At 65.3% G+C, this 57199-nt stretch carries 51 protein-coding genes; 32 read left to right on the top strand and 19 right to left on the bottom strand.

Annotated elements, in window-relative coordinates; genetic code table 11:
• Positions 1 to 2: 2 nt before the first annotated feature.
• The 3 genes from C493_RS11740 to C493_RS11730 all read left to right on the top strand — a co-directional run bounded on the left by C493_RS11740 (position 3) and on the right by C493_RS11730 (position 2843).
• Positions 3 to 725 carry a DUF5828 family protein gene (locus C493_RS11740; protein WP_007259657.1) on the top strand — a complete coding sequence of 241 codons (723 nt, stop codon included), beginning with the start codon at positions 3 to 5 and terminating at the stop codon, positions 723 to 725.
• Positions 726 to 832: 107 nt separating this feature from the next.
• Positions 833 to 2026 (top strand): inorganic phosphate transporter, encoded by a 1194-nt coding sequence (locus C493_RS11735; protein ID WP_007259656.1) that lies wholly within the window; start codon positions 833 to 835, stop codon positions 2024 to 2026.
• A gap of 82 nt (positions 2027 to 2108) precedes the next feature.
• Positions 2109 to 2843 carry a hypothetical protein gene (locus tag C493_RS11730; RefSeq protein ID WP_007259655.1) on the top strand — a complete coding sequence of 245 codons (735 nt, stop codon included), beginning with the start codon at positions 2109 to 2111 and terminating at the stop codon, positions 2841 to 2843.
• 390 nt (positions 2844 to 3233) lie between these two features.
• Here C493_RS11730 and C493_RS11725 read toward each other — a convergent pair whose 3' ends face one another.
• Both C493_RS11725 and C493_RS11720 read right to left on the bottom strand, forming a co-directional pair.
• Positions 3234 to 3656, bottom strand: a complete 423-nt coding sequence (locus C493_RS11725) for a nucleoside 2-deoxyribosyltransferase (protein WP_007259654.1) — start codon at positions 3654 to 3656, stop codon at positions 3234 to 3236.
• 104 nt (positions 3657 to 3760) lie between these two features.
• The gene (locus tag C493_RS11720) at positions 3761 to 4912 is read right to left on the bottom strand and encodes a methyltransferase domain-containing protein (protein WP_007259653.1); all 1152 of its coding nucleotides are present in this window, start codon (positions 4910 to 4912) and stop codon (positions 3761 to 3763) included.
• 227 nt (positions 4913 to 5139) lie between these two features.
• Here C493_RS11720 and C493_RS11715 point away from each other — a divergent pair, with 227 nt between their 5' ends.
• Both C493_RS11715 and C493_RS11710 read left to right on the top strand, forming a co-directional pair.
• On the top strand, positions 5140 to 5700 hold the full coding sequence (locus C493_RS11715) for a TATA-box-binding protein (RefSeq protein ID WP_006671604.1): 561 nt from the start codon (positions 5140 to 5142) through the stop codon (positions 5698 to 5700).
• A 378-nt stretch (positions 5701 to 6078) separates the two neighbouring features.
• Positions 6079 to 6489, top strand: a complete 411-nt coding sequence (locus C493_RS11710; protein ID WP_007259652.1) for a DUF7344 domain-containing protein — start codon at positions 6079 to 6081, stop codon at positions 6487 to 6489.
• Between the two features lie 29 nt (positions 6490 to 6518).
• On the opposite strand, the gene hisG is transcribed toward C493_RS11710, so the two are convergent.
• Positions 6519 to 7412, bottom strand: a complete 894-nt coding sequence (hisG, locus tag C493_RS11705; RefSeq protein WP_007259651.1) for an ATP phosphoribosyltransferase — start codon at positions 7410 to 7412, stop codon at positions 6519 to 6521.
• A 118-nt stretch (positions 7413 to 7530) separates the two neighbouring features.
• Here hisG and C493_RS11700 point away from each other — a divergent pair, with 118 nt between their 5' ends.
• Positions 7531 to 9501, top strand: a complete 1971-nt coding sequence (locus tag C493_RS11700; protein ID WP_007259650.1) for an acetate--CoA ligase — start codon at positions 7531 to 7533, stop codon at positions 9499 to 9501.
• Between the two features lie 53 nt (positions 9502 to 9554).
• Here C493_RS11700 and C493_RS11695 read toward each other — a convergent pair whose 3' ends face one another.
• Positions 9555 to 11798, bottom strand: coding sequence for a heavy metal translocating P-type ATPase (locus C493_RS11695; RefSeq protein WP_007259649.1), 2244 nt, complete (start codon positions 11796 to 11798; stop codon positions 9555 to 9557).
• The gene (locus C493_RS11690; RefSeq protein ID WP_007259648.1) at positions 11785 to 11985 is read right to left on the bottom strand and encodes a hypothetical protein; all 201 of its coding nucleotides are present in this window, start codon (positions 11983 to 11985) and stop codon (positions 11785 to 11787) included. Before C493_RS11690 ends, C493_RS11695 begins: the two co-directional genes overlap by 14 nt.
• Positions 11986 to 12439: 454 nt before the next feature.
• Between C493_RS11690 and C493_RS11685 the strand changes: the two genes are divergently transcribed.
• On the top strand, positions 12440 to 15097 hold the full coding sequence (locus tag C493_RS11685) for a heavy metal translocating P-type ATPase (protein ID WP_049889325.1): 2658 nt from the start codon (positions 12440 to 12442) through the stop codon (positions 15095 to 15097).
• Positions 15098 to 15191: 94 nt separating this feature from the next.
• Here the strand turns inward: C493_RS11685 and C493_RS11680 are convergent, their stop codons facing one another.
• Together C493_RS11680 and C493_RS11675 are read right to left on the bottom strand one after the other, a co-directional pair.
• Positions 15192 to 16184 (bottom strand): replication factor C small subunit, encoded by a 993-nt coding sequence (locus tag C493_RS11680; RefSeq protein ID WP_007259646.1) that lies wholly within the window; start codon positions 16182 to 16184, stop codon positions 15192 to 15194.
• 191 nt (positions 16185 to 16375) lie between these two features.
• Positions 16376 to 16798 (bottom strand): universal stress protein, encoded by a 423-nt coding sequence (locus tag C493_RS11675; protein ID WP_007259645.1) that lies wholly within the window; start codon positions 16796 to 16798, stop codon positions 16376 to 16378.
• A gap of 197 nt (positions 16799 to 16995) precedes the next feature.
• Here C493_RS11675 and C493_RS11670 point away from each other — a divergent pair, with 197 nt between their 5' ends.
• Both C493_RS11670 and samp2 read left to right on the top strand, forming a co-directional pair.
• Entirely contained in the window at positions 16996 to 18087 is a 1092-nt protein-coding gene (locus tag C493_RS11670) for a bactofilin family protein (RefSeq protein WP_049889324.1), read from the top strand.
• Between the two features lie 44 nt (positions 18088 to 18131).
• On the top strand, positions 18132 to 18371 hold the full coding sequence (gene samp2, locus C493_RS11665) for a ubiquitin-like small modifier protein SAMP2 (RefSeq protein ID WP_007259643.1): 240 nt from the start codon (positions 18132 to 18134) through the stop codon (positions 18369 to 18371).
• On the opposite strand, the gene C493_RS11660 is transcribed toward samp2, so the two are convergent.
• A complete protein-coding gene (locus C493_RS11660; protein WP_049889323.1) occupies positions 18368 to 18871 on the bottom strand; it encodes a DUF2062 domain-containing protein in 504 nt (167 codons plus the stop codon). The two genes, samp2 and C493_RS11660, sit on opposite strands and share 4 nt — an antisense overlap.
• Positions 18872 to 19013: 142 nt before the next feature.
• Here C493_RS11660 and C493_RS11655 point away from each other — a divergent pair, with 142 nt between their 5' ends.
• The 3 genes from C493_RS11655 (at position 19014) to C493_RS11645 (ending at position 20490) form a co-directional block, all read left to right on the top strand.
• Entirely contained in the window at positions 19014 to 19556 is a 543-nt protein-coding gene (locus C493_RS11655; RefSeq protein ID WP_007259641.1) for a peroxiredoxin family protein, read from the top strand.
• Between the two features lie 9 nt (positions 19557 to 19565).
• Entirely contained in the window at positions 19566 to 20012 is a 447-nt protein-coding gene (locus C493_RS11650; protein ID WP_007259640.1) for a GNAT family N-acetyltransferase, read from the top strand.
• 112 nt (positions 20013 to 20124) lie between these two features.
• Positions 20125 to 20490, top strand: coding sequence for a hypothetical protein (locus C493_RS11645; RefSeq protein WP_007259639.1), 366 nt, complete (start codon positions 20125 to 20127; stop codon positions 20488 to 20490).
• Between the two features lie 42 nt (positions 20491 to 20532).
• Here C493_RS11645 and C493_RS11640 read toward each other — a convergent pair whose 3' ends face one another.
• The 3 genes from C493_RS11640 to C493_RS11630 form a co-directional block, all read right to left on the bottom strand.
• Positions 20533 to 21879 (bottom strand): tryptophanase, encoded by a 1347-nt coding sequence (locus C493_RS11640; protein ID WP_007259638.1) that lies wholly within the window; start codon positions 21877 to 21879, stop codon positions 20533 to 20535.
• Between the two features lie 179 nt (positions 21880 to 22058).
• On the bottom strand, positions 22059 to 22838 hold the full coding sequence (locus C493_RS11635; protein WP_049889322.1) for a hypothetical protein: 780 nt from the start codon (positions 22836 to 22838) through the stop codon (positions 22059 to 22061).
• A 164-nt stretch (positions 22839 to 23002) separates the two neighbouring features.
• Positions 23003 to 24181 carry an aspartate kinase gene (locus C493_RS11630; RefSeq protein WP_007259636.1) on the bottom strand — a complete coding sequence of 393 codons (1179 nt, stop codon included), beginning with the start codon at positions 24179 to 24181 and terminating at the stop codon, positions 23003 to 23005.
• A 199-nt stretch (positions 24182 to 24380) separates the two neighbouring features.
• Between C493_RS11630 and C493_RS11625 the strand changes: the two genes are divergently transcribed.
• The 15 genes from C493_RS11625 to C493_RS11555 all read left to right on the top strand — a co-directional run bounded on the left by C493_RS11625 (position 24381) and on the right by C493_RS11555 (position 41464).
• Positions 24381 to 24818, top strand: a complete 438-nt coding sequence (locus C493_RS11625) for a hypothetical protein (protein ID WP_007259635.1) — start codon at positions 24381 to 24383, stop codon at positions 24816 to 24818.
• Positions 24819 to 25095: 277 nt separating this feature from the next.
• The gene (locus tag C493_RS11620) at positions 25096 to 25578 is read left to right on the top strand and encodes a hypothetical protein (protein ID WP_007259634.1); all 483 of its coding nucleotides are present in this window, start codon (positions 25096 to 25098) and stop codon (positions 25576 to 25578) included.
• The gene (locus C493_RS11615; protein ID WP_007259633.1) at positions 25579 to 27087 is read left to right on the top strand and encodes a UbiD family decarboxylase; all 1509 of its coding nucleotides are present in this window, start codon (positions 25579 to 25581) and stop codon (positions 27085 to 27087) included. It begins immediately after the preceding gene.
• Complete coding sequence (locus tag C493_RS11610) at positions 27084 to 28472, top strand: UbiD family decarboxylase (protein WP_007259632.1); 1389 nt, start codon at positions 27084 to 27086, stop codon at positions 28470 to 28472. Before C493_RS11615 ends, C493_RS11610 begins: the two co-directional genes overlap by 4 nt.
• Before the next feature lie 523 nt (positions 28473 to 28995).
• Entirely contained in the window at positions 28996 to 30678 is a 1683-nt protein-coding gene (locus C493_RS11605; RefSeq protein ID WP_007259631.1) for an acyl-CoA synthetase, read from the top strand.
• A 127-nt stretch (positions 30679 to 30805) separates the two neighbouring features.
• The gene (locus C493_RS11600; RefSeq protein ID WP_007259630.1) at positions 30806 to 31972 is read left to right on the top strand and encodes an acyl-CoA dehydrogenase family protein; all 1167 of its coding nucleotides are present in this window, start codon (positions 30806 to 30808) and stop codon (positions 31970 to 31972) included.
• Between the two features lie 2 nt (positions 31973 to 31974).
• Entirely contained in the window at positions 31975 to 33777 is a 1803-nt protein-coding gene (locus C493_RS11595; protein ID WP_007259629.1) for an acetyl/propionyl/methylcrotonyl-CoA carboxylase subunit alpha, read from the top strand.
• Between the two features lie 2 nt (positions 33778 to 33779).
• Entirely contained in the window at positions 33780 to 35576 is a 1797-nt protein-coding gene (locus C493_RS11590) for an acyl-CoA carboxylase subunit beta (RefSeq protein ID WP_007259628.1), read from the top strand.
• Positions 35577 to 35634: 58 nt separating this feature from the next.
• Complete coding sequence (locus tag C493_RS11585) at positions 35635 to 36102, top strand: MaoC family dehydratase (RefSeq protein WP_007259627.1); 468 nt, start codon at positions 35635 to 35637, stop codon at positions 36100 to 36102.
• A 156-nt stretch (positions 36103 to 36258) separates the two neighbouring features.
• Positions 36259 to 37596 (top strand): ABC transporter substrate-binding protein, encoded by a 1338-nt coding sequence (locus C493_RS11580; protein WP_007259626.1) that lies wholly within the window; start codon positions 36259 to 36261, stop codon positions 37594 to 37596.
• Positions 37597 to 37602: 6 nt separating this feature from the next.
• Positions 37603 to 38511: a branched-chain amino acid ABC transporter permease gene (locus C493_RS11575; protein ID WP_007259625.1), complete on the top strand. Its 909-nt coding sequence runs from the start codon at positions 37603 to 37605 to the stop codon at positions 38509 to 38511.
• The gene (locus C493_RS11570; protein ID WP_007259624.1) at positions 38508 to 39545 is read left to right on the top strand and encodes a branched-chain amino acid ABC transporter permease; all 1038 of its coding nucleotides are present in this window, start codon (positions 38508 to 38510) and stop codon (positions 39543 to 39545) included. The genes C493_RS11575 and C493_RS11570 overlap by 4 nt, the downstream gene beginning before the upstream one ends.
• Positions 39542 to 40342, top strand: coding sequence for an ABC transporter ATP-binding protein (locus C493_RS11565; protein ID WP_007259623.1), 801 nt, complete (start codon positions 39542 to 39544; stop codon positions 40340 to 40342). The genes C493_RS11570 and C493_RS11565 overlap by 4 nt, the downstream gene beginning before the upstream one ends.
• Before the next feature lie 2 nt (positions 40343 to 40344).
• Complete coding sequence (locus tag C493_RS11560) at positions 40345 to 41073, top strand: ABC transporter ATP-binding protein (protein ID WP_007259622.1); 729 nt, start codon at positions 40345 to 40347, stop codon at positions 41071 to 41073.
• A 1-nt stretch (position 41074) separates the two neighbouring features.
• Complete coding sequence (locus C493_RS11555; RefSeq protein ID WP_007259621.1) at positions 41075 to 41464, top strand: hotdog family protein; 390 nt, start codon at positions 41075 to 41077, stop codon at positions 41462 to 41464.
• A 79-nt stretch (positions 41465 to 41543) separates the two neighbouring features.
• Here the strand turns inward: C493_RS11555 and C493_RS11550 are convergent, their stop codons facing one another.
• Positions 41544 to 42425, bottom strand: coding sequence for an amidohydrolase family protein (locus tag C493_RS11550; RefSeq protein WP_007259620.1), 882 nt, complete (start codon positions 42423 to 42425; stop codon positions 41544 to 41546).
• A gap of 458 nt (positions 42426 to 42883) precedes the next feature.
• Positions 42884 to 44554, bottom strand: a complete 1671-nt coding sequence (locus tag C493_RS11540; protein WP_007259618.1) for a DNA-directed DNA polymerase II small subunit — start codon at positions 44552 to 44554, stop codon at positions 42884 to 42886.
• Between the two features lie 354 nt (positions 44555 to 44908).
• Between C493_RS11540 and C493_RS11535 the strand changes: the two genes are divergently transcribed.
• The gene (locus C493_RS11535; RefSeq protein WP_007259617.1) at positions 44909 to 45877 is read left to right on the top strand and encodes a S24/S26 family peptidase; all 969 of its coding nucleotides are present in this window, start codon (positions 44909 to 44911) and stop codon (positions 45875 to 45877) included.
• 240 nt (positions 45878 to 46117) lie between these two features.
• On the opposite strand, the gene C493_RS11530 is transcribed toward C493_RS11535, so the two are convergent.
• Together C493_RS11530 and C493_RS11525 are read right to left on the bottom strand one after the other, a co-directional pair.
• Complete coding sequence (locus C493_RS11530; RefSeq protein ID WP_007259616.1) at positions 46118 to 46657, bottom strand: hypothetical protein; 540 nt, start codon at positions 46655 to 46657, stop codon at positions 46118 to 46120.
• An 81-nt stretch (positions 46658 to 46738) separates the two neighbouring features.
• Positions 46739 to 48523, bottom strand: a complete 1785-nt coding sequence (locus C493_RS11525; protein WP_007259615.1) for a Cdc6/Cdc18 family protein — start codon at positions 48521 to 48523, stop codon at positions 46739 to 46741.
• A 1265-nt stretch (positions 48524 to 49788) separates the two neighbouring features.
• On the opposite strand from C493_RS11525, the gene C493_RS11520 reads away from it, so the two are divergent.
• From C493_RS11520 to C493_RS11505, 4 genes are all read left to right on the top strand, one after another.
• Positions 49789 to 50427 carry an Era-like GTP-binding protein gene (locus C493_RS11520; RefSeq protein ID WP_007259614.1) on the top strand — a complete coding sequence of 213 codons (639 nt, stop codon included), beginning with the start codon at positions 49789 to 49791 and terminating at the stop codon, positions 50425 to 50427.
• 5 nt (positions 50428 to 50432) lie between these two features.
• A complete protein-coding gene (locus C493_RS11515) occupies positions 50433 to 50834 on the top strand; it encodes a DUF2073 domain-containing protein (protein WP_007259613.1) in 402 nt (133 codons plus the stop codon).
• A 12-nt stretch (positions 50835 to 50846) separates the two neighbouring features.
• Entirely contained in the window at positions 50847 to 51962 is a 1116-nt protein-coding gene (locus tag C493_RS11510) for an OapC/ArvC family zinc-ribbon domain-containing protein (RefSeq protein ID WP_007259612.1), read from the top strand.
• Positions 51963 to 52394: 432 nt separating this feature from the next.
• The gene (locus C493_RS11505; protein WP_007259611.1) at positions 52395 to 53228 is read left to right on the top strand and encodes a DUF7089 family protein; all 834 of its coding nucleotides are present in this window, start codon (positions 52395 to 52397) and stop codon (positions 53226 to 53228) included.
• Positions 53229 to 53366: 138 nt separating this feature from the next.
• On the opposite strand, the gene C493_RS11500 is transcribed toward C493_RS11505, so the two are convergent.
• The 4 genes from C493_RS11500 to C493_RS11485 form a co-directional block, all read right to left on the bottom strand.
• Positions 53367 to 53801: a CBS domain-containing protein gene (locus tag C493_RS11500; RefSeq protein ID WP_007259610.1), complete on the bottom strand. Its 435-nt coding sequence runs from the start codon at positions 53799 to 53801 to the stop codon at positions 53367 to 53369.
• Between the two features lie 114 nt (positions 53802 to 53915).
• Entirely contained in the window at positions 53916 to 54494 is a 579-nt protein-coding gene (locus tag C493_RS11495) for a DUF7090 family protein (RefSeq protein WP_007259609.1), read from the bottom strand.
• 78 nt (positions 54495 to 54572) lie between these two features.
• A complete protein-coding gene (locus tag C493_RS11490) occupies positions 54573 to 56075 on the bottom strand; it encodes an ABC transporter permease (RefSeq protein WP_083912405.1) in 1503 nt (500 codons plus the stop codon).
• A 290-nt stretch (positions 56076 to 56365) separates the two neighbouring features.
• The coding region (locus C493_RS11485) for an extracellular solute-binding protein (protein ID WP_007259607.1) at positions 56366 to 57199 on the bottom strand (834 nt) is incomplete at its 5' end.

The raw sequence follows: 57199 nt of genomic DNA, 5'->3' as shown, positions 1-57199 counted from the left end.
GAATGGAAGAGAGCATTTCGGGATTCAAGGTCCGCGGCGACTGGGGCGACATCGTCGAACACGGCGAGCGCATCACGCGCGCCCTCCGAGACGCCGGCGTCCACGACCCCGAATCGTCGGCCGACGCCCGATTCACCCGCGCCTTCGAGGAGTGGGAAGAGTGGCGGCCGAAGGCCCACGAGACCCTCGAGACGGACGTCAGCGAAAAGACTGCCGACCAGGCGAGCGTCGAGGAAGGCAAAGGCGAGAAAGCCGGCAAAAACCCCGACGAGGACATCAAAACCGCCGGCGAAAAGCTCTCCGAGTCCTACGAACGACTCGAGGAGGACGACGCCGGCGCGGCGATGGACAACTGGAAGGAGTCGATCGACTACGTCGCGCGCGCGGCCGACTCAGCGGGTCGAAAGGCGCTGCGACGGGTCGAGGACACGGTCTACCAGAACGTGATGACGCAGCTGGCGCCGTACTACTTCGACAACGAACTCATCAGCGCCAACGTCCAGCAGGCCGCGCGCAACGGCGACAACGGCGAGCAGTTCGTCTTCGAGGTCAACGTCAACGACGACGTCCTGAAAGACGACGTCTCGGAGTTGCTCTCGGAGTACGAAGACGAGATCGACCGCTGGCACGTCGGCGTCGAGAAGGACACCGACGCGGCCGAAGCGATCGAGGGCGCCGAACCGCCGCCGGAGCCCGAGGACAATTCGAAGTCGACGACGAACTGACGAGCGTCGATTCGACGAGCCGTCGACCGCTGTCGGCGCTCGAGTCGAGCGTCGAAGGCGGCACACACTTGTAGGGCTAGCTGGTAAGCCGGGATAGAGACAGAGAGATGGTGGAGATTGCGACGATTGCGACGTTTCTGGTTGCCGCAGTCGCCAGTCTGTTTATGGCCTGGGCGATCGGCGCCGGCTCGAGCGGATCGACGCCGTTCGCTCCCGCGGTCGGCGCGAACGCCATTTCGGTGATGCGAGCGGGCTTTCTGGTCGGCATTCTCGGCTTCGCCGGCGCGGTCTTACAGGGGGCGAACGTCTCCGAGGCGGTCGGGGCGGACCTGATCGGCGGCGTGACCCTGTCGCCGATGGCGGCGACGATCGCGCTGGTGATCGCAGCCGGGCTGGTCGCGATCGGCGTCTTCGCAGGGTATCCGATAGCGACGGCGTTTACGGTCACGGGGGCGGTCGTCGGCGTCGGGCTGGCGATGGGCGGCGATCCGGCGTGGCCGAAGTACGTCGAAATCGCGACGCTGTGGATTCTGACGCCGTTCGTCGGCGGCGGCCTCGCCTACGCCATCGCACGACTGCTCAGGGCGGAACCGGTCGCCGAAGAGTATCTGATCATCGCGCTTGCGGCGTTCGTCGGCGTGCTGGTCGCCAACATCGAGTTCGCGATCCTCGGCGGCGAGGACGCCGGCGGCGACTCGATCGCCGGCGCGACGAGCGGCTGGATTCCCGGTCCCGAACTCGTCGGAATCGTCGTGATGACGGCGCTGATCGCCGCGCTCTGGGCGATCGTCGTCGGCGCCGATCTACGGATCGGTATCGAGCGCGGCGAGCGACACTTCCTGCTCATCCTGGGCGGCCTGGTCGCCTTCTCGGCGGGCGGCAGCCAGGTCGGGCTGGCCGTCGGACCGCTGATTCCCCTCTCGGGTGACGTCGGCCTGCCGCTGCTCGCCTTGCTCGTCGGCGGCGGCTTCGGCCTGCTGCTCGGCTCGTGGACCGGCGCACCGCGGATGATCAAAGCGATCTCGCAGGACTACTCCTCGCTCGGGCCGCGGCGCTCGATCGCCGCGCTCATCCCGTCGTTCATGATCGCCCAGACGGCCGTCCTCTACGGCATTCCGGTCTCGTTCAACGAGATCATCGTCAGTTCGATCATCGGCAGCGGCTACGCCGCGGCGGGCGCCGGCGGCGGCGTCAGCGCCCGCAAGATGGGCTTTACCGTCCTCGCGTGGGTGCTCTCGCTCGCCGGCTCGATCGTCATCGCTTTCTCGGGCTTCTGGCTTTTCGATACGCTGCTCTTCTGAGCGAGCCAGGAGCCGAACACCTGCGAGTCGTCCGACGGACGAACACCGAACAGGCTTTACACGATCGGTGGCCAGATTCAGTATGGACGAGGACGCGCCCGCGGACACACCTGGTTCGGAGACGATTCAGTGGCGCCGCGACGCCTCGACGTCTCGGACCGTTCGGCTCCTGTGGTCGCTCGGCGTCGGCACCTTCTTCGCCGCGATCACGATCATCGTCTTCTGGCGGCTGTACGATTTCGCCGCACAGGGTGATCTCGGCATCGTCGTCGTGGCCTTCTTCGCCGCGGCTATCGCGACCATCTTCGCGGTGGCGATAACCGGCACCACCGAGGCTCAGCTAACGGCGCTCGCCCAGCGCCTGCCCATCAGCGAACCGTCCGACAACGTCGCAGAGCGCGTGACGGACGCCGCGCTCGGGACGATCGCGATGATGGCGGTCATGGGCTCCCTGATGGCCGTCGGCCGATACGTCTCGCAGCGAGAACTCCTCGAGGTCGGCGCCGGGCCGTTTACCGGCCTGGCCGCGCTGTTGATCCCGCTCGCGCTCGTCGCGCTCGTGCTCTCGTCGTTCCTGCGATCGGTCGGCGCGCTCGACCGCGAGGAGGGTGCGATCTACCTCTACGATCCCGATCAGGCGATCGACCTGCGCGTCGTGCGAGACGTTTCGGCGCGCCGGCTCGGCGACGCGACGATCCTGAAACTCGAGTACGCCCAGCCCGACGGCCAGTACGTCGCCGGCCCGCGGCGGATCGTCGTCCCGCCGGAGGTCGCAAGCGAGTTGCAGTCGATGGTCGAGCGGAGACCGACGGCCTAAAACCGCCATTCCGAACGGTCGTACGCGGTTTTGCGACCGACGCACTGCTTTTCATACTGTCGGACAGCAGTCAGTGCGACGTCGGTCGCGAACGTCCAGCCGTCTCAGAAGGCGACGGCCGAATTCGAGCGACCGATCGTCGAATAGTGCTGTCTGGCAGTATCAACGCCGACAGAAGCCAGCGCAGTCCTCGGAGCCGACGACCGCAGTCCCGAGTACGACGGAGAGACCGATGACTCGAGCGAAACAGTCGGCCACGGTAAGACGGCCTCGAGTCATACGGAGTGCGGTACCGATGTCCCGGCGCAACCGCGACCCGGCGGCGGTTGCGCCGGAAACGACGGACAGGAAACCGTATCAGTCGCCGAGCGAGCCGTTGGTGAATCGCGTTCAATGATGGGACTCGAGGAACGCCTCGAGTTCCGACTCGACGCCCGACGGCGTCTGGTACTCGAGGACGTCGACGGCGGCGTTGCCCCGGATCATCGCGGAGAGGTCGTGGGCCGAGTCGGGCCGGTAGAGACAGCAGACGGGTTTCTCCCAGGCGACCGCGCGGCCGACCTCGTAGCCGACGCCCAGGCTGGGCGTGGTCACCTCGGCGACCACGACGTCGGCCCGGCGAAGCCACTCGAGGTCCTGATCGTGGATCTCGCGGTCGCTGAGGTCGACCGCTTCCTCCCGCTCTTCGACGTCTGCGGTGCCGACGTGTTCGGTGAGAACCGTTCCGTGGCGCTCGAGGGCGTCGATCAGGTCGGCGTACAGCGCGGCGTCGTCGCGGCCACCCCGAATCGAGCCGGCGAAGTAGATGTCCATGCCGGATTCCTGTAGCAGCGGTACAATGAGCGTTTCTGTCCGGGGTGCACTCGAGCGCACCGTCCGTCGATCGGGGGTCGGCGTCTGACGAGCGCGCCTCGAGCCTACTCGAGGACGCCGTCGCCGACTGCCGTCCCGGACTGTCGTCGCTCGAGGACCAGCACGTACCGCGTCAACGAGCGGTGCACTCGACGTTCGAACGCGGCCGCGAGTTCCCAGCCGGCGGCCCTGGCCTCGGCGGCCCACGATCGATCGGCGATCACGACCGCTCGCGGGGCGACGCGGCGGGCCTCCGCTAACGCTCCGGACACCAGATCCTCGAGGCGGTGGGTCTCGATCTTCGACTGGCGGCCGTAGGGCGCGTCGAAGACGACGCCGTCGACGGCGTCGTCGGGGAGGGGCAACCGCGTTCCGTCGCCGCGGGCGACGTGCCAGTCCCCGCGGGCGACGCCGGTAGGCGACGGCTCGTCGGGGTCGAGAAAGTGCGCGAGGTTCTCGCGTGCGCCCGCGACCATCTTCCGCTGGGCGTCCGTCCCGATCACGTCCGCGCCGACGAGACCGGCCTCGACGAGGCCGCCGCCGGTGCCACACATCGGATCCAGAATCGTCGCGCCGGGGCGGGCACCAGCGACGTTCGCGGCCGCGCGGGCGAGCAGCGGATCCATGCTGCCGGGCTGGAAGAACGGTTTGTCCGTCGGCGCGCGGTCGCCGAAATCCCGGACGCTCTCTGCCTCGAGCCAGCCGAGCGCACAGACCGAAACCCGTTCCTCGAGTCCCTCGTCGCCTTCGTCGCCCGCCGGGGCGGCGAAGAGGTCGCCCGTCGCCGCGTCGGCCTCGAGGGCGCCGCCGGTTTCGAGCGCTCCCTCGGAAAACACCGCGCGCAGCACGTGGTCGGGGTCGTCGAGGTCGACCGAAAAGCCCTGATCTACCAGGATCTGACCCAGTTCACGCTCGGCCGTCCCGGTGCTGACGCCGCTCGATCCGTGGACGTCGGTCGCGCGCACGGCCACGGTTCCGTCGGGGTCGCGCTCGAGGGCGGCGGCCGCGAGGAGCGCTCGCGCGCTCGCGACGTCGGCGTCGGTACGTCCGAGGAGTTCGCTCGCGCGGTGGGTGTAGGCGAGTCCGCGGACGCGCTCGGGGGCGATGGCGTCCGCCACGGCGACGCCGGGGGCGATCCGTTCGACGCCGGTCGCGGCGCTCGCCGCCTCGCGAGCCGCGAACGCGTCGTCCTCGCCGCCTAGCTCGAGCAGGTACACGCTCGTAGCTCATCGCCGGAGCGGCTATGAGCCTACCGCTTCGGCGTCGCGATCGCCGTCCGTTCGCTTATCGTCAGGCGATCCCCGATTCGTTTAAAACCAGCAGTCAGCCTGTAACCCCCGACGAACCAACCGATACCAATCTTCCGGAGCCATCGTATATACCGGATATATCAGGTGGCGGTACTAACCTTTATAAACCTTAAATACGTCTTTTTAAGCGACTTATGACGGATCCCAAGGACACCATCAACATCGAAAACGTGGTGGCGTCGACCGGCATCGGGCAGGAACTCGATCTTCAGAGCGTCGCGATGGACCTCGAGGGCGCGGACTACGATCCGGAGCAGTTCCCCGGTCTCGTCTACCGCACCCAGAACCCCAAGTCGGCCGCACTGATCTTCCGTTCGGGGAAGATCGTCTGCACCGGCGCAAAGAGCACCGACGACGTCCACGAGAGCCTGCGCATCGTCTTCGACAAACTCCGCGAACTGCAGATCCAGGTCAACGAAGACCCGGAGATCGTCGTCCAGAACATCGTCACCTCCGCCGACCTCGGTCGCAACCTCAACCTCAACGCGATCGCGATCGGACTTGGCCTAGAGAACATCGAGTACGAGCCAGAACAGTTCCCCGGCCTCGTCTACCGTCTCGACGAACCCGAGGTCGTCGCGCTGCTGTTCGGCTCCGGGAAACTCGTTATTACCGGCGGCAAGAAGCCCGAGGACGCCGAACACGCCGTCGACAAGATCGTCTCTCGGCTCGAGGATCTCGGCCTGCTCGAGTAGCGCCACCCGTTTCGACCGCGCCGCGGTACCGGCTTCGGGGCCGTGACTCGGTCTCGCGTTCGTCGCCGCCGTCGAGTGGACGGTCACCCCGACGCTGACGGTTTCGTGCGGTAGCAAGAGCAACAGTTCTCCGCTTCTCTGCGCGTCCGATCTGAGCGTCTCGCGTGTGCAGCGACGGCGACGCTCCGTCGACGACGGCGAGGTCGCGGCCGCTCGCCGAGAACGGTCCCGAATCGTTCACGCCCGTCGAGCGTCGCTTGCACCGGATTCTGAATCGTTTATCGCCGGGTGAACGATCTTGAGTGGGCTAAATTGTACTCGAGCGTTCGGAACGACTGCCCCGGTTTATTCGATAGCTTCACTGAGAGTCAGGTATCCATGACGATCCACACCGATCGGCTGACGAACGCGTCCGACCGTCGGGGTCGCCGCGGAACCGACCTGCCTGCGACGTTCGTCGACGATTCCATTCCGACGGCGGCCGTCCGCCGGCTGCTTTCGAACGAGCGCCGTCGGGCGGTCGTGGACGCCCTGCTCGAGACCGACGAACCGCTCGCGATCCATCAGCTGGTCGCGAGACTCGCCGACGCGGAACACGACGCGACCGCAGTGACGTCGCTGCACGAACTCCGCCAGCGCATCCACGTGTCGCTGTGTCGGACTCACCTGCCGCTGCTCGAAAATCACCGCGTCGTCGACTACGATCCCGAAAACGGCCGCGTCACACCGGGTGCGCGGCTCTCGGCGGTCGGCTCGCTGCTCGAGGTCGATCTCGACGGACTCGAGTGACGGAACGCGTCCGAGCGGGAAATCGAATGTTACTCGACGAGTCGTTCGATCTCGGTCACGAGAATATCGCTCGCGCCGGCGCGTTTGACCTCGGTGATCGTCTCGAAAACGTCGCGTTCGTCGACGACGGCGTGGACGGCTACCATGCCGTCTTCGTCGGTGTCCTCGCTCTCACCTTCACCCTCGCCCTCGCCCCCACCAGCGATGTCCATCACCGTCGGCCCGCCCATTCCAGGGATGACGTCGCGAACGTCGTCGAGTTTCGACTGGGGCACGTTCATCATCAGGTAGCGTTTCCCCTCGGCCTGCTTGACCGAAGCCAGTGCGGTCCGGACCTCGTCGACCTTCGGATCGTCGAGGACGTCCTCGCGACCGAACAGGCGGACGGAACTCGACAGAACGTCGTCGACGACCGCGAGGCGGTTCATTTTCAGCGTCGTCCCCGTACTCGTGATGTCGACGATCGCGTCGGCCATCTCGACGTGCGGGGTGAGTTCCGTCGCACCCGACACCTCGACGATGTCCGGCGACACGCCGGTGTCGGCGAAGAAGTTCCGCGTAATGTTCGGAAACTCCGTGGCGATCGTTCCGCCCTCGAGGTCGTCGATCCCCTCGATGTCGCCGTCCTCGGGCGCCGCGAGCACGAGGCGACAGCGCCCGAACTCGAGGTCGAGCAGTTCTTCGACGGCGTCGACGCCGGCCTCGCAGACCTGATCGTAGCCCGTGATGCCCAGATCCGCGGCGCCGTCGGCGACGTACTCGGGAATGTCCGCCGCGCGGGCGAACAGGACGGAGACGTCCGGATCGACGGTGTCGGCGTAGAGTTTCCGGTCGGCACCGTTCTCGAGATGGAGCCCCGCCCGCTCTAAGAGGTCGATCGTCGGCTCGTGCAGGCGGCCCTTATTGGGAACGGCGATTCGCATGGTTTCAGTTGAGCATCGGTGGGGAATTGTCTTTTCATCTCTCGCAACTCGTCAGGGTGTGTCACGTGGACACAAAAGGCACAATCTTCAGGTAACCCCTCGTCGTACGGTCGAACCGATGGACGAGGAACCGTCGAATCCAGAGTCGCCGGACGACGCGGCCGAGTCGCGACGCTCGCTGTCGGCGTTCCAACGGGACGCGACGGTCACCGACGGCGGACTCCGGGAGCAATTCGACCGCGAGTGGCCCGACTGCTGGGCCGACGCGGCCGCCCTGCTCGAGTGGGCGGAGCCCTACGACGAGATCCTCGAGGACGACGACGCGCCGTTTTACCGCTGGTTCGTCGGCGGCCGGCTCAACGCCGCCGAGAACTGCGTCGATCGTCACCTCGAAGCCGGCCGGAAGAACCAGGTCGCGCTCCGCTGGGAGGGCAAACGCGGTGAACGGCGGACGTACACCTACCACGACCTCCACCGCGAGGTGTCGGCCGTCGCCGCCGCGCTCCGCGACCTGGGCGTCGAGGAAGACGACGTCGTCACCTGCTATCTGCCGAAACTGCCCGAACTGCCGATCACGATGCTGGCCTGCACTCGAATCGGCGCGCTGCACAACGTCGTCTTCGCGGGCTTTGCCCCCGACGCGCTCGTCGAACGGATGGCCGGCACCGACTCGAGCGCGCTCGTCACCTGCGACGGCGCGTTCCGGGAGGGAACCGCGGTCAACCAGAAGCGTAAGGCCGACGCGGCGCTGGCCGAACTCGAGGCGACGGTGCCGACGATCGTCGTCGACCGGCTCGGGCCCGAAAACGAGACGCGACTCGGGCCGGAGCAGTACGACTACGGGACGCTGGTCGAGCGCTTCGACGGCGCGGACGTCCCGCCGGTTCCGCGGGCGGCGACCGATCCGCTCTTTCACATCCACACGTCGGGGACGACCGGCGAGCCCCAGCGGATGACCCACGCGACCGGCGGCTACCTCGCCGGCACCGCGTGGACGAGTCGGACCGTCTTCGACCTCTCGCCGGGAGACACGTACTGGTGTACGGCCGATCTGGGCTGGATCACCGGCCACTCCTACGTCGTGTACGGGCCGCTTTCGCGGGGCGCGACGGTCGTCCTCGCGGAGGGGAGCTTGCGCTACCCCGACCGCCACCGACCCTGGGAGATCATCGAGCGAAACGGCGTCGAGGTGTTCTATACGACTCCCGGCGTGATCCGGACGTTCATGAAGTGGGGCGAGTCGTTTCCCGCCGAACACGACCGCTCGTCGCTGCGACTGCTCGGCACCGTCGGCGAGCCGATCGGCCCCGACACCTGGGAGTGGTATCACACCCACGTCGGCGACGGACGCTGTCCGATCGTCGACACCTGGTGGCAGACCGAAACTGGCGCCATCTTGCTGTCGACGATCCCCGGCGTCGACGAGACGAAACCCGGCGCCGCGGGGCCGCCGCTTCCCGGAGTCGAGGCGGCGGTCGTCGACGCCGACGGCCGGGAACTGCCGCCGGGCGAACCCGGCTACCTGACGCTTACGAAGCCGTGGCCGTCGATGCTCTCGCCGCTCGAGGGCGACCGCTACTGGGTCCTCGCGGAGTACTGGCAGCAGTTCTCCGACCGGCGGGCCGACACCTGGCGCTACTTTACCGGCGACCGCGCCGTCGTCGACGAGGACGGCTACGTGACGATCATCGGCCGCGCCGACGACGTCGTCACGGTCGGCAACCGACGGCTCGGAACCGCCGAACTCGAGGCCGCGATCACCGCGGTCGACGGCGTCACCGAGGCCGCCGCCGTCGCCGGGAGCGCCGGCGGAGATACCGACCTCTACGTCTTCGCGACGGCCGCACAGGAGCGTACGGACCGCGACCGACTCCGCGGCGCGATCCGGGACGCCGTCGTCGAGCGCGTCGGGCGGTTCGTCGAACCGGCGGCCGTCGTCTTCACGCCGGAACTGCCCGAAACCCACTCCGGGAAGACCATGTATCGCGTCCTCGAGTCGATCGTCGACGACGCGCGGCTCGAGGACACGGAGCCGCTTCGGAATCCGGCGATCGTCGGCGAACTCGAGACGCTGTGGGAATCGGGGTGAGCCGCGGTCGTGGTCGTGGTCGTGGTCGCGGGTGCTCGGGGCGGGCGGACCGTTCAGACCGATAGCTCAGCGCGCCGGAGTAGCTGGGCGTTGACCGCCACGATCACCGTGCTCGCGGACATGAGCACTGCTCCGACCGCGGGCGAAAGCAAGAGTCCGACCGGCGCGAGGATCCCCGCTGCGAGCGGGAGGGCGAAGACGTTGTACCCCGCGGCCCAGACGATGTTCTCCTGCATCTTGCGGTAGCTCTTCTTGCTGAGTCGGACGAGGCTCGCGACGTCCCGCGGATCGTTCTCGACCAGCACCACGTCGGCCGACTCGACGGCGACGTCGGTCCCCGAGCCGATGGCGATGCCGACGTCCGAACGCGTCAGCGCGGGGGCGTCGTTGACCCCGTCGCCGACCATCCCGACGAGGTGACCACGATCCTGCAGTTCCACGATCTTCTCGTCTTTGTCCTCAGGTAGTACCTCCGCGAAGACGGTGTCGATACCGAGTTCGTCGGCGACGCTGTGAGCCACGTCGGCGTCGTCGCCGGTCAGCATCGCTACCTCGACGCCCATCCCGTGGAGCGCGTCGATGGCCTCGACGCTCTCGTCGCGGATCACGTCCGCCAGCGCGACCGCGCCGACGACCGACTCGTCACAGAGCACGTAGACGACGCCGTCGCCGCGCTCGCCGGCCGCGTCGGCGAAACGCTCGAGGTCGGCGCCGGGGTCGATCTCGAGGTGGCGCAACAGATTCGGGCCGCCGACGGAGGCGGTGTGGCCGTCGCGGTCGCTCGGGTCGGCGCCGTCCGATCCGCCGGCGTCGGTGCCGATCACGGCCGGCGTCGCGTCGCGTTCGATCGTCGCCCGGACCCCCCGTCCCTCGAGCGCCTCGAACTCGCGGACGTCGGGGACCGAGAGCCCGCGTTCGGCGGCCTCCTCGCGGATGGCCTGGGCGATCATGTGTTCGGAGTCGCCCTCGACGGCGGCCGCGAGCGTCAGGACGTCGCCCTCGTCCCAGTCGTCGGTGGCCGCGATTTCGACGACGCCCTGCTCGCCCTCGGTGAGCGTCCCGGTCTTGTCGAAGACGACGGTGTCGAGATTGCGGGCCTGTTCCATGGCGATTCGGTCGCGAACGAGCATGCCGTTGCGAGCGGCCATCGACGTGTTGATCGCGACCACGAGCGGGACGGCGAGTCCCAGCGCGTGCGGGCAGGCGATGACGAGTACGGTGACGACGCGCTCGACGACGGGAAGGCCGAAACCCACGGCGACGGTCCAGGCGACGGCGGTCACGGCCGCGACGCCGAGCGCGGCGTAGAAGAGCCAGCCCGCGGCCCGATCGGCCAGCACCTGCGTCCGCGAGCGGCTCTCCTGGGCCTCCTCGACCAGCCGCATGATCCCCGAGAGCGTCGTCTCCTCGCCGGTTGCTGCGACGCGGACGCGCAGGCTCCCGTCGCGGTTGGTCGTCCCGCCGATCACCTCGTCGCCGGGCGCTTTTTTGACCGGCGCGGACTCGCCCGTGATCATCGCCTCGGTGACGTTCGACTCGCCCTCCTCGACGACGCCGTCGGCCGGAACGTTCGAACCGGGTCGGACGAGGACGAGGTCGTCCGCCTCGAGGTCGTCGATCGGAACGGCCTCGGTATCACCGGCCTCCGTGATCCGCTCGGCCGTTTCGGGCAGCAACTCGGCGAGTTCGTCGAGCGCGCCCGACGCGCGCCTGACGCTGCGCATCTCGATCCAGTGACCCAGCAGGAAGATGACGATCAGCGTGACGAGTTCCCAGAAGAACGGCTCGCCGACGTCGAAGGCGGCCGCCGCGACGCTGTAGACGAACGCGACGGTGATTGCGAGCGAGATCAACAACATCATCCCGGGCTCGCGGTTTCTGGCTTCGACCGCACCCATCCGGAGGAACGGGATCCCCCCGTAGGCGAAGACGACGACGCCGAGGACGGGTCCGACGAACTCGCTTCCCGGGAACGTCACGGCGGTGAAGCCGAACCAGTCCTGCAGCATCGGACTGTAGTACAACACCGGTACCGAGAGCACGAGACAGACGAAAAACCGTCGTCTGAACATGTCCTCGTGGTCGGAGTGATCGACGTGATCGCCGTGGTCGTGCGCCGCTTCGTGCTCGGCGCGGTTGGACTCCTCGCGCCGTTCGTCCGGCTTCTCGTCTGGCTCCGGCGCGTCTCGATAGCAGTCGCACACCCGACAACACGAGCAGTAGCCGTCCGTCGGCTTCGCGCCGTCGTCGCGTGATTCCGCGCCGTCGTCGCCGTGGCGGTGTTCAGACTCGCTCATCGATCCCGCTCACCTCGTCCGAATCGCCGTCGTCGTTTCTCGACCGCTTCGCTCGAGCGGTAAACGAGACGCGTCGCGCCTCGAGCGGGGGATCCGCCCGCCGTCCCGTGGGCCTGCAAAGCGCCCGATACACGAGCGTCGCCGCTGCGAGCGGATTCGTTCGCTGGATCGAGTCGACGGTTGTCATCGCGTGTCAATTGTTTCCGTACCGTCATAGTACTCACCCACAGTTCCAGCGCGCCGGTGGTTCGACCCGCTCGAGTCGGATCCAGAGAGCCCATACCGGCCACCACGACGGTGACCACGGTCACGCCGTCCGCCACCGGAGAGCACTACACCGGTGACCGCGACGACACCGACCACGGTGTCGGCGATCGCGGCTGCTAACGACGATCCGGTTTCGACCGGCGACCGGTCCCTCCGGAGCGCCTGCCGCGAGAGCCGAATCGCACCGCTGTAGTGAGAGCGATAATTTATATGAAATTCCTGGGAAGCGGGACGGTGTTCCGCCGCGATTCGAGCCTCGGTTCGGATACGTCGCAAGAATCTCTCCACCCACTTTGGTTTCAAAGGTCTCTCCCTGAGACGTTCCACCTTTCAAAGCCACAACCCGCTTGAACGTGTATCCCGTATCTACACACATGACTACGAGACGAGCGCACCTCGAGATCACCGGCATGTCGTGTTCGACGTGTTCGGGGACCGTCGAGGACGCGGCGGCGGATCTCGAGGGCGTCGAGTCGGCGAGCGCGAACTACGCGACCGACGAGGGGACGGTCGAGTACGACCCCGAAACCGTCTCGCTGGCGGCGATTTACGACGCCATCGACGACGCCGGCTACGAGGCCGCCTCGGTGACCGAGACGCTGACGATCATGGGAATGTCGTGTTCGACGTGCTCGGGGACCGTCGAGGACGCGGTCACCGACCTCCCGGGTGTGATCCGCGCGGACGTCAACTTCGCGTCCGACGAGGCCCGCGTCGAGTACAACCCGAACGACGTCTCGCTGGCCGAGATCCACGCGGCCGTCGAGGAGGCCGGCTACGATCCCGTCCGCGACGAGGGCGAGGAAACGCAAGGCGCGAGCCAGCGCGAACGCGCCGTCGAGACGGAACTGCGGCGTCAGTGGCGACTGGTCCTCGGCGGCGGACTGCTCACGCTGCCGTTCGTCCCGATGATGGTCGAGATGCTGTTCGACCTCGCGGGCGTCGCCTCGCCGATTCCCGCGGCGATCGCCCACCCGCCGGGCTGGCTCGAGTTCGTCCTCGCGACGGTCCTGATGGCGACGCTCGGCAGGGAGTTCATCGTCGGCGCCTGGCGGGCGTTCTCGCGCAACCGCACCGCGAACATGGACACGCTCGTGGCCGTCGGTACGTCCGCGGGCTACGTCTACAGTACGGCGGTGCTCGCAGACGCCGTCACCGGCGGGCTCTACTTCGAGGCCGTCGCGTTCATCCTGTGGTTCATCACGCTCGGCAACTGGCTCGAGGTCCGCTCGAAGGCCCGGGCCGGCAACGCCCTGCGCGAACTCCTCCAGATGGAGGCCGACGAGGCCACGATCATCGAAGACGGAGACGAGAAACAGGTGCCGCTCGAGGACGTCGCCGTCGGCGACGTGATGAAGGTCCGGCCGGGCGAGCGGATCCCGACCGACGGCGTCGTCCTCAAGGGCCAGAGCGCGGTCGACGAGTCGATGCTGACCGGCGAGTCCGTCCCCGTCGAGAAAGGGGAAGGCGACGAGGTCGTCGGCTCGACGATCAACGAGAACGGCGTCCTCCTCGTCGAGGCGACGAAGGTCGGCTCCGAGACGGCGATCCAGCAGATCGTCGACCGAGTTAAGGAGGCCCAGTCGCGCCAGCCCGAGATCCAGCGGCTGGTCGACACGGTCAGCGCCTACTTCGTCCCCGCGGTGATCATCAACGCCGCCCTCTGGTCGCTCCTCTGGTTTCTCTTCCCCGAGACACTCTACGGCGCGTCCGCCGCGCTCGGAAGCTGGATCCCGATCCTCGAGCCCGTCGGCGGCGGCCCCGTCGTCGGCGGCGTACCCGTCCTCGAGTTCGCCGTCGTCGTCCTCGCCTCCGCACTGTTGATCGCCTGTCCCTGCGCGCTGGGGCTGGCGACGCCCGCGGCGACGATGGTCGGCTCGACGCTCTCCGCGACCAACGGCGTCCTGTTCAAGGGCGGCGACGTGCTCGAGCAGGTCCGCGGCGTCGACACCGTCGTCTTCGACAAGACGGGAACGCTGACCCACGGCGAGATGACGCTGACGGACGTCGAACTCGTCGGGGAGCGGACGGCGACGGACGGCGGCGATACCGCAGCGGACGGCGGTCTCCTGACCGACCGCGAGGAGGACCTCGCGTCGCACGTCCTGGGCGCCGCCGCAACCGCCGAATCCGGCTCCGAACATCCCATCGCGCGGGCGATCGTCGACGGCGCCGAGGACCGCGGCGTCGAGGTCGGTGACGTCAGCGAGTTCGAGAACGTCCCCGGCCACGGCATCCGCGCCGAAACCGACCGCGGGAGCGTCCTGGTCGGCCGCCGAAAGCTCCTCGAGGACGCGGGGATCGATACCGAACCCGCCGAGGAGACGCTCTCGCGACTCGAGCGCGAGGGGAAGACGGCGGTTCTGGTCGCGGTGGACGGCGGTGAGCGATCCTCGACGAACGGCGAGTTCGACGTCCCGTTGCTTGGCGTGCTCGCGGTGGCCGACGAGGTCCGCGAGAGCGCGAAAGAGACGGTCGCCGCCCTCCACGAGCGCGGAACGGAGGTCGTGATGCTCACCGGCGACAACGGCCGGACCGCGAGGGCGGTCGCCGAGCAGGTCGGGATCGACCCCGAGAACGTCCGCGCCGAGGTGCTACCAGAGGACAAGGCCGACCACGTCGAGGACCTGCAGAAAGACGGCGCTCGAGTCATGATGGTCGGCGACGGCGTCAACGACGCCCCCGCGCTCACCACCGCGCAGGTCGGCGTCGCCATCGGCTCGGGGACCGACGTCGCCATCGAGTCGGCCGACGTCACCCTGATGCGCGACGATCCCGCGGACGTCCTCAAGGCCGTCCGCATCTCCGAGGCGACCATCTCGAAGGTCCGACAGAACCTGTTCTGGGCCTTCATCTACAACGCGACGCTGATCCCCATCGCCTCGCTCGGCCTGCTCAACCCCGCGCTGGCCGGGTTGGCGATGGCCGCCTCGAGCGTGAGCGTGATGACGAACAGCCTCTCGTTCGCCACGTACGACCCCCACGAGGACTACCGGCCGATCGCGTTGCGGCCGCTCGAGTGGGTGCGGTAGAACGCGGTTCGACGGGTGACGACCGCCGAAACCGACGAAACGGTCGGTGAGATCAGCCGGTCGAAAACGACCACCAAAAGACCGCGACGGCGCGCTACTCGTCGTTCTCGAGGGCCAGCGCCGCCAGCAGCGCCTCGAGCTGGAGGCGCTCGTTCGCCCCTTCCGTGATCCGGTAGTCGACTTCGCCGAGTCGCTCGAGCAGCCGAACCGTCGCTTGTTCCGGAATGTCGAACTCCCAGGCGGAGCGGTGGAGCTGGTCGATGACGTCGCCGCCGGCGAGGCCGCGCTCCATCAGGAGGTCCTCGAGGGCGGCGCGGGCGGCCGTGAAGTCGCCGGCGATGGCGTGGTCGACCATGGCCTCGACCTCCTCGGGACGGGCGGTGGAGGTGATCGCGAAGACGGTCTCCTCATCGACCGTCTCGCCCATCACGGCGGCGGCCTGGAGCCCGTTGATCGCCTTTCGCATGTCGCCGTCGGCCGCGTAGACCAGGGCGTCGACGCCGTCGTCGGTCACGGCGATCCCCTCGGTGTCGGCGATCTCGCGGACCTGGGCCTCGATCGCGTCGTCGGTGAGTTCGGTAAAGCGGAAGACGGCGCACCGAGACTGGATCGGGTCGATGATCTGACTCGAGTAGTTACACGAGAGGATGAATCGCGTGTTGTTCGAGAACTGCTCCATCGTCCGGCGCAGCGCCGACTGGGCGTCGGACGTGAGGGCGTCGGCCTCGTCCAAGAAGATGATGCGGTAGTTGTAGCCGCCGAACGAGGAGCGCGCAAAGTCCTTGATCCGGTCGCGGACGACGTCGATGCCCCGCTGATCGGAGGCGTTTAGCTCGAGGAAGTTCTCGCGCCAGTCGTCGCCGTAGATTTCGCGGGCGATGGCCTGTGAGCTGGCAGTTTTCCCGACGCCGGCCGGCCCTGCGAACATGATGTGGGGCAGGTCGTCCTGCTCGACGTAGTTCTTGAGCCGTGGGATGATATTTTCGTGACCTTTGATCTCGTCGAGCCGTTCCGGCCGGTACTTCTCGATCCAGACCTCGGTCTTGCCCGGTGTCGGCTCCGCCGCCTCGGCGTCGGCCTCGCTCATACCGCTCGCAAGGGGCGGCCGGAAGATAAAACGACCGAAGGCTGCGTCGGCCGCGCATCGCTCGCGCTCGCCCTCGAGTCGGCGCGCATCGCTACATCGAGTCCGTTCGAACCCCCTCGAGTCCGACCGATTGCGGCCGAGTTCGAACCGCGAGTTGCGAGTCTCGAGGTTCGAGCCTCGTTCCCGACTCGCTACTCCCGGCGAAGCACCGTCACCGGGCGGTCGGACTCGAGCAGGACGCTCTGGATGACGCTGCCGAACAGCACCTTCCCCGTCGGGGAGCGATCCTGCCCGGCCATGGCGATCGTGTCGGCGTCTACCTCCTCGGCGACGCGGAGGATCTCGGCGACGGGGTCGCCGTGCTCGCGACGGACCGTGACGTCGATGCCGCGGTCCTCGAGCGCGCGGGCGACGTCGGTGACCTCCGAGGGGAGGTCGACCTCGTCGTAGAGGTCCGCCGACCGGACGACGCCCGCTTCGTCCGCCGCCTCGAATTCTTCGAAGACGCTCAAGACGACGACCTCGACCGTCTCCGTGCTGTTCGGGAGCGCGGCGACGTAGTCGGCCGCCTCGAGACTCCGTTCGCTCTTGACCGGCATCAGGATCGTATACATATGTGAGACATTGGCGCGAAGCCGTATATCGATTCGGGCAGCGGCCGGTTGGACGACGACCGCTGCGAGTCGCACGAGTCTGAATCGGCGGGTGCTCGCGACAAAACTTCGACTGTGAACGATCACGGGACCGTGAGTCTATCCATTCCTGACAACAACATAACACGTTTTTCACCGCCGGTGGCGAAGTTACCACTATGAGAAGTAGCAATACTCGTCGAACGGCGTTGCTCGTCGCGCTCGTCGTGCTCGTCGTGCTCGTCGTCGGGGCGCTGCCGGCGACGGTCGCCGCCCAGTCGGTCGCCGACTCCGGAGGAACGGTCGTCGTCGAGGAGGGCGAGACGGTCGACGAACTCGAGGCGTTCGCGGGAACGGTCGTCGTCGAGGGAACCGTAACGGGCGACCTCTCGGCGGTCGCCGGTGACGTCCGAATCGAAGGCGAGGTCGGCGGCGACGCCGAGATCGCCGCCGGGAGCGTGACGATCGAGGGGACCGTCGAGGGCGACCTCGAGGCCGCCGGCGGAAGCGTGACGATCGCCGACGGCGGGGACGTCGGCGGCGACCTACTGGTCGGCGCCGCCAGCGTCGCGATCGACGGCACCGTCGCGGGCGACGCCGGCATCGGCGCCGAGACGATCCAGCTCGGCGACGACGCCGAGATCGCCGGCGATCTGCGCTACGACGGGACGCTCGAGGGGAACACCGACGCGGTTGCGGGCGAAATCACGGAGGACTCGTCGATCGGCGTCGATATCGCGCCGACGGTCCCGTCGGTCGCGTCGGCCCTGTTCGCCCTCTACACGCTCGTGTTGAACCTGTTGCTCGGCGCCGCGTTGCTCTGGTTGTTCCCGCGGTTCTCGGGGCGCGTCGCGAGTCGGGTGGCGACCGATCCCGTCCGGACGGGGCTGGCGGGTCTCGGACTGCTCGTCGGCGTCCCGATCCTCCTGGTCGCGACGGCGATCACGGTGATCGGCATTCCGTTCGCGGTGATCGGCGGCTTCGCGTTCGCGTTCGTCGTCTGGGTGGGGATCGTCTACGGGCGGTTCGCCGTCGCGGCGTGGCTGCTCTCGCTCGTCGACGTCACCAACCGCTGGCTCGCCCTGGTGGTGGGGATGATCGCCGGAGCGGCCCTCACGCAGATCCCCTACCTCGGCGGCCTCCTCAATTTCGTCGTCTTCCTGCTCGGACTCGGGGCTCTCGGGATCGCGCTGTACGCCCACCGAAAGGCCGCCCGCGAGCGCGACCGCGAGGCCCGCGGCGAGGTCGGCGCCGGCGGGCCGGCGAGCTAACGGGAGAGCGACGCGCTCAAGTCCGCGCTCGCCCAACCCCGACCATGCGCGTGACCGTCGACGTCAAGGGCGAGGACACCCACGAGATCGATCTCGAGTCGGTACCGACCGACGGCGACGCCGAGCCGACCTACCAGGATCTGCTGTGCGAGATCGAACTCAGTCCCCACGAAGTGAGCGTGCTCGTCGACGGTCGACCCGTGCCGGAGGACCAGCCCGTCGACAGCGCGGAGTTGACGGTGTTGCGACTGATCAAGGGCGGGTCGCCTAGCGCCGGTGGTTAGCGATCCGAACTCGCCTCGAGCGTGTCGTCGACGAACGTCTCGAGCGCGTCGCCGAGTTCGGTCGCGTCGTAGCGGGTGGCGAGTCGGTGGATCGCAACGTACCCGAGCGCCGTCGCGATCACCGCAAGAATCAGATTGCCGACGACCAGCCGAGTAACGATCGCCGGGCCGGCCTGCAGCGACGCGTCGGCCACGGTGGCGCCCTCGACGGGACCGAGCAGAAAGACGCCGAGTGCGAAACTCGAGGCGTAGACGCCCCACTTGACGACCGGATTGAACACGAGCAGCGACGCGAACAGCGCGATCTTGCTGATCGAATCGAAGACGGACACGAGGACGAGAAAGGCGACCAGGCCGACGCCGAACGTCGGCAACATCGTGATAAACGTCCCCACTGCAAAGCTTCGAGCGGTTTCTCGAGGCGTGTGCTCTTCGTCGAACGCGCGTTGCAGTTCCGCGCGGATCCGTGTCTCGTAGTCACCGATCCGGGAACTGGCCATACCCCGCCGTTCTACGTCCTCGAGTATCAATACGTCGACCGGGTCGATACGCCGACCGGGACGATCGTCGGCGGCATTTCGGCTCGGAGAACACGTCACTGAAAGCCCGACCGTTTTGCGTGCCTCCGTCGTACCTCGAGTCATGTCTGGCGAGACCCGCGCGAGCGAGGTGACGCTCCCGAACGTCGGTCCGGGGCCGGATCCGCTCACGCTCGGTGAACTGATCGACCCGGTCGCGCCGGCCGATCCCACGACCACCGAGGACGCCGAGCCGGCCCACGACGCCGTCCTCCTGTTGCTCCACCGCGACCACCACGCGGGACAGTGTCGCCGTCAGGTTCGAGCCGTCGCCGATCGCTACGACGAGTTCCGCGAGCGGGGCTGTCAGGTCGTCTCCGTCGTGCCGGAACCCCGCGAGCGCGTCGGCGAGTGGCAGGATCGCTACGACCTCCCGTTTCCGCTCTGTGCCGATCCCGACGCGACCGCGGGCGAGGCGTTCGAGCAGCCGGTTCGACTCGGGCCGATCGGGCGCCACTTCGACCTCATCGGACGCATGCCGACGGCGATCGTCCTGGCCGTCGACGAGGACGGCGACCTCTCGGTCGTCGACGCCCATCGCGGCCGATCGAACATGGACCGACCCGAAATCGACGACCTGTTGACCGCGGTCGACCGACACACCTGACGACGACCGATGTCGACGCCGATAGACGGCCACGTCCGGACCGCCACCGCCGCCGACCACCTCGAGGTCCGCCGAATTCTCGACGCCGCCATGCTCGAGCCGGGCGACGTCGAGATCCGGATCGAGGAGGGAAACGTGCTCGTCGCCGGCGACGACCGCGGCGGACGCGGCGGCGCCGACGCCGACGCCGAACGGATCCTCGGCACCATCGTCCTCGAGTCCGGCACGGCGAACGACTACGGAGGCGCCCACGTCGCGGCGATCGGCGTCCGTCGACGCCACCGCGGGCGCGGCATCGGCCGAGCGCTGATCCAGCACGCCCTCGAGCGGGAGGGCCGACTGACGGCCCGGTTCGACGAGGGCGTCCGTCCGTTCTACGAGTCGCTCGAGTTCTCGATCGAGCCGGTCGACGACCGGCGGTACCGGGGCGTCGTCTCCGAGACCGGGGCCGACTGACGGCTCGTCCACCCGGTGGAGCGTCGTTCGCCCTCGAGTCGCCGACGGCGACCGCCCGTGCCGGCGTGTTCCGGCGGAGGTTTAACACGTTTACCGTGGTACGTGGCGTCGCATGCCACTTAGAGGGTTACTCAGCGGCGACCCGTCACGAAACTCGAAGATCTACCTCGCGATCGGCGCCGTCTCGCTCGTCAAGGCGATCGCGCTCCGCAAGGACCAGACCCGGTTCCGTCGCGAACTCGTCGACGCCGGCCTGTTCATCGGCGTCGGGCTCGCGCTGCGCCAGTACAGCCAGCTCAAAGAGGAGAAACGCGCCGAGATCGAGGAGACCGTCCCCGACTGGGCGATCCGCGCGGCGACCTCGCCGCCGGCCCAGCAGGGCGTCCGCAGCTTCGCCAAGCGACAGCTCGGCGGCGAGCCCGAGCCGGAACAGGAGTCGGGACTGCGCGGCAAGGCGAAAAACGTCGTCTCGAGGTGAGCGCCGGCCGACGCCGTTTTGCGAGCGTTTTCTCCGGTCCGCTCAGTCGGACAGCGGCGCGAGCGCCGCCGTGAAGTGACGCAGTTCGGGATTCGCGGGTTCGGAGACGACCTCGAGTCCCGAGACCGACTCCCGCTTCTCGAGGACCGCCGCGGCGGTGTCGGCGACGTGTTCGAAGTGTTCGCCGTGGTAGGTTCGCCGCGGTACGGCCAGCCGGACGAGTTCCGGTCGGTCAGTGTCCGGGAACGCGAAGCTCCCGAGTTCGACGCCGCGGACGCCGCCCTCGCGGTAGAGTTCACAGACCAGCGCCTGGCCCGGGAAGTCGGCGGCGTCGAGGTGGGGCAGCGCGGCCCCAGCGTCGAGGTAGACCGCGTGGCCGCCGGGCGGCGTGTAGACCGGCACGCCGGCGTCTTCGAGCAGGTCGGCGAAGGCCTGAATCTCCTCGAGGCGATCGGTAACGTACCCCTCCTCGACGGCCTCGCGGAGGCCGACGGCCATCGCGGCGACGTCGCGGCCGGACATCCCGCCGTAGGTGGGAAAGCCCTCGTAGAGGATCGCTCGCTGCTTGCACCGCTCGAAGAGGTCCGCGTCGTCGGTCGCGACGAAGCCGCCCGCGTTGGCCAGCCCGTCTTTCTTGCCGCTCATGACGACGGCGTCGGCGTGGCGCAACTGTTCGCGGGCGATTTCGTCGATGGCGTAATCAGCGAACTCGTCCTCGCGGCGGCGGACGAACGCCGCGTTCTCGGCGAACCGACAGGCGTCGATGACGAACGTCGCGTCGATCCGATCGGCAAACTCACGCACCTGCCGCGTGTTCTCGACCGAAACCGGCTGCCCCGCCGCCGAATTGTTCGTGATCGTCTGGATCACCAGCGGGACGCGTTCGGCGCCGACGTCGTCGACGACCTCGCGGGCGCGCTCGAGCGAGAAGTTGCCCTTGAACTCACCGTCGGCCGTCGGGTCGCGCGCCCCGGCGACCGGACAATCGACCGGATCCGCGCCTTGATTCGCGACGTGGGCACGGGTGGTGTCGAAGTGGGTGTTGTTCGGGACGACGTCACCGTCCGAAAGGAGGGCGCCGTACAGGACGTTCTCCGCGCCCCGACCCTGGTGAGTTGGAACGACCCGGGAAAAGCCCATCACCTCCGCGACTGCCGACTCGAGTTCGTCGAAGCTACGCGAGCCGGCGTAGGACTCGTCGCCGCGCATGAGAGCGGCCCACTGGGCGTCACTCATCGCGCCGGTTCCGCTGTCGGTCAGCAGATCGATATAGACGTCCTCGGAGGGGAGTTCGAAGACGTTGTAGCCGGCCTCCTCGAGCGCGCGTTCCCGGCGCTCTCTGGCGGGTAACTCGATCCGTTCGACGACCTTCGACCTGTAGGCGACCATACCGGCATAACGTCACCGCGCGTGATTATCCTAGCTGACGGCTCGTGTCGACTGTCGGTGCCGAACGTTCGCCGGCGACTCGAGGCGTCCGCTGACGGACGGATCGGTGCGTCAGTGGACGGGGTCGGGTGCTCGATCGACTCGCCGGACAGCAGGTCGTCTCAGCGAGGTGCCAGCACTTAGTGCGGCGTCACCGCGCCGAACGCGTCGTCGGAGATCCGCGTCCGCGTCGGTTCGCCGACGAGTTCTAATCCCGCACTCGAGTCGGGTACCGTGAGCGAGGTGTCCGGTCCGCCCGATGGGGGGTTCGTCGGCGCGGCGTTCGTCGGTTCGACGTTCGTCGTCGTAGCGTCCCCGGTCGCGTCGCTCCCAGTCTCGGGTGCAGCGTCGAGTTCGCTCTCGGCCGTGCGCTCGCGTTCGCGCCTTCGTTCGCTTCCGTTCTCGCTCGAGTCGCCGCCGTCGGTCGACTCGTTACGGTCGGCGGATGCTGTCTCGAGTGATCCCAACGACGTCGCGGCTTCGACGGCCGACAGCTCCGCGGCCGACGAGTCGATCGCGTCGCCGTCGCGGGAGAGGGTCGTCGTCGGCGAGCCGACGAAGACGCCCTCGAGCGTCTCGAAGAACGCGTCCGGCGAGTCGGAAAACGGCACGGCATCGGTCGGCTCGTCGGTTACTTCCGAGTTGGTGCTGGCAGTCGCCGTTGCGTCGTCGGCGTCGTCGTCGGTATCGCCAGCGACCGCAGCGTCGGTGTCGTCGACGGCGTCCTCGAGGCCGGCGAACAGTTCGGTAGCCGTCTCGTCGTCGGCGTCGATCCGGTCGTCCGGAATCGCGTCGTGGGCGCCCGCAGTTTCGCCGTCGACGAGGTCGGCCGGCGATTCCACGCCGAACTCGGCCAGTACGGCGTCGGGGTCGGGGTCGACGTCGGCGAACACTTCTCTCCCGGTCGAATCGGTGCTCATACCCCGTCCTTTTCTCCGTTTACCCTTCGTTACGAGCCTGTTACCCGGTTTTCAGCGTCGTCATACTCGGACCGAAAAGAGTCATGTATTTGCGACTATCATAACGGGCAGAACGGCGGGTAAGAATCCGAACGAACGATCGGAAAGCGGCGCCTAGAGCGGACTCAGAAGAGGTCCTGGGTCAGCTCGAGGGTCTTCTCGCGGTCGTCCCAGTCGACGAACAGGGCGACGCTGGTCGCGCTCGTGATGATGTCGTTCAGGTGGATGCGCTCCTCGGCCAGCGGGTTGACGATCTCGCTGACGATGCCCGGCTGGTTGGGGAGTTCGCCGCCGGTGACGCGAACGACGGCAACCGGGGAGTCGACGGTGACACTCGAGAGTTCGTCGCGGGCGATGACCTCGCGGTGGAGGATGTTCTCGGCGCGTTCGGCCTCTTCCTCGTCGATGTAGAACGTGACGGTGTCCATCCCGCTGGCGACGGCGTCGATGTTGACGTCGCTCTCGGAGAGGGCCTCGGAGAGGTGGTTGAAGATCCCCGGCTGGTTGCGAATCGCGCGGCCGGCGACGGTGAGACAGGCCAGCGGTCGCTCGCGCAGGTCGACGAGGTTCTTGAACTCGCCTTCGATGCTGGTCCCGCCCGAGAGCAGGTCGCCGTGCTGGTAGTGGACGACGCGGACGTCCAGCGTGCCGTCCTTGTAGGACAGCGCCGACGGCGCGACGACCTCGGCCCCGCGGAACGAGAGGTTCCGCAGTTCGTCGACCGAAATTTCGCCGACGTTTCGCGCGCCCTCGACGACGTGGGGGTCGCCGGTCATGACGCCTTCGACGTCGGTGACGATGACGACCTCGTCGGCGTCCATGTACTTGCCCAGCATGACGGCCGTCGTGTCGCTGCCGCCGCGACCGAGCGTCGTGACCGAGCCGTCGGGACCCTCCGCGAGGAAGCCGGTGATGACCGGGACGGTTTCGTCCATCTCGTCGGCGACCTCGAGGGCCCGGCTTTTCGTCTCCTCGACGTCGACCTCGCCGTACTCGTCGGTGATGACCGGCCAGTTCTCGCTGCCGGGCTCGAGGAAACAGGCGCCGATCCCGCGCGAGGAGAGGGCGGCTTTGAGCATTCGAACCGACGTTCGCTCGCCCATACTGACGATCTGGGCGCGGTCTTCTTCGGCGGTCTCGAAGGTGATGTCGTCGAGGAGGTCGTCCGTGGTCGACCCCATCGCGCTAGCGACGACAGCGATCTCGTGTCCGTCCTCGACGGCGGCCGCGATCGAGTCGGCCGCGCGGTTGATCCGATCCCCGCTGCCGAGACTCGTCCCGCCGAATTTGGCTACTACGCGCATACTGCCACCTCGTCCGCGACTCGAGTGACGATCGCTTCGCTCATATGCCAGACCGTTACCAGAGCGGGCAGATAACTGTGTCCCATCGGCCGCGTTTTTGTCTATCGTTGCACATCGCTGTCACGTCTCGCGGTCGATCGGCGACGACCTCTTCGGTCGCGGCGGGATTTATGTTCGTGCGTAACATTACCACACGGCAATGAACGTACGTGACGCTCTCGAGGCCGACGCGGACGCGCTGGCGTCGATCGCCGATTCGCCGACCGACGTGATGCGAAATCTCGTCCACGACCGTACCGTCCGCGTGGCCGAAGACGGCAGTCACGACCCGAACGCGGACGTCTCGGGTTCGCAGTACGGCGCCTCCGACCCCGAAGATCTGCTCGGCTTCATCAGCTTCGACGCCCAGGGGGAGACGGTTCACGTCACCCAACTCGACGGCACCGGCGAAGCCTGCAAGCAGTTACTCGCCGAACCGGTCCGGTTCGCCGAGCGCGAATCGATGGCCGTCGAGGTGCTCGCACCCCCCAACACGGAGACCATCGAGGACGCCGCCGAGGAACTCGGCTTCGAACGGCGCGGTCAGGGCCCCCGGTTCGACGGCTCGCCGACGGTTCGGTTTCGACTCGAGCCCTGACCCGCTTGCGCTTCGGACAGCGGTAGCGTCTCCGCTCCGGACGCGTGTCGATCAGCGGCGCGATCGTCGCGAACGGGAAGTCATCCGCCTCGAGCCGGCTGTCTCCGACCGATTCCGGGTTACGGAGGCGAATCGTCTCGTCCGCATCGAGTACGGCCGGTGACAAAAGATATTACGGTCCCTGATATGGGTTACTCACGCAGACAAACCGTGAACATGTACCGTGCGATCGACGGTACCGAGAGCCGATCCACCACTGGTCGCCGTACTCGAGAGCATGTCAGATGAATACATCACTTCCGAAGCGCAACTTCCGGACGCCGAGGGGACGGAAACGGACCTCCAGGTGCGCGACGCCGAGACGAAAGAGATCTTCCACTCGCGGGCGCGCATCGCGAGGGATCCGGCACGACTCGAGCGACCGAAACCGCTCTCAGTCGTCAAGGGCCCCCACGAGACCACGAGCGAGCAGTGGTACATCGAGTTCGTCGGCGAGACGAAGACGATCGAGGAACAACTCGAGCGACTGCTCGACGAGCAGGGAGATCGGTCGAACGTCATCAACACGAGGTCGAAGGACCTGAACGTCTTGCTCCGGTATCTCGCCGAGGCCGGGGAGTACGAATCGGCGGCGCAGGCGGCCCGGGAGCTCCTGTTCGAGGGACTCGCCGAGGAACACCCGTCGCTGCTCGAAACGTACGCGGCGGTCGAGAGCGAGTACGAGTCCGACCCGCTCCGGGAGGTCCTCGAGGATCGATAGATGTCGGTCGACTCGTTCCGGGCGTTTCTCGACGTCCTCGAAAACAACGACGCGGTCACGCGGATCACCGACGACGTGTCGTGGGACCTCGAGGCGAGCGCCGTCACGATGCAGGCCAACGAGACGGACGGCCGGGTTCCGATCTTCGAATCCGTCCGAACCCGGGAGTCGGCGGTCGACGCTCGTCTCGTCGGAGATCCCTATCGCGGGCCACAGCAGCGACCCTGGGAGTGGTTCGGTCGTGCGTTCGGTTTTCCGATCGACTCCGGCCCGGTCTACTACGAAGGGGTCATCGAGCGACTGCGCGATCCGATCGAGCCTCGGACCGTTCCCGCCAACGAGGCACCCTGCAAGGACGTCGTCCGAACGGGCGCCGACGCGAGTCTGCTCGAGTTCCCCTGGCCGTACATTCATCGGGGAGACGGTGGTCGGTACGCGACGCTCGCGACGCTCGTCGCACCGGACCCGAACAGCGAGTGGGGAAGCTGGTCGCGCCACCGGGCGATGATCCACGACTCGTCGCAAGCGAGTCTGCTCCTCCTGGCGGGCGAACAGGTTCCAAACCGCTACTACTTCGAGTACGAGCCCGCCGACAAACCGATGCCCGTCGCCCTGACGATCGGTGCCGGACCGGCGATCGAGTCCACCGCGGAGATGTGGATTCCGGTCGGACGGAGCGAGGTCTCTTTCGCCGGCGGACTCCGGACGTCGCCGGCCGAACTCGTCGAGTGCGAGACGAACGATCTCCGCGTCCCTGCGTCGGCCGAGGTCGTGATCGAGGGACGAGTGCTACCGAACGAGCGGCTCGACGAGGGTCCGTTCGGCGATTATTTCGGGTACATGAACGGCCCCCGTCGATCGATGCCGGTGCTCGAGGTCGACGCGATCACCCACCGTAGCGAGCCGTACGTTCCCTTCTGTGTCGAGGGGACGGGCGTCGGATACGGGGAAAACTCCACGAGCACCTTCGCGACCGCTGCCGGCGGACCGGACGCCACGCTCGGGTTGCGAATCGCCGGCTTCGACGTCGAACTGGCGGCGCCGTGGCCCTACACCTCTCGGACAGTCTGGGTCATCGCGACCGATCGGTCCTATCCCGGCGTCCTCCACGAACTCGCGAACTTCATCTTCACTACCTGGGGAATGCTCCACATCGATTTCTTCGTCTTCGTCGACAGCGACGTCAATCCACTCTCCCCTCGGGCGGTGATCGAAGCGATCGCGCTCCACGCCGATCCCGCCACAGACTTTCACCAGTTCGGCGTCGAGCGAATGCCGAAAGTCCCGCTCAATATTTATCAGACACCAGACGAGAAGGGGAGCGTAGACGTCGGGACCTCGCGAACGAAGACGTCGAAGGCGTACATCGATGCCTGCTCCGACGACAGTCGGCCACCACAGTCGATCGGTGACCGCGACGCGCGACGGCGGGCCCGCGAACTGCTCACTCAGGCGGGCGTTCCCGAACAGGCGTTCGAACCACCTCATACGATCGAATCGGGACGATGACAGCGTTTCGAAGCCACCTCGAGTTCCTCCGGAAAACCGACGATCTCCGCTCGCTCGAGCGTCCCGAGACGCCGTCGCCGCAGGTGATCGCCGGCGAGGGACTCCGCGCCGACTGTTCGGCGGTACGGTTTTCGACCGACGACTCGCGTATCGAACTCGTCAACGGGGCTTACGGCGGCGTCGACCAGTCGAGTCGGGGAGACCGCTATCCCTGGAGCCGCCTCGGGCTCGGACTGGGCATCGATCGAGACCCCGACTACGTCGACGTCCTCGAGCGGATCGCTCGACTCGGCGACCGCATCGAGACGCGCGACGTTACGTACGTCGAGCGAGCGGCAACCGCCACCGATCGAACCGTTCGCGAACTCGGGTTCCCGACACCGCCGGACGAGACCTGGCCTCGCGTCACGCTCGGGCTCATCTCGGTCGGCGCCAACGACGGCTCGTACTGGGCACCAATCCACGGAACGGTCATCGACGACAACACGGTTCGAGCTCGCGTTCCCGAAGCGATAACCGACCGGTTCGACCGAGGCGACGTCGTGAGCGTCGCGCTCGGGGTTCCGTCCGAAGCGCTCGCAGCGGCGTATTTCCTGACGATCACCGACCGCCTCTCGACGCCGATCGAGGATCGCGACGTCGGCTCGACGGTCCCGGTGATCCCGACCGGCGGTGGCGTCGTCCCCAGCTCGGCAGAGATCGTCTTCGAGGCCGAAATCTCGGACCCCCAGCCCGATACGCGTGCTGAGAAGCGGGAATTCTGGGAGCGACTCGTCGACGCAACGACCCTGACACTCGACGTAAATAGCGTGTTCGTCCGCGACGACGCGGTCGTCCCGTTCACGCCGCTCGACGTCCCGCTGACCGACGACCTGCAACTCGTCGGACTGGCGCTGGCGGCAACCCTCTACGACCGAGCGAACAGCTACTGGGGCGTCGCTCCGGTCGAGTGGCTCCTGTTGCCGGCGGCGGGACGGCTCGGACTCTGCGTGGTCTCGACGGAGATGCTGTACGCTGGCTTCGAGTGGCAGCTCTCGAACTTCCTGTTTTCCTTCTCGGACTGTTACGATACGGTCGTCGTCGTCGACGACGAAGCCAGTCCCCGTGACCTCGGACAGGTCTTCGCCGACGTCTGGGTCAAAGCGCATCCGTCTCGAGACTGGCTGTTCAGCGAAGCCGACGCGCCGGTCGCTCGCTTACCGACGTACGGTCGGGGCGAGACCGGGGCCCGCCTCTACGTGAACGCGACGTGGGATCCGCGGTGGGACGAAGAATACATCGCGCCACGCGTCTCGCTTACCGAGTCGTACCCCCCAAACCTCCGAGCGGCGATCCGCGGCTCGTGGGCCGAATTCGGGTTCGACACCGATCCGGACTCGCCCTGAGACGGTTTGCTGGAGTCAATTACCGCCGATTGCCGGTCCCGTTCTGACGATTACCGCCGATTGCCGGTCCCGTTCTGACGATTACCGCCGATTGCCGGTCCCGTTCTGACGATTACCGCCGATTGCCGGTCCCGTTCTGACGATCGACAGTACATCGTTACAGCCATTCGTATGAGTCCTGCCAGCGGCCGGTCGATCCGTTTCTCCGTTCCACCGGTGACGTGCTGTACGCTCCAAGAGCGCTTCGGAAACGAACTCCAACGCGCTCGCGAGCATCGACCGCTCCGAGACGGGACGGACGTTCGTGTGAGAAGCGACGAACCGCTCCGAGCGACCGGGTATCGGCAGGTCGTACGAATTCGTGATACTCCCTTCATCGGCCCACTGGCGTTTTCGAAACCGTTTACGCAAGCCTGCGTCGGGGTTTCAGTAATAATAGACGTTTATTTAAATTCATATTTCTAATGTAAGGGTGGAAACTATCCGATGCAGTTATTGCGGAGAACGGAACCAGCGGCTGTGTATGCCATCCAGCCACAATCTGCCGGAGTACGAGAACGTACACGAGGAATTCACGTGGGACGAGCTCTACGAGGCCGCCGACTGGAACGCACCGGACGAACTGAACATCGCACACGAGGTCTGTGACCGCCACGCCGAGAACAAGGAGAAAGTCGCACTCTATCAGGTCGGCGAGGACGGCGAGCTGACGACGATGACGTTCTGGGAGCTCGCCGAGGCAACGAACCGATTCGCGAACGTTCTCGAGTCGCTCGGGATCGAACAGGGAGACCGCGTCTTCTCGTACATGCCGCGAATCCCCGAGCACTACGTCGCGCTCGTGGGAACGCTCAAGCGCGGCGCCGTCTTCGGCGGCGTCAACGAGCGGTTCGGTCCCGACGGAATCTCCTACCGGCTGGCCGACTGCGACGCGAAAGCGATCGTGACGACTCCCGAGAACCGCGATACCGTCGCGGACGCGCTGGAGGATGCGCCGACGGTCGAACACGTCATCGTTGTCAGCGACGACGGAACGGGCATTCGTACTGGAGACGTCAGCTACCGCGGCGAGATGGAGACCGCGAGCCGCGAGTACGAGCCGGCGGCGACGAGCGGCGAAGACGACGCCCTGCTCTACTACACCAGCGGGACGACCGGGCTGGCGAAGGGCGTCCGTCACAAGCACCGGTGGGTCACGGGCGTCGCCGCCACGCAAAAGTACGCCGTCGACCTGCAGGAGGGCGACTGTTACTGGTCGACCGGTGACCTGGGCTGGCTGACCGGGCCGATCAACACGCTCGGCGCCTGGTTCTGGGGCACCGCGCTGTTCACCTACGAGGGCGAGTTCGACCCCGAGACGTGGGCCGACCTCCTCGATACCTACCCCGTCACCGTGCTGTTCTCGGTTCCCACCGCTTACCGCATGCTTCGCGAACACCAGGAGGTCCTCGAGGACGTCTCGCTGGACCTGCGCCACGCCCTGTCGATCGGCGAACCGCTCTCGGCGGGCGTCGTCGAATGGGGCGAGGAGACGCTCGGTGTGACGATCCACGACACCTACGGTCAGACCGAGACGGGCAACATGATCGTCAATAACTACCCGACGATGGAGATCCGGCCGGGATCGATGGGCAAGCCGCTGCCCGGAATCGAGGCCGATATCGTCGATCCCGAAACGGGCGAGGTGCTCGAGCCCGGCGAGACGGGCGAAATCGCCCAGCGCGGGGACTATCCGTGTTTCTTCGCGGAGTACTGGGAAAAGCCCGAGAAGACCGCCGACTGTTTCGTCGACGGTCCCGACGGCGAGTGGTACCTCTCGGGGGACCTCGCCCACAAAGACGAAGACGGCTACATCTGGTTCGAGGGGCGGGCCGACGACGTCATCCTCTCTTCGGGCTACCGAATCGGCCCCTTCGAAGTCGAGAGTTCGCTCGGGGAACACGAGGCCGTCGCCGAGGCCGCCGTCGTGCCAAAGCCCCACCGCGAACGGGGGAATATCGTGAAGGCCTACATCGTGCCCAGCGAGGACACGACGACGTCCGAAGACCTCAAAGAGGAGATCAAGGCCCACGTGCGAGACGAACTATCGGCTCACGAGTATCCCCGCGCGATCGAGTTCCGCGAGGAACTGCCGAAGACGGTCACCGGGAAGATTCGTCGCACGGAGCTGCAAGACGAGGTCGAAGAGGAAGCCGAAGCGGCCTGAGCAGTCTGGCACCGGGGCGGGTCCGGCCCACTCTCCGAACCGCGAGGGCAACGGCCGGACGCGTCCCGTTCCGGGACGGTCCGAATCGACCGCGACTGACGCGACAAGACGGTACGAAACAGCGATAATGAACTTCGAAGACACGCAAGAACGCGAACTGATCCGCCAGACGGCGACCGAGATTGCCGACCGGTTCGGTCCCGAACACTGGCGCGAAAAAGAAGAGAACGGCGAGTTCTCGAACGGGTTCTGGGATGAACTCGCCGAGGCGGGCTTTCACGGCCTGCTGATCCCCGAAGAGTACGACGGCGCCGGCATGGGAATGCAGGAGATGGGGCTGGCGATGGAGACCCTCTGTGCCGAGGGGTGTGGCATGGCCGGCACCTGGTATCTGGTCCTGACCGCCGGAATGGCCGCGGTGGGGCTCCGCGAACACGGGACGGCCGAGCAGAAAGAGCGCTACCTGACCGATATCGCCACCGGAACCCGTAACTTCTCGATCGGGATCACCGAACCCGAGGCGGGAACGAACACGTTGAACGTCGCCACCCGCGCCGAGCGAGACGGCGACGAGTACGTCCTGAACGGACAGAAGGCCTGGATCACCTTCGCCGACCGCGCAGATAACATGATCCTCGTGACGCGGACGACGCCCCGCGAGGAGGTCGACCGCGGTACCGACGGTATCAGCCTCTTCGTCGTCGATATGGACGATCCGAACGTCGACGTCGCACCGATCCCCAAACACGCGATGAACTACTCGAACTCCTGTGAGGTCTTCCTCGAGGACGTCCGCGTCCCCGAGGAGGACCTGCTCGGCGAGGTCGACGACGGCTGGTGGGTGCTCGTGGACATGCTCAACCCCGAACGGATCGGCTTCGCGGCCGCCGGTACGGGGATCGGCAAACTCGCGGCCGACGCGGCCATCGAGTACGCGAACGAGCGCGAGGTTTTCGGCTCGCCGATCGGCACCCACCAGGCCGTCTCGTTCCCGATCACCGAGGCGTACGCGAAAATGGAGACGGCCACGCTCATGCGCGAGAAGGCCGCGTGGCTCTACGATCGCGGCGACGACTGCGGCTACGAGACGAACGTGGCCAAGGCGACGGCCGTCGAGGCTGGCATCGAGGCGGTCAGACACGCCATGCAGGCCTTCGGCGGCTGGGGCTACGCGACGGAGTACGACGTCGAACGCTGGTGGCGCGAGATCAACCTCACCCGACTCGCACCGGTCTCCCAGCAGATGGCGTACAACCACATCGGTCAGCAACTCGGCTTCCCCAAGTCCTACTGACAATGTTCGAAACACTACTAGTGGCTAATCGCGGCGAAATCGCCGTTCGCGTGATGCAGGCCTGTGAGGAACTCGGGATCGAGACCGTCGCCGTCTACAGCGACGCCGACCGATCGGCCGGTCACGTCGCCTACGCCGACGAGGCGTACAACATCGGACCCGCGCCGGCGAACGAGTCGTACCTCGACGGCGACGCGATCCTCGAGGTCGCCGACCGCGCGGGGGCGGACGCGATCCACCCCGGCTACGGCTTCCTCGCGGAGAACGCCGCGTTCGCCGAACGGGTCGAAGCGGCCGAGGGGATCACCTGGGTCGGTCCCTCGAGCGACGCCATGACGGCCCTCGGCGAGAAGACGAACGCGCGTCGGATCATGCAGCGCGCCGACGTCCCGGTCGTTCCCGGGACGACGGAACCCGTCGAAACGGCCGCCGAGGTTCGGGACCTCGGTGCGGAGTTCGGCTATCCGATCGCCATCAAGGCTGAGGGCGGCGGCGGCGGCCGCGGGATGAAGATCGTCCGCAGCGACGACGAGGTCGACGACGCCCTGACGAGCGCCAAACGAGAGGGCGAGGCCTACTTCGGCAACGACTCCGTCTACGTCGAGAAGTTCCTCGAGGATCCGAAGCACGTCGAGGTACAGATCCTCGCCGACGAACACGGAACGGCCCTCCACCTCGGGGAACGCGACTGCTCGCTCCAGCGACGCCACCAGAAAGTCATCGAGGAGGCGCCGAGCCCGGCGCTCGACGCGGGGCTCCGCGATTCGATCGGCGACGCGGCCCGCCGCGGCGTCCGCGAAGCCGGCTACACGAACGCCGGTACCGTGGAGTTCCTCGTGGAGGACAGTCAGTTCTACTTCATGGAGGTCAACACCCGGATCCAGGTCGAACACACCGTCACCGAGGAGGTGACGGGGATCGACATCGTTCGCGAGCAGATCCGCATCGCGGCCGGCGCGGAACTACCGTTCGCACAGGCCGACGTCGAGATCGACGGCCACGCGATGGAGTTCCGGATCAACGCCGAGAACCCCGCCGCCGGGTTCGCACCGACGCCCGGAACGCTCACCGCGTACGATCCGCCGGGCGGTCTCGGCGTTCGGATCGACGACGCGATCGCACGGGGCGACGAGATCGCCGGCGACTACGACTCGATGATCGCGAAACTGATCGTTCGCGCGCCGACGCGGGAACGCTGCCTCGAGCGCTCCCGGCGGGCGCTCTCGCAGTTCGACGTCGGCGTCGAGACGACGGTGCCGTTCCACCGACTGATGCTCGCGGACGAGACGTTCCGCGCCGGCGGCCACACGACGTCCTACCTCGATCAGTCGGTCGAGGACGACGACCTCGAGGCCGCCGTCGCCCGTTGGAGTACGGCGGTCGACGACGAGTGCGGGACGACCGATACCACGACGAACGACCTCATCGTCGAGGTCGACGGCCGGCGGTTCGACGTCGCCGTCACGGGCGGCCTCTCGGGTGTGGCGATCGAGGCCAACGGCGCCGACGGCGACACCGATGCAGGGAACGCCGAGCAGCCGTCCTCGAGCACCGAAAGCAGCGGCGCCGTCGGCGCCGAGCAGGTCGCCGCGAGCGATGCGATCACAGCCGAGATGCAAGGAACCGTGCTCTCGGTCGACGTCGCGCCCGGCGACGACATCGCGCCCGGCGACGTGGTCTGCGTCCTCGAGGCGATGAAGATGGAGAACGAGGTGGTGGCGGCGGCGGCCGGGACCATCGCGGACGTCGCCGTGTCGAACGGAGACACAGTTGACATGGGCGACCCACTCGTGATACTGGAGTAAGAATGGAAGTGAAAATCACCGACGCGACGACGGATCAGGAAGCACAGGCGATTGCAAAGGCCCTCGCGTCTCATCTCGGCGACGACGTAGAGCTGTACGCCGAGACCGACGGCGAACTGCTCGCGACCGCGTCACCGGCGTCGGCCGGTACCCCGTCCGGGAAGGACGCATCCGCGACCGGGGACGGCGGCACCTCGAGCGCTCCGCCGGCCGACGACCTCGGCCCGACCGACCGCGAGCACAAGCTTCGCGACGAGATCGAGGATATCCTCGAGGGCGGCCCCGAGAAGTACCGCGAGCGACTCGCCGACCAGGGGAAGCTGTTCGTCCGCGACCGACTGGACCTCTGGTTCGGCGACGACGGCCTGCAGTTCGAGGACGGCCGGTTCGCCAACTTCGACGAGTGGCACCCCGACGGACAGGCCGGCGAGGCTGACTCCGGAAACCGCATCCCGGCGGACGGGCTCATCACCGGCGCCGCCGAGTTCGAAGGCCGAGACGTCCACTTCATGGCCAACGACTTCACCGTCAAGGCGGGCTCGATGGCCGAGAAGGGCGTCGAGAAGTTCCTCCGGATGCAACAACGCGCCCTGAAGACGGGGAAACCCGTGCTCTACCTGATGGACTCCTCGGGTGGCCGAATCGACCAGCAGACGGGCTTTTTCGCCAACCGCGAGGGCATCGGAAAGTACTACTACAACCACTCGATGCTCTCCGGGCGCGTCCCGCAGATCTGCGTGCTCTACGGCCCCTGCATCGCCGGCGCCGCCTACACGCCCGTCTTCGCCGACTTCACCGTCATGGTCCGGGACGTCTCCGCGATGGCCATCGCCTCCCCGCGGATGGTCGAGATGGTCACCGGCGAAGAGATCGATCTCGACGACCTGGGTGGCCCGGACGTTCACGCCCGCCACTCCGGCAGCGCGGATCTGATCGCCGAGGACGAAGAACACGCGCGCGAACTCGTCGCGAAACTCATCGGCTACCTGCCCGACAACGCCGACGAGAAGCCCCCGCAGACGGAGGGTCGGGCGCCGGAGCGCTCGCCCGCCGAGGTCGATTCCATCGTCCCCCAGGAGCCGAACAAGGGCTACGACATGTTCGACGTCATCGAGCGCGTCGTCGACGCCGATTCCGTACTCGAGCTCCGCCCGGAATACGGACCCGAGATCATCACGGCCTTCGCCCGCATCGACGGCCGGCCGGTCGGCATCGTCGCGAACCAGCCGAAACAGCGCGCCGGCGCGATCTTCCCCGACGCCGCCGAGAAGGCCGCCCAGTTCATCTGGACCTGCGACGCCTACGAGATTCCGCTGCTCTACCTGTGTGACACCCCCGGCTTCATGGCCGGCTCGCAGGTCGAAAAGGAGGGGATCTTAGAGCAGGGCAAGCGGATGATCTACGCGACTTCCTCGGCGACCGTCCCGAAACAGTCGGTCGTCGTCCGGAAGGCCTACGGCGCCGGCATCTACGCGATGTCGGGGCCGGCCTACGACCCCGAGAGCGTGCTCGGATTGCCCAGCGGCGAGATCGCAATCATGGGTCCCGAAGCCGCGATCAACGCCGTCTACGCGAACAAGCTGGCCGCGATCGACGACCCCGAGGAGCGCGCCCAGAAGGAGGCCGAACTGCGCGCGGAGTACCGCGAGGACATCGACGTCCACCGGATGGCCAGCGAGGTCGTCATCGACGAGATCGTGCCGCCAAGCGAGCTTCGGGACGAACTCGAGGCCAGGTTCGCGTTCTACGAGGGCCTCGAGAAAGATCTTCCGAGCAAGAAACACGGAACGATCCTGTGAGACGGACGCTCGAGGTATCGCCTGTGAAACGAGATCCCGATTCCACGACACACGACCCATGACAGGACTGTACTACGAGGAGTTCGAGGTCGGACAGACCATCGAACACGAACGACGGCGCACGATCAGCGAGAGCGACAACCAGCGCTTTTGCGATATGACGATGAATCAGCAGCCCTTGCATCTCGACGCCGACTTCGCCGACGACACCGACTTCGGCCGGCGGCTGGTCAACGGGCTCTACACGATGAGCCTCGCCGTCGGGATCACCATCCCGGAAACGACCGACGGGACCATCGTCGCGAACCTCTCCTACGACGACGTCGAGCATCCCGAGCCGGTGTTCCACGGCGATACGATCCGCGTCCAGTCGACGGTGACGGACAAACGCGAGACCAGCGACGACGAGCGCGGCATCGTCACCATGCACGTCGAGGTCTTCAAAGTAAACGAGCCCGAGGAGCCGTTGGTCTGTGAGTTCGACCGGACCGTACTCTCACTGCGAGGTGATCACCGGAACGCGTAATCGGGGCGACTCGTCGACGGTAGTCGCGGAGGGGTTCGAGCGAGCGAACCCCGCGGTGGCAGTGCGCTGGAAGTGAATTACGATGTAGAAACCGGTCCGAGGGACCGACTCCTCGACCGATAGCATGGCAGATAAACTCAAACAAATACACGAAAGATGACGAAAGACAACTCACGAATCTCCCGACGGCACTTCCTGAAGGGGTCCGCCGCGGTAACGGCACTCGGATCACTGGCGGGTTGTGCTCTCCTCCAGGAGGACTTCGGCACGGACGAAATCGACGGCATCCCGGACGAACCGTTCCGTATCGTCCAGATGATCTTCGAATCCGGCCCGCCGGCGTTCTACGGCGAAGAAGCGATGAACGCGAGCGATATGCTGGTCGATCGAATCAACGACGAGGGCGGACTGATCGGCGAGCGCGAGATCGAGATCGTCGACCGACTCGACGAGGACGCGGGACCGGACTCGCTGATCAGTGACGTACAGGCAATGGCACAGGAAGGCGAGGTAGACATGCTCATGGGGATCGTCTCGAGTGCCCACTCGCTCGCGGTGGCGCCGGCAGCGAACGACCAGCAGTTCCCGTTTCTGGTAACGATGCCCGGAACCTACCAGCTGTTCGAGGAGAATCCGGACATGGAGTACGTCGTCCGAACGGCGGGGTCGAACGCCGCCGGTGCGGTCGGCGCCGTTCGGATGGTCGAACAGATGGACGACGTCGAGACGGTGATCACGATCGATCCCGACTACGCCTGGGGACACGATCACCAGGAGATGTTCGAAGCCGGCCTCGAGGCCGTCGGCGCGGACGTCGAGATCGTCGAATCGCGGTATCCGGAACTGGGTGAGACCGACTACAGCGCCCACGTCTCCGCGATCGCCGACGCGGAACCGGACCTCCTGTTCTCGAGCCTGTGGGGCGGCGATATCGCGACGTTCGTCTCCCAGGGCGTCGACGGCGGGATGTTCGAGGCGGTCGACCAGTCCCTGTTGATCGGCGACACCGGTGCGCCCCTGCTCAGCTCTCTGGGCGGGTCTATGCCAGAGAATGTCTGGCTTGGTGGTCGGGGCGGCTACCAGCCGAACTACCGCTACGACGAGGACGAGGCCCACAGGGAGTTCGTCGATGAGTACTACGAGCGATACGATCAGTTGCCGGGGTGGGGAGCCTACCACGAATGGATGGGCTTCCAGGCGCTCCAGGAGGGCGTCGAACGCGCGGTATCGATCATCGGTGACTGGCCGACCGGCGAGCAGCTCACGGCGGCGATGAACAACATCGCGTTCGAATCGCCCCACGGACAGCATACGATGTACGGGCCACAGGCGGCCGCACCGGCCGTCTTCGGACGCCCGACCGACGACCACGACCTTCCCGTCGACCATCCGCTCCTCGGAGAGTTCGAGTTCATCGAGGCGGCAGAGGTCAATCCACCGGAGGACGATCCGACGATGGACTGGGTCGACGAACTCGAGCCGGTGACGGGGTGAGAACGAATGCCGATCGAATCACTCCTGGTAAACACGTTCAACGGGCTCTACTTTGCGGCCCTGTTGTTCTTCGCGTCGGTGGGACTGACGCTCGTGTTCGGTATCCTCAACCTGCTGAACATGGCACACGCCGCGTTCTACGGTCTCGGAGCCTACGTGGCCGTCTGGACGCTGAACAACGCGGGCGACGTCACGACGTCGACGGTCGTCCTCCTGGCGATGCTCGTCCTCGTGATCCCGCTCGTCGTGTTCGTCCTGTCGGCAGTACTCGATAAGACGGTCTTCGCCCCGCTGTACGAGATCGAGCACGTCTACCAGCTGTTGGCGACGTTCGGCGTGATCCTGATGCTCGACGACGTGATCAAGTTCATCTGGGGTGCGTCCCCGATTACGGTCGACGGAGCCACCGATCCGTCCCGGCAACTGGGGGCGATCGACCTGATGGGCGTCTCGGTGTCCGCCTACCGGTCGTTCGTCATCCTGATCGCCGTCGCATGTGCGGTCGGGCTCTACCTCATGTTCGTCAAGACGAAACTCGGGAAGATCTCCCAGGCGATGTCGGAGGACTACGAGATGGTTCAGATGCTCGGTATCAACGTCAACCGCGTTCGCGTCCTGATATTCAGCATCTCGGTCGCCATCGCCGCCCTCGGCGGTGCACTGTTCGTTCCCTTCGCGACGGCGACGCCGGCGGTGACACTCGAGTATGTCCTGCTCTCGTTCGCCGTGATCGTCATCGGTGGACTCGGGAGCCTCAAGGGCGTCGTGGTCGCTGCGCTCGTCATCGGCATGGTCCGGAGCTTCGGGATCGCGTACTTCCCGGCACTGGAGCTGGCGATCGTCTTCGGGTTAATGGCGCTCGTCATCATCTTCAAACCCGAGGGACTGTTCGGCGACGAGGGGGTGGTAGAATGAGCACTCGCTTGCCGACGTTCGGCGACATGAAAGCCCAGGAGCTGAAGGGGCTTCTCCTGGATAAGCGCCTGCTCGGAGGGGGCGTTCTGTTCGCTGCCCTCGCGCTGTACCCCGGGCTGACGATGAACGCGTACCACACCCGGCTGCTGGCGTGGATCATGTGTTTCGCTATCGCTGCGCTCGGGTTCAACATCGTCCTCGGCTACACTGGACTGCTGTCGTTCGGCCACGCCGCGTTCTTCGGAACCGGGATGTACACCGTGGTGATCGCGATGGAGAGCGCCGGAATCACCGACCTCATCGTTTTGCTCGTGCTGGCGATGCTGGCGGCCGGCGTCGTTGGCGCGGTCATCGGCGCGCTCTCGGTCAAGACCCACGAGATCTACTTTGCGCTGTTGACGCTGGCGCTGGCACAGCTCCTCTACGTCCTCGCGGCTCGAGACGTCGGCGGACTCACCCGCGGAACGGACGGTATCGGGCTCAGTCGTCCCGATTTCCTGGGTATCCCGATCAGCGAGGCGCCGGCCCATATCTACCTGATGGGCTTTTACTACCACGTGATTCTCGTGTGTCTGTTCGCGACGATCGCGGTGCTCTGGCTCGTCCTCCGCTCGCCGTTCGGGCTCACGCTGAAGATGATCCGTGAGAACGAGACGCGAGCCGAGATGAGCGGCGTCCCGATACTTCGGTATCGGTTGTATTCGATGGTCCTCTCGGCGATGATCGTCGGACTCGCCGGTGCCCTCTACGCTGTCGTGGTCGGACACGTCACGCCGGAGTACCTCGACTGGACGATGTCCGGCGAGATCGTCTTCATGGCACTGCTCGGTGGTATCGGTACCTTCCTCGGCCCCATCATCGGCGCCAGCGGCTTCATCATCCTCCAGGAGGTAGCACTCGGCGTTACGACCTACTGGCACTTCACCATGGGTCTCGTGTTGTTCGTGGTGGTGCTGACGCTCCGTGAGAAGGGCATCTGGGGCGGTGCAAAGGCGCTTGTCGACGATCTCAACGAACGGAGGGACGACTCATGAGCACGCGAGAAACGGACTCCACGTCCACGACGCAGAACGCATCGACGGAACCGATCCTCAGAACCGAAAACGTCCGCAAGGAGTTCGGTAACCTCGTCGCCGTCGACGGTGTGAGCCTCGAGTTCTACGACGACGAGATCGTCGGTATCATCGGCCCGAACGGCGCCGGAAAGACGACGTACACGAACCTCATTTCGGGTGCGCTCTCACTGACTGACGGGACGATCGTCTTCGACGGCGACGACATCTCCGATCTGCGCAAGTACAAGCGCGTTCGACGGGGCCTCGTCCGCTCGTTCCAGATCCCACAGATCTACGACGAGCTCACCGTGTTCGAAAACGTCCAGTCGAGCGTTCTCTCCCGAAAGCAAGAGAACAATCGGCTGTTCTCGCTCACCCATCGCGACACCGCCTCCATCGAGGAGACCGAGCGACTGCTCGAGATGTTCAACCTCGAGTCACACGCGGACGAACACACCGAACACCTGCCACACGGGGTACGCAAGATCCTCGACGTGGCGATGTCGTTCGCGCTCCGGCCGAAACTCATGGTGCTCGACGAACCGACGAGCGGCGTCGGCTCTCGAGAGAAAAACGCGGTGATGGAGACCATCACCGACGCGGCGGTCGAGCGGAACATCGGCCTCATCTTCATCGAACACGACATGGAACTCATCCGCTCGTACTCCGATCGAATCGTCGCCCTCCACGAGGGGCGCGTGCTCGACGACGACGATCCGGCGGCCGTGATGAACTCCGAAGCGGTCAACCAGTTCATCCTCGAGGGGGGTGTCTGACGATGAGCCACCAGTCGCTACTCGACGTCGACGACCTCACCGTCAGTATCGACCGAGCGACGGTTCTCGAGGACGTTTCGATTCGGGTCGAGGCGGGCGAGACCGTCGCGCTGATCGGTCGCAACGGGGCGGGCAAGACGACGACGTTCCGATCGGTGATGGGCCAGACCTCGATTCGGAACGGTTCGATTCGGGTGAACGGAACCGATCTCACGGACCGCCCGTCGAGGGAACGGATTCGTCACGGCGTCGGGTTCGCACCTGAGGACCGACGGTTGTTCACCACGCTCTCCGTCGAAGATAACCTGCGGATGTCCACGTGGGGAAAAGCCGACACCGACGAAGACGGGTTCCGAGAACGTCGAGACCGAGTACTCGAGATCTACCCCGAGATGGAAGCGTTCCTCGACCGACCGGCCGGTCAACTGAGCGGCGGCCAGCAGAAGATGGTCACCGTCGGGCGGGCGCTCACTTCGGATCCCGACATCGTGTTGCTCGACGAGCCGTTCGAGGGACTCGCACCCTCCGTGAGAGAGCAGTTCCGCGACGGCGTCACGCGCATCAAAGACCTCGGAATCTCGATCGTCGTGGCGGAATCGAACGTCCGCCACGCGGCAGAGATCGCCGATCGGGCATACGTCATCGAACGGGGCGAGATCGTGACCGAGATCGGCCGCGACGAACCGATCACGGAAAACGAAGAGATCGAACGGATCTTCGAAGGTGGCTAGTGTGTGTCGTCCAACCGTCGGTGAAACCCATACGTTCGCACGGACGTTCACGACCGACGAGGTCGAGCGGTTCGCCGAGGTATCGGGTGATACACAGGATCGACACACCGAACCCGACGACGGTCAGTTACTGGTCCACGGACTGCTGACCGCGACCCTCCCGACGAAGATCGGCGGCGACCTCGAGGTGCTGGCGACGGCGATGGCATTCGAGTTCGTCCGACCGGTCTACACGGGCGACCGGATCAGTTGCACGTGGATCTTCGACGCCGTCACAGAGCGAGACGATCGCTACGAGGTCGCCGTCAACGTGGGCTGTGAAAACGAGGCCGGTGAGACCGTCCTGGACGGAACGATCGAGGGACTGATCTGGCGAGAATCGTCCGACTGAACGGCCGGTGCGGGAGGTGTCGGCTTTCCTTCCGCCGCGAGGGACGGAGGATGAGCCACGAAACGACCTCGAGAGTGAATCAGCCCGTCGAATTCGACTCGAGGTCGTCATCGAGGTCCAGATACTCGAGTGCGGTCCGATAGAAAACGTCCCGCGCCACCTCTTGTGGCAACTCCCGCTCGAGCAGATGCGCTCGCTCCTCCCGGTACGGATACGGGATGTTCGGGAAATCGGATCCGTACATGATCGAGTCCGAGAGTTCGATCAGCGTTGCGTCCGGAATCGACGACGGCTCGAATCCCATCGTTTCCGGTGCAGCGGTCGACATCGCGAACGTCGTGTCCAGGTAAGCGGTATCGTACTCACGCGCGAACTCCAGAAATCGATCGACCTCGTACGTTCCCATGTGGGCACAGCAGACCCGCAGCTTCGGATAGGACTCGAGTAGGTCACGAAAGGGGGCCGCGCCGACGTAGGGGCTGTCCTCGAACATCGGCGCCGTTCCGCCGTGGTAGGTGACCGGCCGGCCGTAGTCGACGGCGACCTCGAGGGCGGGCTCGAGGCGCGGATCGGCGGGCCGACACTCCTGGACCGGACAGTGGATCTTCAGACCGCAAGCGCCGGCCTCGAACGCCTCACGCGCGATGGTCGCGCCGGCCTCGTCGTCGGGGTGGACCGTCGCGAACGGGATGAGGAGATCCGAGGACGCGGCCCGCTCGAGCAGCCACGAGTTCAACTCGCGTGCGAGCCCCGCCTCGTGAGCGTACGGGAGGGCGACGGCGGCCTCGACGCCCGCCGATCGGAGGACAGCCTCGATATCGGTTCGAGCCGTCGGCGTCGGGAACTCCCAGCCGGTCTCAGCACTGAGCGATCGACGGATCGCTCGGAGCAGACGCTCGGGCAACAGGTGAGTGTGGGCGTCGATCGCGGGACGGAAGACGTTCGGTCGGTCGTCGAGCATCGACGGAGGGGGACTGGGTGCCATCGAAACGGGGGAGCGTTCGGTGCGTTCATCGGTCGTACCACGATCAGCGCCATAGAGATACCGGCAGCGGCGAGGAATTCGCGACGATCGCTACGACGTCTCGGCCGCCGATACCCGATCTGATTGGCGAAAACGAGATCGCCGAACTCGCTCCGGCCGACACGCTCGAGAGACAAATCTGGCGACTCAACGGCAACTAAGATGCACTCCCTAGACCGCGAGCGCAGCCGCTCGTGAGTGTTAGAACGACGGGGTAGGGCGGACAGGTGAACACGCGTGGAAACCACGCGCTGAAAGGTAGCCGTCCGACCGTGCCGTCTACACCCCATTCTCTGCCCCTATGGTAAAACACCTCCGGTACGCCGACGGCACGAGCGGCGAGACTCGATCGGCGCGGACCGGACAATGGCTTGTGACGGGCGAAAACAACACCGTCAACTGAACTTCTGGACGGTCACGTCGAGCGTGTCCAGATCGACGATCGGCGCGTACCCCGAGTCAGGATCGATGTTGACGCTCTTCTGGAAGTCGGTCTGGGCCTGCCAGCACCCCGAGTTGATCGCGAGCACGTTGTGGTACTTCCCGAAGCCGAGCTTGTGGACGTGACCGGTGTGGAAGATGTCGGGCACCTCCTCCATGATGAGGAAGTCCTCCTCTTCCGGTGCGAGGCGGGTGTGCCCCCCGAACTGCGGCGCGACGTGGCGCTTCTTCAGGAGCTGGTACATCGCCTTGTGGGGCTCGTCGTAGTTCGCCTTCTCCTCGGGGAGTTCCGCGATGACTTCGTCGAGGCTGACGCCGTGGTACATCAACACCGAGACGCCCTCGAGGGTCACGGTTGAGGGATTGCTCACGATTTGTGGATCGTGGGCGGACATGATCTCGCGGAGTTCCTCGTCGAAGCCAGGCTGGGGCTCCGCGAGGCGAACGGCGTCGTGGTTGCCCGGGATCATGACGATCTCCAGATCGCCCGGCACCTGCTTGAGCCGCTCGTTGAAGGCCTCGTACTGCTCGTAAATGTCGACGATGTCGAGTTCCTCGTCCTGGTCGGGGTAGACGCCGACGCCCTCGACCATGTCGCCGGCGATGAGCAGGTACTCGACGTGCTGGGCCTCCGCGGTGTGGAGCCAGTCGGCAAAGCGGTTCCAGGCGTCGGCCATGAACTCCTGGCTGCCGACGTGGACGTCGCTGATCAGCGCCGCCTGCACGTGGCGGTCGGCCGTCGACGGCTCGTGGGTCCGGGGCACGTCTGGGAAGTACATCGAGTCGACGAAGGCGATCCCCGCGTCGTCCGAGAGGGTGCCCTCCATCGCCAGCACCTCGTCGCAGAGCAACTGATCGACCAGCCCCGCGAACTCGCGGTCTTTCATCACGAGCCACGGGAACGTCCCCGTCGCGTCCTCGAGTTCGATCAGCCAGTGGCCGCTGGCCGTCGACCGGATGTCGTTGACCAGACCAACCATCGCGACGTCGGTGCCGCCGCCCATATTGCCGATCGCCGACGCCGGACGGTGGTTGATCCGTCCTCGTAGCTTGCCGCCGAGTCGCTCGAGCCGGTCCCGAAAGACGGCGACGAAGTCCTCGTACTCGCCCGTCCCCGTACTCTCGCCGGTCATGTCGCCGGCGATCTCGAGGTCGCGCAGTTCGGGATCGACCGAGCGTTCGATGCGGTCCGTTTCCGTTGTCGTTCCCGTTGCAGTTTCCGTTTCCGTTTCTCTTCCCCCCTTCGTTTCAACTGGAGCGGCCCCGTCCGCGGCCGGCGGATTCGAGGCGTCGGCTCCAGTCGAAACAGAGGGGTCAGAAGGTGTCGGCGAGTCGGAAGTCCCCTCGGTCGCAGCGTCCGGCGTCGGGGGAGAATCGTCCGTCGGCGCAGAGCCGTCCGTCGCCGCGGGATCGTCCGCTACTGGTGAGGACGCCGCGGTCTCGAGGGCCCGCTCGACGTGGTCGGTCGTGACGACCAGCGCGTCCTCGGGAAGCGTTTCGACGACGCACTCGAGGGCGACCCGCGGGTTCTCGGCCGACGAGAGTTTGGTTACGGCCTCGCGCTCGGCGTTGTAGCCGCGGCTGGTGAGTTCGCTGACGATCCGGGCCGGCGCCTCGAGTGGCACACGACTCGCATTCGCGAGCGAAGAGAAAAGAGTACCGTAATCGCAATCCGGCGAGGTTGCTCCGGGACTGGCGCGCCCGCGATCCTCGCCGCGCTTCGCTCGAGCGTCGCCGTACTCGTACTCGACTTGCAACGTCGCCGCTAGAGGCAACCGGTACCAGCAGAGTTATTTCCGCGTTCGGAATAGCAGAGACAATGACTGGCTGCGACGGGATCGACTCTCGGAGCGTCTGTAGAGGCGACGCTCGAGCGCCCCTGTTTGGATGGGTACCCCTCGAGAATCGGCCGGAACCGACTGACGCCGGCGGCCATCGGAGCAGAAGGTTGATTGGACATCCCGGCAAAACGAGTGACGATGAGTGGGTCTAACCCCGGTGGCGCTCCCGACGATCCCGACGACGCCGATTCCGGCCGCAGCCGCGATCGGCACCCGCGTGACGGGGATCGAGCCGACGCCGACGACGGGCAACCATCTGGGGACGCGGAATCACCGCGAACTGCCGACAGATCACCGCAACGCCGAAATTCGAACCCGGACGCCGTCACGATCGAAGACGACGGCGTCGTTCGCTGGTTCCTCAAGTCCGAGAGCGGCAACGTCGTCTTCGCTCGCGACGTTCTGAGCAGCATTGCGATCGTCGCGGTGATCGGCCTGATTCTGTTCGGCATCAGCGGCGTCTGGCCACCACTGGTCGCCGTCGAGAGCGGCAGCATGGAGCCGAACATGGAACGAGGTGACCTGATCTTCGTCGTCGACGACGACCGATTCGTCGGTGACGACCCCGTCGACGGAACCGGAGTCGTCACGCTCGAGAACGGCCAGGATAACGGCCACGAGAAGTTCGGCAACGAGGGTGACGTGATCGTCTTCCGCCCGAACGGCGACGACAGTCGCGTCCCGATCATACACCGGGCCCATTTCTGGGTCGAGGAGGACGAAAACTGGGTCGACACCAGAGCCGACGACGAGATCGTCGGCGGCGCGACCTGCGACGACGTGCCGACCTGTCCCGCACCGCACGACGGCTTCATCACGAAAGGCGACGCGAACAACGGCTACGACCAGATCGGACAACGAGATCCGATCGACGTCGTCAAACCCGAGTGGGTCACCGGCAAGGCGAGTTTCCGCGTGCCGTGGCTCGGTCACGTTCGACTCATGTTCGACGAACTCCTCGGCGGCATGCTCGCCCCCGCGCCGGTGATCGACACCGCGCCGATTCCACTCGACGATGCCACCGTGCAGGCAGGCCTCACCGGTGCAACTGGATTCGCCGGCGTCGGTGCCGGCGTCGCGATGGCGGCAGGCCGTCGGCGACCCTGAATCGACGAGTCGCCCGCGGTTGCGACTCGAGTATGTGTTTGCCTCCTTCGTACGACTGACCGACTCCACGAGCGGCCAGTGTCGGGAATCGTGTCGTTCCGAACCAACCCCGTCGGTTCGACTCGAACTAGCCGTCGACGCGAGCGGGAACGGGTCACGGGACAGTTCGGTTCGAGTCGAAACCGTACCGATTTGCGTTCGTGTCGACGTCGCTGGCAGATTTCGTGTCGCTGTTGGCGGTTACTCGTCGGTGTTGGTATCTGACTCGTCCCCGCCGTCGGCGTCCGATCCGTCCTCGTCGTCTGCGTCCGACTCGGTGTCATCGGCGTCGGTATCGATCTCGAGTCGAAGCGAATCCCCCTCCCGAACGGTGTGTTGGGTCGGATCCACCTGCTCGTCGTCGACGAAAAACGAGAGTTCCGTGTCGGGTTCGCGGCCGTCGTATTCGGTGTCGTCGATGATGACAGCGTGTTCGCCGTCCGCGTCGTCGTAGACGAACTCCGGGAGGAGATCGATTCCCTCCGCGAAGGAAACCCGTTCGCCGCTCTCAGGGTGGTCGTTGTACCAGTGATCGTCGCTCTCGTGGAGGTGGAAGTTCATCGAGTAGTCGTCGGCGTGTTCGGCCTGAAATCGGTCAGCCGAGAGGTCGAACTCGTCGCCGTCGATACGGATTTCGATGTCGCCGCGTTCGTACTCGTGATCCGGGCCGTCGTCGGCAAAGAGACAGCCGGCCATCGAAACGAGTCCCGCCGTGCTGGCGAGTACTGCCCGTCGGTTCATGTCGAATCGAATCAACTCGAGGGTTATCAGCCCGTCGGCTTAGAGCCGGAAAATCAGTGGTACAGTTCTCGAAATGGTGGTTCAGTTCTCGAAACGGGCCTGAACGAACGGCTGGACATCGTCGATATCCGAGAGCCGCGAGTCCGAGAGGAGGACGGCCTCGGTTTCGTCGATCGGCACCGAGAGGCTGATCTCCTTGGTGCGACCGTATCGGCCCTTGGAGACGACGACCGCGTTGACGATGCCGAGCATGTCGAGTTCGCTGATGAGGTCCGTCACCCGACGCTGGGTCAGGACGTCGGCGTCGATCTCTTCACAGAGGCGTTTGTAGATGTTGAACACCTCGCCCGTGTTGATGCTGTGTACGCCGTTTTTCTCGAGGAGGATAATCGCGAAGAGGACGAGCTTCGACTGGGTAGGGAGGGTACGGACGACCTCGACGACGCGGTCGAGTTCGATCTTGTCCTGGGCCTCGCGGACGTGTTTCTCGACGATGGTCTCCGACTGGGAGCGTTCGGCGAGTTCGCCTGCGGTTCGTAAGAGGTCTAACGCGCGTCGCGCGTCGCCGTGTTCCTGGGCCGCGAAGGCGGCACACAGCGGGATCACGTCGTCGGAGAGCGCGCCGCCTTTGAACGCGACGTCCGAACGGTGCTCGAGGATGTCGCGCAGCTGGTTGGCGTCGTACGGCGGGAAGACGATTTCCTCCTCGCCGAGTGAGGATTTGACACGAGGATCGAGGAAATCAGTGAACTTCAGGTCGTTCGAGATGCCGATGATCGACACCCGGGAGTTCTCGAGTTCGGAGTTCATCCGCGAGAGGTTATAGAGCGTGTCGTCGCCGCTTTTCTCGACGAGTTTGTCGATCTCGTCTAGCATGATCACGACGACTCGCTCGTCGTAGTCGACGGCGTCGAAGAAGACGCTGTAGACGCGGTCCGTCGGCCACCCGGTCATCGGAACCTCTTCGAAGGAGTCTCGGTCGTCCTCAAGTTCCGCGATCCGGTCGCGAACGTCCTCGCGGGAATCGAAGGGCGTCGATGCGAGCGGATGCTCGACCGGGAGTTCGTCGTCCGATTCGATCCCGTCGCCGGCCTCGCTGCGCTCGGTGTCAGCGTCGAGGCGTTCGTCGTCGGTCTCGGCCGTTCCGGGCGCAGTTGGTGGCATCCGTTCGATGTCGGCAGAAGACGACCCCTCCATTTCATCTGGAGATTCGTTCGTCTGCTGGTGGTTTTCATCTCCAGTCGAACTACCAGTACCGACGGAAGCCTCACTCGTCTCGAGGTCGTCGATTCCGTCGAAGAGGCCGGACTGATCGGCGTCGGCTTCCGATTCGGTCTCGGCGGCCGCTTCGTACTCGTCGAGGGCAGTAAGTGTCGCCTCGAGACCCTCGATTCGGTCGTCGATCCGGGCCTTGTTCTTCTCGATGAACTTGTTGGCCAGCTGTGCGAGGACGCGATACTGCGTGTCCGTAACCTCGCAGTTGATGTATTCGACGTCACAGGGAACGCTGTACTTCTGGGAGGTGCTCTCGAGTTCCTTGCTGACGAACTTGGCGCTCGCGGTCTTTCCCGTCCCGGTTTTCCCGTAGATCAGGATGTTCGACGGTGTCTCGCCGCGCAGCGCTGCGACGAGGATCGTCGCCATCTTGTTGATCTGATCGCTTCGATGCGGGAGTTCGTGTGGCGTATAGGACGGCCGCAACACCTCCTTGTTCTCGAAGATAGGTTCTCCGCTCAGCAGGTCGTCGAACAACCCCTGACTCGACTCTTCGTCGGCGAGGTCGGCGCTTTCGAAACTCGAGAAGCCGGGTTTCTCGTCGCTGTCGATCGCGTCCGAACCCGTGGTTTCTGGATCGTCGTCTGACATTCGTCGTACACGCACCCCCTCGTTTCGAGTGGAAATCCGGACGCGAACGCAGGTATATCGCGTGTGAGAGTGCCTAAATCGACAGCTCCACTATTTCGCGTGCCCGGTCCGAGTCCAGTTGATGCAAACGAAACAGAGGAAAACCACGATATTAAATTTGTCCCTTCCCTCGGTCGTATCGAGTATTATCGTCGAAATCCAGCCGTTTGGCGAGCTCAGCGGCCAGTGTAGTGGTATTTCAGCCGGTCCCAGTTGATGTCGGCTCGACGCCCACGATTGGGTCACTGCTGCGTTAACGGGTGGTCTCAGTCAACGAACGATCGCCCCGCGGATTGTCGCGATCGTTTCGGGTCGAACGGATCTTCAGATCAGTGGGTTGTCACTCCGACCGGATCGTGGAGTAGGTGAGGAAAATCGAGAGAATATACTGACGATGACGAGTCGAGTCACCGAGTCGAGCCTAGTGAGATATAATGGCGTTTAATTGCAGACTGATCTAGCCCCCCACCCCTTCGTTTCAGGTGGAACACGCTGAAGGAGGGGAGGGGGGGAGGGGTGGTTTCTAGAACGGGAACCTTTATTACCTACGGCATCGAACACGGTCCGTAGCACTAGCAAATCAGTTATTTTACTAGGAATGTTGTTTCTAGTTACTAGAGACTGCTAGAACAGCCTCTCTCAGCAGCTCGAGTTACTAGAGCCAATTCTTAGCAGCTCGATAGGCGAGACAGGTCTCGTATCCTCCAATATCGCCAAAATAGACGTTCTCTCGGTGACGATCTCCGTCGTATTCGACGAAACCCCCTCCCCCACCGACAGTCGTCTCCAGTTGAAACGAAGGGGTGGGGGGTGTCTCGAGGTCGTCCAACAGCGAAACGAAATCACTTTCGAGGGATACGGTACCAAAAGCCACGACTATTGGTAACTCACCCTATCGATCGATATATTGATAACTCGACCATCATGGATCGATGGGCTTGGTCACGGAGAAACAAGGAGGAAGTCCACAGCCGCAATCGTCACAGAACTCCGATATCTGTAACGAACCGGGGATGGACTGCGGTCGACTGACTCAGGTCGATTGGATTCGGGTCAATCGGACTCGAAACGGGGGTGGTGTCAGCGCTCGATAACTGCACATATGAGTTCTTTATACCTGATGACAACTCACAGTCGTTGAATTGTCTACACGTCTGACGTAGGCTTAAGTGGATTCAGTTTGTAGTACGCGCAGATGCACCCCGCGGTGCTGGAGGCCCCCTAGGATGGGACTGTTCACAGAACTCAAAGATAGTATCTCTCGGGTTACGGATCGCCTGTTTTCGGAACAGGAACCCAAACGAATCGGTATTTACGGTCCGCCGAACGCTGGAAAGACGACGCTTGCCAACCGAATCGCTCGTGACTGGACGGGCGACGCGATCGGCGCGGAGAGTCACATCCCGCACGAGACGCGACGCGCACGCAGGAAAGAAGACGTTCAGATCGAACGCAACGGCAAGTCGGTGACCATCGACATCGTCGACACGCCCGGCGTGACGACGAAAGTCGACTACGAGGAGTTCACCGACGAGATGGAACACGACGACGCCATCCGTCGCTCCCGCGAGGCGACCGAAGGCGTCGCCGAGGCGATGCACTGGCTGCGCGAAGACGTCGACGGCGTCATTTACGTTCTCGATAGCGCCGAAGATCCGATCACGCAGGTCAACACCATGCTGATCGGGATCATCGAATCCCGCGATCTCCCCGTTCTCATCTTCGCGAACAAGATCGACCTCGACGACTCGAGTGTCAAGCGGATCGAAGACGCCTTCCCGCAACACAAGACGATCCCGCTCTCCGCGAAGGAAGGCGACAACATGGACGAAGTCTACGACAACATCGCGGAGTACTTCGGGTGATCACGATGCCAAAAGCAACCAACGCGGACGATTCGGACGGTTCCGACGGCGTTCAGATCGACCTGATCAGCGGCGAGCGCATGGAGAACATGGCGACGATGGAGAAGATCAGGATGATCTTAGACGGCGTCCACGACGGCAACATCGTCATCCTCGAGGAGGGTCTGTCGCCCGACGAGGAGAGCCGTCTCATCGAGGTGACGATGTCCGAGATCAGCCCTGACGAGTTCAACGGCATCGAAATCGAGACGTACCCGAAGTCCAAGGCGAACGACTCCTCGCTGCTCGGCCGGATCATGGGTAACGACGAATCGACGGCGAAGCTGACGGTCATCGGCCCGGCCAACCAGATCGAAACGCTCCACAAGGACGAAACGCTCATCAGCGCACTCGTCTCTCGAGACTGAGACTGACAACTAATGCCACACGAATGTACGACCTGCGGCCGGACGTTCCCCGACGGTTCGAAGGAGATGCTGTCGGGCTGTCCGGACTGTGGCGGCAACAAGTTCCAGTTTGCACCCGCCGGCCGAGCGTCCGGCGGATCGGCTCAGACGTCTCAGGCGTCGACGGCGACCGAACGGGACGGAGCTGACGCGAGCGCTTCGGCCGCCTCGAACGCAGACGAGGAGTCCGAGACGACTGGAACCGTCGGCCGCGCCGCAGAAACCGTTCGCGGTTGGGTGTCCTCGAGTTCCGACTCGACCGGAAACGAAGGGACCGAGACGACTGACGACAGTCGATCCTGGCCCACAGACGCGCGCGACCGAGCGGGTGAGGCCGAGACCGCTCAACACGCGGACGGCGACGCCGCGACGAGACAGCGCTCGAGTGGTCGAGCCACGACCGACGCCGCTGGGCAGTCGCCGGCCGACAGCACCGACCAGTCGTCCGTCGACGCGAGCGGTGGCCGATCGGACGGCGACCGTCATTCGGGTGGCGAAACGAGCGAGTTCGCGGCTTGGCCCGATACCGCCAAACGGCCGGAAGATCGGTCGACCGCACAGACCGGAGCCGGGACCGACGCCGACCACGCGGCGTCGACCGCTCGATCGCAATCGACGGATCCCGTCGAGCCAGATCGGTCACCGTCCGGTACAGGGACGGAGACGGAACTGAAGACGGAGGCGGGGACGGAACCGGAGTCGCACCCGAGTGGCACCGAGTCGATCATGGCCGACAGCGAGGATTCGGCGCAGGCAGACGCTCGGAGCGCGGTCGTCCAATCGGACGACCTTCCTGCTGAGGCCCCCGCCGACGATGTAGCAGCTACACCGAACGCCGACGACGACGTACCGCCGTCCGACCGCGGGCGCGTCGTCAGCGAACCCTCGGGTGAGCAGCCCTCGATCGAAGAACTCCGCGAAGAACTCAACGAGCAGTTCGAGAGCATCAGGATCGTCAGCCCGGGACAGTACGAACTCAACCTGATGGAACTCTACAACCGTGAGGAGTACATCATCTCGCTGCAGGAAGACGGTCGGTACGTGATCGACGTCCCGGATACGTGGCGATCGGACGAGGAAGAGCCGTAACCACCCAGGTCGGGAGAGTCGTCTCGGCGATCCGTCTGCAGGAATTCCGACGATACTCGGTGTGCTCCGAGCGGCTCGCGGCTGCTCGAGTCGAACCGTGTCCCGTAACTGCGTCCTTCTACCCACCCCTCTATTTCGAATGCAAACACCACAGAGAACGATCTATTCTCGAGTTGACTCCTGAATTCGATTCCACCCGAACAATTGGTATGGCAGCGAAACGCACGACCCGATCGACCGACGCGATGTCACCGCTACGGTCTGCTGGCAGGGAGACGGCCTACCGACAGTCAGTCCGTCTGAGAAAGATGGATTTAAGCGAGACGACTGATTGCGTTCACGTATGAGCACTCCAACCAAGGTCGTCCTCGCCACGGTCGCCGTCGCGGTGGTACTCTCACTGCTGGCCGTCGCCCAGAACGTCCTCGTCTGATGTTCGAAGCGCGTGACCTCTCGAGTCCGGTCGCGGCGGTTCGAGACGAGCACGCAGCCGACGCACAGGTGTACGACTGCGACCGCGACTTCGAAACGCTTCCGCCGGCCCAGGCCGAGGAGCTGGGACTGGTCGTCGACGCGCTCGAGCCGGCGAGCTATCCGGCCGACTGGCTCCCGGCCGACGCCCCACAGCTGCTGGCTCGCTACGCGAGTTCGGATCTGACGATCGGCATGCCCGGCGACGGCAGCGTCGCCTGGACGCGCCAGACCGAGCCGCCGGTCGTCATCGTCAAGCCGCGAGTCGAAGGCTCGCCCGAAGCGTTCGTCGACTTTCTGCTCGCCGAAGCGTTCGTCGAGGTCGGACTCGACGTCCCCGAACACTTCCTCGGGTTCTTCGAGGACCGCTACCTCGAACTCGACGAAACCGTCGCGCTCGATTCGAACGGAACGTACCAGGTCGCGGCGGCGCTGTACGACGGCTGGGTCGGCCTCCAGACGCGCGAAGTTTTCGCCGATTGGCACGCGGGCACCGACGCAGACACGGATACAGATACAGCTACAGACGCGGACGCCGGCGCCCACCCGGAACTCGCCGACGCCTGGCAGGACGCGGGCAACCGGCTCGAGGACCGCGTGTCGGGGCTCTCGCGGGCGGTCGCTCGCGGCGAGACTGATTTTGCGGACGCGACGGAGTTGGCCTGTGCGTCGATCAAGCACGCGATCGAACTGCCGGCGCCGTTCGCGGCGCTCGATACGGAGGCCTACCGCGACCACGGACCCGAGTACGCGATTCGGTGGGCCGAGAAGACGTTCGACGCGCTCGCGGAGTGAGCGTCCGGCGCTCGGGCTGATCGGGCCGGATTTCGCTCGTTTGCGTCGGCGATCGGTCGGATCCGAACTCGAATCGCGGTCGATCCGGCCGCGACCGCCGTCGAACCGAAACGACCGGTCGACTACTGCCCCGCCGTTTCAGGTGTGTTCGTACGGTGGTATCTCGGCTTCGACGATCTCGCCCAGCAGGCCCAGCTCTCGACTCAACAGCACGACGAAGTCGTCGAAGGTCACGATTCCGGCGAGCGTCCCGTCCGTGTCGATCGCCGGAACGCGTCGAACGCTCGCGTCTTCCATCGCACGGAGCACGTCGAAGATCCCGCTGTCGGCGTCGACGGTGACGAGGTCGTCGCTCATCACGTCGTCGGCGGTCACCGACGCGGGATCTTCGCCGCGAGAGACGACCTCGAGCGTGATATCACGATCCGTAACGATCCCTCGCGGTTCGTCGTTTTCGACGATCACGACGCTTCCGACCCGCTTTTCGTCCATGCGGTCGGCCAGTTCGGTGAGCGGTTCGTCCGGCGCCGCGGAGACGACCTCTTCGCGGACGATTGTTCTGATTTGTGGCATCGATAGCCTCCGTCGACGGGGTTACGGCCCCGACGACGACCGCGCCTACCCCGGTGAGGAAAATAAAACGCTCACGCTGCAGACCCAACCGTCGGCCGCGACGGTATCCGGAACTCAGAACTCGGCGTCGATGCTGCCGTCCTCGTCGAGGTCGATGATACCGGTAAACAGGTCGCGAAAGCGGTCGACGACGGCCTCGCTGTGTGGCTCTTCGGAGACGTGAAAGAGCCCGACGGCGTCGTGTTCCTCGAGCAGTTCCAGGATGCGTTCGACCGTCTCGATGGCCTCCTCGTCGCCGGCGTAGTAGGCGAGTTCGGTGACGGAGTCGAAACTCAGGCGGAGCTTGCCGTCGTGGGCCTCGAGGAAGCCGTCGATGTGTTCGACGATGCCGTCGACGTCGTCGGGGGCGGCGACGTAGTGGACGGTGTCGCTCCGGCGCCGCGAGTAGCCGCGTTCGATCGAGAGGGTGTCGAGGATTTCGGCGCAGTCTTCGTCGACGTCGTAGTACTCGAGTTTTTGTTTGACTTCGCGGGCCGTGGTTCGCGTGGAAATGACGAGGAAGTTGTCGGTGTCGGTCTTCAGAAAGTCGGTGTCGATGCGGTCCGTTTCGCCCGTGCTCGGATGCAACAGCAGGACGCCGGTCCCGCCCGGTATCGTCTCCGGCGTGCCGTCGATTTCAAGCGAGTACTCCATACTGGCGTGAACAACTTGCGGCACCGACTTAATAGTCCCGCTGCGGTCGCCGCGACCGAGCCCGCAACCGAACCCGTGTTAGGCGTCCTCTTGTCGGAGGATAATCACCATCGAGAGGCCGGAAACGAGCAGAATCACGAACGCGGGGATGGCCGCGTGGCTCATGTAGGCGGCCTCCTCGGCGCGCCAGATGTGCGTAACCAGCGTGTCGAAGCCGGTCGGTCGGAGCAACAGCGTCGCCGGCAACTCCTTCATCGTCGTCAGGAAGACCAGCGCCGCGCCGGCGACGATTCCCGGCGCGATCAGCGGTAGCGTCACCTTTCGAAACGTCTCGAGGTTGTTCTTCCCCAGCGTTCGCGATGCCTCAGTGAGCTTCGGATTCACCTGAAGGATTGCGGTTCTAGTCGAGCCGACGGACTGGGGCATGAAGCGAACGACGTAGGCAAAGATCAACAGCGGCAGTGCCTGGTAGACGATACCGGCGTAGTTGGCGCCGAAGAACACGAGCGCGAGTCCGATGACGATGCCGGGAACGGCGTAGCCGACGTACGTCGCGCGCTCGAACAGTTCTCCGAGTCGGGTGTCGTACCGGGCGGCGAGGTACGCCACAGGCAGTGCGGCGAGGGCGGCAATGCCGGCCGCGGCGGCCGAGACGGTCGCCGAGTTGAACGCGTACTCCCACTGGAACTGGTAGGCCTGCACGTCGCTCGTCGCGCCGCCGAGGTACCACGAGGAGAAGACGGCCACGGGGAGGAGGATCGTCGCGGTAAACAGGAGCGCGCACGCGCCCGCCGCCGGCCACCGCCATGATCCGAGTTCGACCGTAAACCCTTGACCGCCACTCGAGTCGGTGTAGATCTTTTCGCGGCCGCGGACTTTCGACTCGAGGGCGAGGATGAAGATGGTGAGGACGATCAACTGGATCGAGAGCATCGCGGCGTAGTCCAAGTTCCAGCCGCGGTACTCGACGTAAATCTGGCGAGTGAAAACGTCCAGTTGCATGAATGCGGGCGTCCCGAAGTCGGAGACGGCGTACAGCGCGACCAGCAGGGCGCCGGCGGTGATCGCCGGCCAGATCTGTGGCAGCGTCACGCGGCGCAACGTCTCGCGGTAGTCGTGTTCCAGGGTGCGTGCGGCGTCGACCAGCGTCGTATCGAAGGTTTTCAGGGCTGCGCGGGTCGTCAAAAAGACGTAGGGGTACGTATAGAGCGTAATGACGAGAATCGCGCCGTGAAGCCCGTATATCTCGGGAAGTCGTTCGACACCTAGTGGTTCGAGTATCGACTGGAGTTCCCCGCGAGGGCCGAACGCAGAGATGTACGCGAGCGCACCCAGATAGCTGGGAATCGCTAGCGGCAGTGCGATGACGACCGTCCAGAACCGTTTGAATGGGAGATCAGTCCGGACGGTCAGCCACGCGCACGGAACGCCGATGAGAACGGACAGAACCGTCACGCCGGCCATCAGAAGAACGCTGTTGAGGACGATCTCGAGCGACCGAGGCCGCAGGAGAATGTCGGTCGCGCGGCCGAAATCGACCTCGAACGCTCGGAGAAAGATCCACGAGAGCGGAAAGACCATTAGCGCGGCGACGGCTCCGCTGAGCAGCGTCAAACCCAGCGCATGGTCTCTCCGATCGAAGAGCGACGAAGAGCTTTCGGACGTTGAAACGCGGTCACTCACGGGTGATCGTTACTAGTGGATTGGTTTATGGCTTCCTAACTCCCCGATGCGGGCGACGGAACAGGTTCAGTCGCGGTCCGATCAGTGGATCGATTCGTCGCGGCGAAGTTCAGACGAACTACTCCATCAGTTCCGGCGCAACCCCGACTGTTCCGCGGTTGTGCCGGCACACCGGTACGACAGTCCTCTCAGAGGATGCCGACGTCTCGGAGCAGATCCTGGGCGGGTTCAACGTCGGCGAGATCGTTCAGATCGAACTCCGGCGGATTGAGTTCGTCGAGCTGGGGCATGTCGCCGACGTATTCGACATCGTCGATGACGGCGTACTCGGCGTTGAGATCGACGAACATCTCTTGGACGTCCTCGCTGATCACAGTCTCAACGAACTCCTGAGCGAGATCCACGTCGTCGGCGGTGTCGACGACGGCTACGCCGGAGACGTTAAACAGCGAACCGACGTCGCCCTCGGTGAACGTCACGTTGATCGGTGCGTCCTCGTCGTCCTCGAGTAGCCGACCGACGTAGTAGTGGTTGACGAGGCCGACAGTCACTTCGCCGTCGGCGACGGCCTGGGGCGTCGTCGAGCCGCCCTCGTAGTTGTTGATACCGAGTTCCTGGAGGCCCTCGATCCACTCTTCGGTTCGGTCCGCTCCGTATTCGATCATCATCGCGCGGATGAACGAGAGGAACGAGCCCGAGTCGGTCCGCCAGCCGAGTTCGTCTTCGAACTGCTCGTCGTCCTCGAACTCGAGGATATCGTTTGGAATATCTTCGGCGTCCCATTCGTCGGTGTTGTAAGCCACCGATCGCGTTCGCCCGGAAACTCCGGTCCAGGTTCCGTCCGGATCGCGGTAGGACTCCGGTACGGTCTCGAGAACGTCGTCGGTCAGTTCGGCGGTTCGACCGCGCTCTTTCAGTTGACCCAGCGTTCCCGAATCTTGCGTGTAAAAGAGGTCGGCGGGACTGTCGTCGCCCTCTTCGTCGATTTGACCGACCATACCGGCCGAGTCACCGTACCGGTC

The sequence above is a fragment of the Natronolimnohabitans innermongolicus JCM 12255 genome (genome assembly GCF_000337215.1).
GTDB lineage: Archaea > Halobacteriota > Halobacteria > Halobacteriales > Natrialbaceae > Natronolimnohabitans > Natronolimnohabitans innermongolicus.
The sequence above is the reverse complement of the archived record's forward strand: the minus strand, read 5'-3'. Positions and strand labels throughout refer to the sequence as shown.

What these genes read in the sequence shown, in the direction of transcription:
- C493_RS11575 (WP_007259625.1), top strand. Translation starts at nt 37,603, where the DNA reads ATGCCGATCGAATCACTCCTGGTAAACACGTTCAACGGGCTCTACTTT.
- C493_RS11560 (WP_007259622.1), top strand. Translation starts at nt 40,345, where the DNA reads ATGAGCCACCAGTCGCTACTCGACGTCGACGACCTCACCGTCAGTATC.
- C493_RS11625 (WP_007259635.1), top strand. Translation starts at nt 24,381, where the DNA reads ATGAACGTACGTGACGCTCTCGAGGCCGACGCGGACGCGCTGGCGTCG.
- C493_RS11585 (WP_007259627.1), top strand. Translation starts at nt 35,635, where the DNA reads ATGACAGGACTGTACTACGAGGAGTTCGAGGTCGGACAGACCATCGAA.
- C493_RS11490 (WP_083912405.1), bottom strand. Translation starts at nt 56,075, where the DNA reads ATGGTCTTTCCGCTCTCGTGGATCTTTCTCCGAGCGTTCGAGGTCGAT.
- C493_RS11690 (WP_007259648.1), bottom strand. Translation starts at nt 11,985, where the DNA reads ATGACAACCGTCGACTCGATCCAGCGAACGAATCCGCTCGCAGCGGCG.
- C493_RS11535 (WP_007259617.1), top strand. Translation starts at nt 44,909, where the DNA reads ATGAGTGGGTCTAACCCCGGTGGCGCTCCCGACGATCCCGACGACGCC.
- C493_RS11655 (WP_007259641.1), top strand. Translation starts at nt 19,014, where the DNA reads ATGTCTGGCGAGACCCGCGCGAGCGAGGTGACGCTCCCGAACGTCGGT.
- C493_RS11695 (WP_007259649.1), bottom strand. Translation starts at nt 11,798, where the DNA reads ATGAGCGAGTCTGAACACCGCCACGGCGACGACGGCGCGGAATCACGC.
- C493_RS11635 (WP_049889322.1), bottom strand. Translation starts at nt 22,838, where the DNA reads ATGAGCACCGATTCGACCGGGAGAGAAGTGTTCGCCGACGTCGACCCC.
- C493_RS11550 (WP_007259620.1), bottom strand. Translation starts at nt 42,425, where the DNA reads ATGCTCGACGACCGACCGAACGTCTTCCGTCCCGCGATCGACGCCCAC.
- samp2 (WP_007259643.1), top strand. Translation starts at nt 18,132, where the DNA reads ATGCGCGTGACCGTCGACGTCAAGGGCGAGGACACCCACGAGATCGAT.
- C493_RS11730 (WP_007259655.1), top strand. Translation starts at nt 2,109, where the DNA reads ATGGACGAGGACGCGCCCGCGGACACACCTGGTTCGGAGACGATTCAG.
- C493_RS11590 (WP_007259628.1), top strand. Translation starts at nt 33,780, where the DNA reads ATGGAAGTGAAAATCACCGACGCGACGACGGATCAGGAAGCACAGGCG.
- C493_RS11610 (WP_007259632.1), top strand. Translation starts at nt 27,084, where the DNA reads ATGACAGCGTTTCGAAGCCACCTCGAGTTCCTCCGGAAAACCGACGAT.
- C493_RS11565 (WP_007259623.1), top strand. Translation starts at nt 39,542, where the DNA reads ATGAGCACGCGAGAAACGGACTCCACGTCCACGACGCAGAACGCATCG.
- hisG (WP_007259651.1), bottom strand. Translation starts at nt 7,412, where the DNA reads ATGCGAATCGCCGTTCCCAATAAGGGCCGCCTGCACGAGCCGACGATC.
- C493_RS11605 (WP_007259631.1), top strand. Translation starts at nt 28,996, where the DNA reads ATGCCATCCAGCCACAATCTGCCGGAGTACGAGAACGTACACGAGGAA.
- C493_RS11715 (WP_006671604.1), top strand. Translation starts at nt 5,140, where the DNA reads ATGACGGATCCCAAGGACACCATCAACATCGAAAACGTGGTGGCGTCG.
- C493_RS11680 (WP_007259646.1), bottom strand. Translation starts at nt 16,184, where the DNA reads ATGAGCGAGGCCGACGCCGAGGCGGCGGAGCCGACACCGGGCAAGACC.
- C493_RS11630 (WP_007259636.1), bottom strand. Translation starts at nt 24,181, where the DNA reads ATGCGCGTAGTAGCCAAATTCGGCGGGACGAGTCTCGGCAGCGGGGAT.
- C493_RS11580 (WP_007259626.1), top strand. Translation starts at nt 36,259, where the DNA reads ATGACGAAAGACAACTCACGAATCTCCCGACGGCACTTCCTGAAGGGG.
- C493_RS11660 (WP_049889323.1), bottom strand. Translation starts at nt 18,871, where the DNA reads ATGGCCAGTTCCCGGATCGGTGACTACGAGACACGGATCCGCGCGGAA.
- C493_RS11675 (WP_007259645.1), bottom strand. Translation starts at nt 16,798, where the DNA reads ATGTATACGATCCTGATGCCGGTCAAGAGCGAACGGAGTCTCGAGGCG.
- C493_RS11725 (WP_007259654.1), bottom strand. Translation starts at nt 3,656, where the DNA reads ATGGACATCTACTTCGCCGGCTCGATTCGGGGTGGCCGCGACGACGCC.
- C493_RS11530 (WP_007259616.1), bottom strand. Translation starts at nt 46,657, where the DNA reads ATGAACCGACGGGCAGTACTCGCCAGCACGGCGGGACTCGTTTCGATG.
- C493_RS11620 (WP_007259634.1), top strand. Translation starts at nt 25,096, where the DNA reads ATGTCAGATGAATACATCACTTCCGAAGCGCAACTTCCGGACGCCGAG.
- C493_RS11740 (WP_007259657.1), top strand. Translation starts at nt 3, where the DNA reads ATGGAAGAGAGCATTTCGGGATTCAAGGTCCGCGGCGACTGGGGCGAC.
- C493_RS11510 (WP_007259612.1), top strand. Translation starts at nt 50,847, where the DNA reads ATGCCACACGAATGTACGACCTGCGGCCGGACGTTCCCCGACGGTTCG.
- C493_RS11570 (WP_007259624.1), top strand. Translation starts at nt 38,508, where the DNA reads ATGAGCACTCGCTTGCCGACGTTCGGCGACATGAAAGCCCAGGAGCTG.
- C493_RS11685 (WP_049889325.1), top strand. Translation starts at nt 12,440, where the DNA reads ATGACTACGAGACGAGCGCACCTCGAGATCACCGGCATGTCGTGTTCG.
- C493_RS11600 (WP_007259630.1), top strand. Translation starts at nt 30,806, where the DNA reads ATGAACTTCGAAGACACGCAAGAACGCGAACTGATCCGCCAGACGGCG.
- C493_RS11505 (WP_007259611.1), top strand. Translation starts at nt 52,395, where the DNA reads ATGTTCGAAGCGCGTGACCTCTCGAGTCCGGTCGCGGCGGTTCGAGAC.
- C493_RS11595 (WP_007259629.1), top strand. Translation starts at nt 31,975, where the DNA reads ATGTTCGAAACACTACTAGTGGCTAATCGCGGCGAAATCGCCGTTCGC.
- C493_RS11525 (WP_007259615.1), bottom strand. Translation starts at nt 48,523, where the DNA reads ATGTCAGACGACGATCCAGAAACCACGGGTTCGGACGCGATCGACAGC.
- C493_RS11500 (WP_007259610.1), bottom strand. Translation starts at nt 53,801, where the DNA reads ATGCCACAAATCAGAACAATCGTCCGCGAAGAGGTCGTCTCCGCGGCG.
- C493_RS11650 (WP_007259640.1), top strand. Translation starts at nt 19,566, where the DNA reads ATGTCGACGCCGATAGACGGCCACGTCCGGACCGCCACCGCCGCCGAC.
- C493_RS11700 (WP_007259650.1), top strand. Translation starts at nt 7,531, where the DNA reads ATGGACGAGGAACCGTCGAATCCAGAGTCGCCGGACGACGCGGCCGAG.
- C493_RS11515 (WP_007259613.1), top strand. Translation starts at nt 50,433, where the DNA reads ATGCCAAAAGCAACCAACGCGGACGATTCGGACGGTTCCGACGGCGTT.
- C493_RS11495 (WP_007259609.1), bottom strand. Translation starts at nt 54,494, where the DNA reads ATGGAGTACTCGCTTGAAATCGACGGCACGCCGGAGACGATACCGGGC.
- C493_RS11615 (WP_007259633.1), top strand. Translation starts at nt 25,579, where the DNA reads ATGTCGGTCGACTCGTTCCGGGCGTTTCTCGACGTCCTCGAAAACAAC.
- C493_RS11520 (WP_007259614.1), top strand. Translation starts at nt 49,789, where the DNA reads ATGGGACTGTTCACAGAACTCAAAGATAGTATCTCTCGGGTTACGGAT.
- C493_RS11670 (WP_049889324.1), top strand. Translation starts at nt 16,996, where the DNA reads ATGAGAAGTAGCAATACTCGTCGAACGGCGTTGCTCGTCGCGCTCGTC.
- C493_RS11735 (WP_007259656.1), top strand. Translation starts at nt 833, where the DNA reads ATGGTGGAGATTGCGACGATTGCGACGTTTCTGGTTGCCGCAGTCGCC.
- C493_RS11645 (WP_007259639.1), top strand. Translation starts at nt 20,125, where the DNA reads ATGCCACTTAGAGGGTTACTCAGCGGCGACCCGTCACGAAACTCGAAG.
- C493_RS11710 (WP_007259652.1), top strand. Translation starts at nt 6,079, where the DNA reads ATGACGATCCACACCGATCGGCTGACGAACGCGTCCGACCGTCGGGGT.
- C493_RS11640 (WP_007259638.1), bottom strand. Translation starts at nt 21,879, where the DNA reads ATGGTCGCCTACAGGTCGAAGGTCGTCGAACGGATCGAGTTACCCGCC.